This is a genomic window from Marivita sp., from assembly GCF_051859345.1.
Taxonomy (GTDB): Bacteria; Pseudomonadota; Alphaproteobacteria; order Rhodobacterales; family Rhodobacteraceae; genus Marivita.
Map to the genome: position 1 here is coordinate 64444 of NZ_JBHYFV010000002.1, position 55152 is coordinate 119595.

The following is a 55152-nucleotide window of genomic DNA, read 5'->3' on the forward strand; positions in this document are numbered from 1 at the left end:
GAAAACATCACGGCGGTGATCGGTCCCAGCATCAGCCAACGCGCCTACGAGGTGGGTCCGGAGTTCCTTGATGCCTTTTTGGCCGAAGACCCGCAGTTTGCACGGTTCTTCGTCAACGGCGCGGATGACCGGTTTCACTTTGACCTGCCGGGCTTTGGTCTGCACAAGCTGCGCACCGCCGGAATTGCCGCGGAATGGACACGGCACTGCACCTATTCGGACGCAGACCGCTTTTATTCCTATCGCCGTTCGACCCATGCCCGAGAGGCGGATTACGGGCGATTGATTTCGGTCATTCGACTTTGAACCCGCACCCTTGCGGATTGGTGCTCTGCCCAAAATCAATCACGACAATACACCGGGATTGTCCACGTTTGGTCACAAACGCGCCCAATTGCGAGGGTTAATTAGGATCAACGAAACAACAGAACACCCATCGGAGCAGTCCCATGTCGCGCACCTCGAAATTCATCGCCTCTGTCGTCGCAACCTCGAAAGACGAGTTGCCGGTTCTTCCGTTTCAGCGCGGCGCAGCGCGCAAGGCCATGTTCGACCGCATCAAGGCCGAGGCTGCCAACCAGCCGATTGCCAAGCGGGCGTAACCGCCAGACCTGAAAAGCGCACCTGCCGCAATATCCCCAATTGTGGCGCCGATGTTCCAAACCTCAAGACAATTCCCCAGAAGTCACTGAATTGGCCGCGATTTCGCGGCCAATTTTCGTTGTTTTTTGACGAATCAATCCCTATCGAGCCATCTTGGACCAACAAAATTGCACCGTCCTTCTGGTGTTGTTGGTGGGGGCCAACGCGGATGTGACCTAACCGTAAGGGTTCACATGGCTCAGACCTCGACCGATCGCGCATCGACGACGGATTTCAACGCCTATGCTGTTTCCACAGACCAAGTTGCCACGTTTGATGGGCAGCCTCGACGCGATGTTCCTCTCACCCGCACTATCGAGGCTGCCGCACTTCTGGCTGACCAGTCGGTGTCCGAGTCCTCTTTCACGGTTCCGGCCACGCCGACCTTCGAAGCCTGCGCTGCGGCTTTCGCGCGTGGCACGTTGATCTCGACCGTCATGGGGCCAATCGCGGTCGAGGATCTGATCCCCGGCGATCTGGTTGAGACCCATCGCGGACCGCAACCCATCGTCTGGATGGGTAGCACCACATATCTTCCGAATTTTGCCGGCGACACGACGTCACTTACCCATTTGCTGCGTTTGCCTGGGATCGGCATGAATCAAAGCGACCTGTTGCTTGGACCAGCCGCCCGTTTGGTTGTCCGTCAGGATCGCTTCAGCGACTTGCTGAACTGTGCCGCCGTTCTGGCACCAGCGTCCGATTATGTGGATGGCGACCGGATTCTGCGGGTTACACCTCCGGGACCGGTGCAGCTTTATCATTTCGCCTTGCAGCGGCACGGGATCATTCGTGCGAACGGACATGAACTCGAAAGCTACCACCCCGGTCGTGTGTCTGCTGCCGAAATCGGGTCATCGGTCCGCGAAATGATGCAGTCCATGTTCACCCATCTGCACGATCTCGAAGCGTTTGGGGACCTGGCTTTCCCACGCACTACCCGCAACGTCATCGAAACCTTGCGGGTGGCATGAGGGCGCGCGGCTAGCCTGCCTCCCCGAGGCGCGATTCAAGCACGTCGAACGGCACACCCGGTTCATCCTTGGCTCCCCGGATCACCAGCGACGTCTTGACGCTTCCGACATTCGGGGATGTCAGCAAATTGCCGGTCAGGAAGCTTTGAAAGGTGCTCAGATCGGGTGCGACACATTTCAGGATGAAATCCACCTCACCGTTGAGCATGTGGCATTCCCGAACCAGCGGCCATCCACGGCAACGGTCCTCAAAGGCGCGCAGGTCGGATTCGGCCTGGCTTTGCAAACCCACCATTGCGAACACCTGCACTTCGAACCCAAGCTCGCGGGGATCCACCTCGGCATGATAGCCGCGAATGAAGCCCTGCTCTTCCAATGTGCGCACCCGGCGCAGACATGGCGGCGCCGAAATGCCCACACGACGGGCCAGTTCGACATTGGTCATGCGACCGTCTGCTTGTAGTTCGGCCAAAATCTTGCGATCAATTGGATCCAACCGATGTGACGGCATCCTGAACATCCCAACTTTTTCGGCATTATTATAGCAACACCCGACTGTGCGCAATATTATTTCAACATTGCGCAACAATCTTAAAGCAATTGTCAAATGCCGGGAACGGGTCGATTTGCGCGCGCATTGATTTGCGAACCGGCGATGAGGCGCTTATATCCATTTTCCAGAATAGTTTAGTTCTGCTGCGACGCGAGGCTGCCCCATGTCCAACACACGCCACACCAAAGTTCTCATCATCGGCTCAGGCCCGGCGGGATACACCGCCGGTGTCTACGCAAGCCGCGCCATGCTGGACCCGATCCTTGTGCAAGGCATGGAGCCGGGAGGGCAGTTGACCACAACAACCGAGGTCGAGAACTGGCCCGGCGATACCGAGGTCCAGGGACCGGATCTGATGGTCCGGATGGAGGCCCATGCCCGTGCAATGGGAACCGAGATCATCGGTGACATCATCACCTCTCTCGACCTGTCGAAGCGGCCGTTCACGGCGCAGTCTGACAGTGGCACGGTCTACATCGCCGATGCCATCATCCTTGCGACGGGCGCCCGCGCCAAATGGCTGGGCCTGCCTTCGGAAGATGCGTTCAAGGGCTTTGGTGTGTCTGCGTGTGCCACCTGCGACGGGTTCTTCTATCGCGGCCAGGAAATCGTCGTTTTCGGCGGCGGCAACACCGCTGTGGAAGAGGCGCTGTTCCTTACGAATTTCGCCTCGAAAGTTACGCTGATCCACCGCCGCGACGAGTTGCGGGCAGAGAAGATCTTGCAGAACCGCCTGTTCAAGAACCCCAAGATCCAGACGCTTTGGCACCATCAGCTTGACGAGGTTTTCGGCACCGACATGCCCAAGGGAGTCGAAGGCGTGCGCATCAGACATGTCAAGACCGGCGAAATCACAGAGATCCCTTGCAAAGGTGTGTTCATCGCCATCGGACACGCCCCGGCGAACGAATTGGTCAAGGACACGCTTGAGACCCACATGGGCGGCTATGTCGTGACAAAACCAGACAGCACCGAAACGTCGATTCCCGGTGTGTTTGCGGCGGGTGATCTGACCGATCACAAGTATCGGCAGGCCGTGACATCAGCGGGCATGGGCTGCATGGCCGCTCTCGAGGCCGAACGGTTCCTTGCGGAAGTCGGGGATGACGCGGGCAAGGTTGTGACTGAACCTTTGGGATATGGTGCCGAGGTTCCGGCGGCTGGTTGAAAACGCATGACAGGCCGGGCCTTTGAGCCCGGCCTGATAATCAATCAGACTTCGATTAATTCACTTCACCGGTGGGACGCGGCGTTGCCGAAGTCTCGGCCGGTAGAACCGGATAGCTGACTTCCGGCATCTGACCGGTCAGTGAACCGAGGAACGCCGTGATCGCACCGATGTCTTCACCGCTCAGGTCTGCGCCAAGTTGCGACTCTGCCATGATGGCAACGGCAGTTTCGAGATCCCAAACCACACCCGAATGGAAATAGGGCGCGGTCACCGCGATGTTCCGCAAAGGTGCGGCACGGAAAACGTACTCGTCGATCGCGGTCTCGGTCACCGCAAAACGACCTTTGTCCCCTTCGGGCAGAACATCCGCGCCAGGCTTTTCAACAAGCCCGAACGGATAATACCCTTCGCCGCCCAAGTTGATGCCACCGTGACAGCTGGCACATCCGGATTCGACGAACAGATCCAGTCCAGCGAGTTGGATATCGCTCAGCGCCGCATCGTCACCGTTCAACCACGCATCAAACGGTGCAGGCGTGATCAATGTGGCCTCGTAAGCCTCGATCGCCTTGGCGAAGTTGTCGAATGTCACCGGATCGGCTTCATCAGGGAAGGACTCCTGAAACCATTCCACATATTGCGGCATGGAATTCAGCGTAGCGATGACATTCTCAGGTGTGTTGGCCATTTCGACGCCAGCTTGCACAGGGCCTTTTGCCTGCTCTGCAAGGTCGGCTGCACGGCCATCCCAGAATTGCGCGTCGTTGAACACGGAGTTCAGGACCGTCGGAGAGTTTCTTGGTCCTTTTTGCCATCCGTGACCGATCGACGTTGACATGTTGTCGTCACCGCCGGTCGCAAGGTTGTGGCACGAGTTGCACGAGAACACGCCCGACGCGGACATGCGCGGGTCGAAAAACAGCGCTTTTCCCAAGTCGATTTTTTCCGGTGTGATCGGGTTATCGGTCACAGCCGGGGTTGTCGACGGCAGCGGCGAAAAGATGTCCAGAGCAAGCTCTCGAAGCTCGCTGGAAGCGGCTGCACCTTGAGCAATCGCCAACAGCGATAGTGCAAGGGCAGTGGTATGTCTCAGGGTTGGCATGGTGCGGATAATCCTTTGTTAAAGCCGGGTTTCGCGCGCGTGCCAACATTAGAATAGATCTAAAACGACCAGCCTTGATCGAGGTCAAATCCGCAGAAGAATGGGCGTGAAAGACGATGTTCTGCAACACCCGACGAGGACAGCATGGTTTCAAGAAAACTGGCACAAATTCCGCACATCTTCCCGAATTGCCGCGCTGCAGTGCCTTGTTGCTGGACTTTGCGCCCCGACCGGGCGTAACCACCCCGCAAATTTGAAAAGTGAGCAGAACCATGTACCCGCAGAACCTTGCCCCGATTCCCGAGCTGTATGTCTCGTATGACAGTGCCCAGAAACTGAAGAACGAGGCGGCTGATCTGGTCAGTCATGACCTGACGCCGCGCCAGATTTGTGATCTGGAGCTTTTGATGAATGGCGGGTTCAACCCGCTCAAGGGGTTTCTGGGCGAAGAGGATTACAACGGCGTTGTTGAAAAGATGCGGCTGGCCGATGGAACGCTCTGGCCGATGCCGATCAATCTCGATGTGTCCGAAGCCTTTGCCGAGAGCCTTGAGATCGGTCAGGACATCGCGCTGCGCGACCAGGAGGGTGTGATCCTTGGCACCATGACCGTCACGGATCGCTGGACGCCCGACAAGGCCCGCGAAGCCGAAATGGTGTTTGGCGCGGATGACGATGCGCATCCGGCGGTGAACTATCTGCACAACAAGGCTGGAAAAGTCTATCTGGGTGGTCCTGTGACCGGCATCCAGCAACCCGTGCATTATGATTTTCGCGGCCGCCGCGACACGCCGAACGAATTGCGCGCCTATTTCCGCAAGCTGGGCTGGCGCAAGGTGGTGGCGTTCCAAACCCGCAATCCGCTGCACCGCGCGCATCAGGAACTGACGTTCCGTGCCGCGAAAGAGGCGCAGGCCAACCTGTTGATCCATCCGGTTGTCGGTCTCACCAAACCCGGCGATGTCGACCACTTTACCCGCGTGCGCTGCTATGAGGCGGTGCTGGACAAGTACCCGCAATCGACCACCACGATGAGCCTTCTCAACCTTGCCATGCGCATGGCCGGACCACGCGAAGCGGTGTGGCACGGGATCATCCGCCGCAACCATGGGTGTACGCATTTCATCGTTGGCCGCGATCACGCCGGACCGGGCAAGAATTCGGCTGGCGAGGATTTCTACGGCCCCTATGACGCACAAGACCTCTTCCGCGAGCATGAGGCCGAGATCGGTCTTGAGATGGTTGACTTCAAACACATGGTCTATGTGCAGGAACGCGCACAATACGAACCGATGGACGAAATCGCCGACAAGGACGATGTGACCATCCTCAACATCTCGGGCACCGAACTGCGCCGCCGTCTGGCTGAAGGACTTGAAATTCCGGAATGGTTCAGCTTTCCCGAAGTGGTCACGGAACTTCGCAAGACCCGGCCGCCGCGGTCACAGCAGGGCTTCACCGTATTCTTCACCGGCTTTTCGGGGTCGGGCAAATCCACCATCGCCAACGCGCTGATGGTCAAGCTGATGGAGATGGGAGGTCGTCCGGTCACGCTCCTGGACGGGGATATCGTGCGTAAGCACCTGTCGTCGGAGTTGGGCTTCAGCAAGGAACACCGCGATCTGAACATTCGCCGCATCGGCTATGTCGCGTCCGAGATCACCAAGAACGGCGGCATTGCCATCTGCGCACCGATTGCGCCCTATGCCACCACCCGCCGCGCCGTGCGTGAAGACATCGAGGCGTTTGGAGCCTTCATCGAGGTGCATGTCGCCACCACGCTCGAAGAATGCGAACGCCGCGATCGCAAGGGCCTGTACAAGCTGGCGCGCGAAGGCAAGATCAAGGAATTCACCGGGATTTCAGACCCTTATGATGTACCGGAAAACCCGGAACTGCGCGTCGAGACCGAGAATGTCGAGGTCGACAACTGCGCGCATCAGGTGATCCTGAAGCTTGAATCCATGGGATTGATCGCAGGGCAGTGATCGAAAAGCCGGGCCAGCGCCCGGCTTTTTTTCGCAGCATCGCGATTTTGCAAACCACCCGTCGCGCCCAAACGTCACCTTGATCACGATTGTCCCGCATGGCCCTATGCGGGACGGACGGTTGGAGACGGAAGAATTTTCATCCCGCGACTCTGCCTTGTGGCATGTGCTGTACTTCTGCCTCGGCTCGCGATGGCTGAACCTGTTTGTGACGATACGGTCCAGAAGGTCTGCATCGAAACGGTGCAAACGGGTGATCAGGTCGTCTTCTACGGCGAGAACCGCCATAGTTTGCTTCCCGTCACCGTCAATCTTGAGCTGTCATTGACGAACTTGACTCGAACTCAAGGTGCGGCTGGACCGTTTGTGCTTGATGGCAACAAGCGCGAGCGCCTGTTCACGCTGACGCAAAGACGCAATGCGTCATGGTCCTACAGGTACAATTTCACCTGGAGCCGGGGGGACATCACGGCCCGGCATGATGACAGTGTCAGTTATCGTCTGCCTTTTCCTTCTGGACGGTCGTTCAATGTCGGTCAAAGCTGCGATGGTGCGTTTACCCATTCCGGCGCACATCGCTATGCGATTGACTTCAATATGCCCGAAGGCACCCCGGTCCACGCGGCGCGTGCCGGAGTCGTGGTGTCGGTCAAAGAGGATTCGCGCCGCGGTGGGGCAAGTGAAAATTACCAGGACGACGGAAATCACGTCATCATCAAGCATGCCGACCGAACATTGGGACAGTATTTCCATCTGAAACCCAATGGCGCATCAGTCAGGCTGGGAGATCGGATACAGGCGGGATCGCTTATTGGTTATTCGGGGAATACGGGCCAATCCACCGGCCCGCATTTACATTTCGATGTGATCAAAGGTGCGGCAGGGATCAAGAGCGAGACGATACTGATCCGTTTCAACACCTCACGCGGTCCGGTGCGATGCCCCTCGCGGGGCACAACACTGAGCGCTGCCAACTGACGTTCGTCAATGCACCGTGACGGGTGCGAAATCGTTCTGACGCGCCAACATGAAGGCCAGCTTCCGGTCTTTCACAAGCGCCAGACGCTCACCATCGGCCCGGTGGACGGCATAAATGGTCTCTTGATCACCAACTTCATCCTGAACATCCTCGGGCAGGTCAGCCACGGCAACCGGGCGGACATAAACAAGGTTGGACTGGTCTGCATCTTTGAAATCGAACGGCGTATTCATGGTCTACCCCTTCTTGATCTGGATTGTCTGAACCACGGTCTCTGGACGCAACAGGGTCAGATCGACATGCAGCAGCCCGTTTTCCATGATCGCCTCTCCCACTTCGACACCATCGGCAAGCACAAAACTGCGCTGAAACTGGCGCGCGGCGATTCCGCGATGCAGGAATACGCGGTCGGCACTGTCGTCATGTTGCCGACCTCGGATCACAAGCTGTCTGTCCTCAACGGTTATGCTGAGATCTTGTTCCCGAAATCCTGCCACCGCCAGTGTGATCCGATAGGATCCGTCGGACGTCTGTTCGATATTGAAAGGCGGATACCCATCGTTGCCGGACTTCGCCGTCCGTTCCAGCAAGCGTTCAAGTTGCTCGAACCCAAGCAGATGGGGATAAGAACCCAAGGTCAGTTTCGTCATCGACACGTCCTTTGCATAAAGCGACTGTGTGGTCACGGCCCCGTTTTGGCGACCGGTCTGGTAGAAATATGGGGACGCGCCCCACAAGACGCAAGGGCTTTGCGGAATCACGGAATGCGGTTATCTTCAAAGTCTCAGCAACCGCAAGGGACCGCACAGCGTCATGAATGCTCCTACTGATCTGTCGATGAAAACGGACGATGTTCTGACGGTCGAACTCGAGGTCTTTCGCCGCGAGCATCGTGATCTGGACGACGCCATTCGGGCGTTGCAGAAAACCGGCACGGCGGATCAGCTGACACTGCAGCGCCTGAAAAAGAAGAAACTGCGGCTGAAAGACAAGATCTCGCAGATCGAAGACCGGCTCTTGCCGGATATCATTGCTTAGTCGTCCGGGCTGAGTTGCCCCTCTATCCGATCTGGCTATAGTGCCCGCTCTGAACACCTGAAGGGGCGCGATTGCCATGTCAGACACCATCAAAGTGGGCATCATCATGGGAAGCCAGTCAGACTGGCCGACGATGAAGGCCGCGGCCGACATTCTGGACACGCTGGACGTGCCCTACGACGCGAAGATCGTCTCGGCCCATCGCACACCTGACCGGCTTTGGGACTATGGCAAGACAGCTGTGGACCGTGGTCTGCAGGTGATCATCGCGGGTGCCGGAGGGGCGGCGCACTTGCCCGGAATGATGGCGTCCAAGACCCGCGTGCCGGTGATCGGAGTCCCGGTTCAGACAAAAGCCTTGTCCGGTGTCGACAGCCTGTATTCCATCCTGCAAATGCCGCGCGGATACCCGGTGGCAACAATGGCGATTGGGTCGACAGGTGCGGCCAATGCGGGGTTGATGGCTGCGGGCATCCTGGCATTGCAGGATCCGGCGCTTGCGGCACGTTTGGACCAATGGCGCACGGACCTTTCGGACTCTATCCCAGACGCGCCCTCAGACGACGGATAACATCATGACGCTGTCTCTTCCGCTTGGATCAACCATCGGCATCATCGGCGGCGGCCAATTGGGCAGGATGCTGTCCGTCGCCGCCAGCAGGCTGGGTTTTCAATGCCACATCTTTGAACCGGGTGCCGAACCGCCGGCGGGACAGGTGGCTCAGCGCGTGACCACGGCCGCCTATGATGACGAGTCCGCGTTGCGCGCCTTTGGCAACGCTGTCGATCTCATCACCTATGAATTCGAAAATATCCCCACCGCCGCGCTTGATCTGTTGCAGGATCTGGCCCCGATCCATCCGGGCCGCGAGGCGTTGCGGGTCAGTCAGGACCGGCTGACGGAAAAGACCTTCCTGCAGCAACTGGGCCTGAAGACCGCCCCGTTCGCGGACATCACCGATGCCGCAAGTCTGGAAATGGCACTGGCAGAGATCGGAACCCCGTCAATCCTGAAAACCCGGCGCTTTGGATATGATGGCAAGGGTCAGGCGCGGATCACTGCGCCCGAAGACGCAGCGCAGGCATTGGCCGATATGCAGGGCGCACCGTCCATCCTTGAGGGATTCGTCGATTTCTCGCACGAAGTCTCCGTCATTGCCGCGCGTGGCCTTGATGGGGCGGTGGCCGCATTCGATCCGGGCGAAAACGTGCATTCCGATGGCATTCTTCGCACCACCACCGTTCCCGCACGCCTGTCCGCCAGTCAGCGCACCGACGCAGTCCTGATCGCCGCGCAGGTGGCGAATGCGCTGAATTATGTGGGGGTGTTGGGGGTCGAGCTGTTTGTGACACCGGGTGGTCTGATCGTGAACGAAATTGCGCCGCGTGTGCACAATTCAGGGCACTGGACGCAGAATGGCTGCGCCGTGGATCAATTCGAACAGCACATCCGCGCCATCACCGGATGGCCTTTGGGCGACGGCCAACGCCATGCCGATGTAGTGATGGAGAACCTGATCGGTGACGATATGGAGCGCGTGCCGGACCTGGCCAAAACCCCAGACTGCGCGCTGCATCTATATGGCAAGGCGGAAACCAAGCCGGGTCGCAAGATGGGCCATGTGAACCACGTCAAGCGCGCCTGATCTTCTCTGGCTCAAAAATATCCCGCGAAGTTTGAGCGGCTGGCCCCTCAATCCCGCAGGAACCGTTCCGCCACCGGTCCGGACAGATGCGCCACTTTCCCCGCTGCAAATGTTGCCACAACGCGTCGCGTCTGCGGGTTTAGCACGATGAGATCAGCACGTTTTCCGAGTTCCAGGTCGCCACGATCCGTCAACCCAAGCATTTGCGCCGGACCAGCGGACACCATCCGCCAGGCGCTTTGCAGATCGCACAGACCAAGCTCTTCAAGCCGGAACGCGGCGCGCAGGGGCGACGGATAGTGGTAGTCCGAGGCCAGCGCATTGCACAGACCGGCTGCAACCAGATTCTGCGCCGCGATATTGCCCGCATGACTGGCGCCGCGCACCACGTTGGGCGCGCCCAGGACGATGTGCGCACCATCTGCGCGCGCCGCGTGCGCCGCTTCGAGCGTTTCGGGAAATTCGCTGACAGTCACCCCGCGCTTGGACGAAGCAACGCGATCTTCGGCGGTGCTGTCGTCATGGCTTCCCAGGACAATGCCCCGCCTGCGCAGGCTATCGGACAGGTTATCCAAAGCGGCAGGCACCTCGGCTGATCGGGCGTGCAGATCCTGCATCAACGCCAGATGGGTCTCCGGGCTGCGGCCACTCTTGAGCGCCTGTCCGGTCAAACGTGGCGGCGTGCGCCCTTCGGCCAGGCGTTTGTGGGGCAGATGATCGTTGAAGACGACGTAACCGATATCAAAGCGGTCAATCGCAGCCTCGGCACGCGCAAATTCATCCATCAAATGCGTTTCAAGCCGCAATTGCAGGCGCAGGTCAACTGGAACCGAAGGTCTGACGGCGCAGACGCTTTCGAACACGTGTTCTGCAAAATCGGGGCCGCGCATACCGCCTTCCCAGCTGAAGAATTGCGCTAGCACGGCAGTGGTGATCCCATTGGCAGCCAACTCGGCAGCAGCCGCGACAACGCCGTATTCGGCCTCGCGCAGGGCGCCCCGACGTGGCGCCATGTGACGTTCGAACCCGTCTCCATGCGCGTCAACGATCCCCGGCAGAACAAGATATCCGGACAGATCTATCTCGCGCCCCGCCCGACTGTCTTGCACATACCCTTCGGAAAGGGACAGCGGCGCGGCGCTCCAGCCGGACGGCGTCAGCACTCTTGCTCCGACAAACGTACAGTCAATCGCCATCCGAAGCCTCCGGGCATATTCCGAAGATGCAGACCAGCTCTTCGGAATTGATCGCCTCGGTCCAGTCCAACTCCGGGTCAAAGCGACCAGTATGCAAAAAAAGGTCGACCTGCGCGATCACGGAGGGAGCTTGCATGATAAACGTATGGCTCACCGGCATCGTCAAGTGTGCGCGCATGCCCTTCACCTTGGTCGATGCGATCGACACCTTGCAATCGTCCTCACCCGCAATCAGACTAGAAAAGAACGGATTGAGCGAGCGCGTGCCCGCGATGACCCCCAGTTCGAAGTCCCCCGCTGGCAAGGACTTGGGCAGATCGTTCGGAGACGTTCCAAGCTGCTGCCCCGCAGGCCCATTGAGCCACTCAAACAGCTCCAATCCACCAAGTTGATCCACCAGTTCGCTGCCCTGATTGGGTGGTGCCAGCATGACGACCCGGCCCAGATTGGCCGGACGATTGTCCTGCAACCAGAACCGCAACAGGATGCCGCCCATGGAATGGGTCACAAAATCCACCCGATCATCGCCGCAGTTGGCAACGGCGTCCGGCAGCGTTTCCTCGACAAGTGTCTGGATACGCTTCGTGGTTGACGGATAGCCGGGTGCCTTGACCACATAGCCTTTCGCCTCGAGAACCGATTGCATCAGGGCAAAGGATGTCTCTGTCCGTGCGAGGCCGTGCAAAAGGATCACGCACTCCGCACGCGCGGGCGCTGCTGCAGAGAGAAAGGTGATCGCGGTTGCGATGGACAAAAGGATGGTGCGGATCATGTGCGTCAGATACGCTGTGCCGTGGTCATTAGAAAGAGGCTAGCGCCGCGACGTCACGGCGAGAAGCACACCACCCAAAACCAAAAGGGCCGCTGTTGCGAGGCGCAAGTTCACTATTTCAGACAGCACCAGCGCGCCGCCCGCCATGGCAATGACAGGCACCGTCAACTGGGCCACGGCCGCCGTGCTGCCGCGCAGTTGCGGCAGGACCGTGTACCAGAGTGCGTAGCCAAGCCCCGAAGTCACTGCGCCAGAGACGACGGCCATGGTCAGGCCGAACGCGCTTGCGGTTGAAATCCCCGTGTCGCCGGTGATCCCCGAAAGACCCAGCGCGAGGAACACGGCAATCACGGCGGCGATTCCGAAATTGGCCGCTGTCGCGCCCAGCGCGTCAGACAAGCGACGCCCGTTCAGGGAATAAAACCCCCATCCAATCCCGGCGGCTGCCATCGACATGGCATGCCAGACACTTGGGGCAGAGGCCTGACCCGGCAAGAGCAACCACGCCAACCCACTAAAGGCCAACAGCGCCCCCGTCCATCGCTGTGGCGAGGGCCGTTCTCCGCAGAGAAGAGCACCGGCGAACATGGTGATCTGCACCATCCCGAAGAGGATCAGCGCGCCCAAGCCGGCATCAAGACTTTGATAGGCAACCGAAAATCCAAAAATATAGACAAGCAAAGACGACACACCCACCAAGCGCCTTGTTCCACCAAGGGACAGTTTGCGATCCCGGAGCCACACAAGACTTGCGAGCATGATCGCACCAGCCAAAAGCCGAACCACGCCAAAACTGATCGCGTCAATGTCACCGGCAGTGAGCGCGACCCGGTTCAGAATCGAGTTTGCCGCGAAGGCAAACATGGTCAGGGATGTGAGCAGAACCAGATGCATGGCGATGCGTAGCGCGCGGCATCACCAGAGGCCATATCCCACGTTGCGAAAGATCGACCGTGCACCCGCGAAGACCCAAAATTCCCGGTGCAAAGAATGCTGCTTCATGCGTGAACCACTGCGAAACCCTGCAAGCCGGAAACAAACAAAGGCGCCCGAAGGCGCCTTTGCTCAAACTCGTGACAGCATGTGCTGACCGGTATCCCGAAGGATACCAGGCAGATTACATCATGCCGCCCATGCCGCCCATGCCGCCCATGTCCGGCATACCGCCACCGGCGCCTTCTTTTTGCGGCTTGTCAGCAACCATCGCTTCGGTTGTGATCAGCAGGCCAGCGATCGAGGACGCATCCTCGAGTGCTGTGCGGACAACCTTTGCCGGGTCGATCACGCCGAACTTGAACATGTCGCCATATTCGTCGGTCTGCGCGTTGTAGCCGAACTTCAGGTCGTCGCTTTCGCGGATCTTGCCCGCAACGACGGAACCGTCGACGCCTGCGTTTTCAGCGATCTGGCGCAGCGGGGATTCCAGCGCCTTGCGAACGATGGCGATACCGGCGTTCTGGTCGCTGTTGGCACCTTCGAGGCCAGCCAATGTCTTGGCCGCCTGAACAAGCGCAACGCCACCACCGACGACAACACCTTCCTGAACCGCAGCGCGGGTCGCGTTCAGAGCATCGTCAACACGGTCCTTGCGCTCTTTCACTTCGGTTTCGGTCATGCCGCCAACCCGGATGACAGCAACGCCGCCTGCGAGTTTCGCAACACGCTCTTGCAGCTTCTCACGGTCGTAATCGGACGTGGTCTCTTCGATCTGGTTGCGGATCTGGGCAACGCGTGCCTCGATCTCGGCCTTCTCGCCAGCGCCGTCAACGATGGTGGTCTCGTCTTTGGTGATCTGGATTTTCTTGGCGGAACCAAGCATGTCCATGGTCACGTTCTCGAGCTTCATGCCAAGATCTTCCGAGATCACCTGACCGCCGGTCAGGATCGCGATGTCCTGAAGCATCGCCTTGCGACGATCGCCAAAGCCCGGTGCCTTGACCGCTGCGATCTTCAGACCGCCACGCAGCTTGTTGACCACGAGAGTCGCCAGCGCTTCGCCTTCGACGTCTTCTGCGATAATCAGCAGCGGCTTCTGCGACTGGATCACCTGCTCGAGCAGCGGAACCATCGGCTGAAGCGACGACAGTTTCTTCTCGTGCAGCAGGACAATGCAGTCCTCCAGCTCGGCTGTCATCTTGTCGGCATTGGTCACGAAATAGGGGCTCAGATAGCCACGGTCGAACTGCATGCCTTCGACAACATCGGTCTCGGTCTCGAGGCCTTTGTTTTCTTCGACGGTGATCACACCCTCGTTGCCGACTTTCTGCATCGCATCCGCGATCTGGCGGCCGATTTCGGCTTCGCCGTTTGCAGAGATGGTGCCGACCTGTGCGACTTCGGCACTGTCGTTGACCGGGCGTGCTGCGGCCTTGATCGCTTCGACAACCTTGGAGGTCGCCAGATCAATACCACGCTTGAGGTCCATCGGGTTCATGCCCGCTGCAACCGACTTCATGCCTTCCTTGACGATGGCCTGGGCCAGAACCGTCGCGGTGGTGGTGCCGTCGCCGGCTTCGTCATTGGTGCGGGAAGCGACTTCCTTTACCATCTGCGCGCCCATGTTCTCGAACTTGTCGTCGAGTTCGATTTCCTTGGCGACAGAGACACCGTCCTTGGTGATGCGTGGGGAGCCGAACGATTTGTCCAGAACCACGTTGCGGCCTTTGGGGCCGAGGGTCACTTTGACGGCGTCGGCAAGGATGTTCACACCCTTGAGCATCCGGTTACGCGCGTCCGTGCTGAATTTTACGTCTTTTGCAGACATCTCATAATCTCCACTAATTAGTCAGAGTTGGTGTTCGCGATCACGACGGGCGTTCAGGCAGCTTTCGCTTCTGCATCGTCCGAAATGATGCCGAGGATGTCCGACTCCTTCATGATGAGGAGTTCTTCGCCATTGACCGTCACCTCGGTGCCCGACCATTTGCCAAAAAGGACCTTGTCGCCTGCGGCGACAGCCATCTCGATCAGCTCGCCACTGTCTTTGCGCGCGCCATCGCCACACGCAACAACCATGCCTTCTGCAGGTTTTTCTTTGGCGCTATCTGGAATGATCAGGCCACCAGCAGTTTTATCATCGCTCTCAACGCGACGGACCAGCACACGGTCATGAAGCGGTTTGAATGCCATCTTCGAGTCTCCTTGCTCAAAGGTTTCACTTGAAAGTCCCTCGCTCTTCGAAGGACTGTTGTCACTCTATTGGTACGAGTGCTAACGGCGTGTAGTTAGGCATGCCAAGACAGTGAGTCAACACGCTTGTCAGCAAATTTATTCAGGTCTCGGACGGATCAGTCGCTGGCGTGATCAGTAGCTTGGTGAGCGTTCTGCCCAACCCGCAAAAATCTTTTCCAATGCGACAACCACATAATAAAGCACGATACCCATCAGAGCGAGCGCAATGAGCACCGCAAACATCAATGGATAGTCCGAGTTCGTCTTGCCGGAATCAAACAGCGCGCCCAACCCGCGTCCATGCGGCGAGACAATCTCCATAAGGTTGGTTCCGATAAAGGCCAGCGTCACCGCCACTTTCAAAGCACCGAAAAACTCGGGCAAGGTCTTGGGCAGCGCGATTTTCCAGAAGATCGCCGTTTTGGACGCCCCGAGAGAGCGAAGGATGTCCCGGTATTCCGGTTCAAGCGTGCTGAGCCCAATCGAAACCGAAACCGCAATCGGAAAGAACGAAATCATGAAGGCGATCAAGATGGTATTGAAGTTGTGTTGCCCGACGAACAGCAACGCCACGATGGGCACAACTGTCGCCTTTGGAATGGCGTTGAAGCCCACAAGCAACGGGTAAAGTGCATCGCGCATCAGCCGCGAGAACCCCATGACCATGCCAAGCAGCACGCCAAACGCGATGGCCAGAACGAGTCCGACCACGGTCCGCCACAACGTTTGCCACCCCATGACGATGAAAAGGTCCCAGTAGCGCGCATAGGCCGGTGGCAGGTCCGAGGGCGAGGCCATGACATAATTGGGCCAGTCGTTCACCCAGACCAGAAATTCCCAAAAAAGGCCAAAAATGACGATCGCGGCCACAGGCACCAGAATACTGCGTATGTTCATCGGCCTGCCTCGACTGAGTCTGTACGACCCTGTGCAATCTGGATCTGATGGCGCAGGATGTTCAGCGCTTCGGCGGATTGTGGGGTGTAAAGATGTTCGATGTCCCTCTCGCCCGTCAGATGCACATCCATGACATATTGCGTCCGCGCCGGGCGTCCGGACAAAACCACAACCTGATCGGCAAGAAAGATTGATTCGCGCAGATCGTGTGTGATCAGGACACCCGTAAACGGCTCTTCGGCCTTGACCTTGTGCATGGTCTGCCAAAGGTCTTCGCGGGTGAAGGCATCCAACGCGCCGAAGGGTTCATCCAGGATCAGCACTTCTGGCTTGTGAACGATGGACCTGCACAGCGACGCACGCTGGCGCATGCCCCCCGACAATTCGCTTGGGCGTTTGTCCTCGAACCCTTCCAGCCCGACAAGCGCCAAAAGGCTGCGTGCGCGCTCTTCCTGATCGCGCTTGGACATCTTTGTCGGCACGATCTCAAGCGGCAGCATCACGTTTTGAAGGATGGTCCGCCATTCCAACAGCACTGGATTCTGGAACGCCATGCCGACGGTTGATTTTGGTCCCTTGACCAGTTCCCCATGCAACCAGACCTCGCCCTCATCCGGTTTCATCAACCCCGCAATCAGACGGGTCAAGGTGGACTTGCCGCAACCGGACGGGCCGACAACCGCGGCAAAACCACCTTCGGGCACGGTCAATTCCAAGCCATCAAGCACTGGCAACGGGCCGGCCTTGGTCTGGTAGGCGTGCCGCACGCCTTTGATTTCAATCAGAGTATCGGACACGCGCACCGCCTGGGGTCACAGGGCCAACCGAATAATCCAGGCTGGCCCAGAGTTGGAGTTATTTCAGCATCCGCATGCTGGCATCGGGCAGATAGGCGTCGGTGAAGTACAGGCTCGCATCTGGTGTGTTCTGAAACTCGTAGGTCAGCGCGACCTGCTCGAGCGCGGTTGCCATACGGTCAGCATCAATGCCACCCATGCCATTTTCCATGACGTAATCGGTCGCGACATTTGCGTCGATCGACAACTCCAGGCGTCGTTGCTCAAGCTCCGCATCGGCAGCCGGATTACGTTCGATCAGGCTTTCGATCGCGGATGCCGGATCGGCAATCGAATCCTTCCAGCCAGCCGCAATCGCACCAATAAAGCCCTTGATGACCTCTGGGTTGGCAGCAGCGTAATCCGTGTTTGCGATGATCGCGTTGCCATACAGGGCAAGGCCATAATCCGCCATCAGAATAGTGGAAATGTCATCTTCCGGAACACCCAACCGCACGAGGTTCAGGTAGGATGAAAAGGAAAAGCCCGTGACAGCCGCGACATTGCCTTCTGCAAGCATCGGCTCACGCGTGGGGAAACCTACCGGTTCGACAGTGATGGCATCGACGTCCAGATCATTGGCAATCGCAAACGCCGGGAATTGCGCCCAGGCCCCATCGGGGGGCGGAGCACCCAGCACGCGACCCTCGAGATCCTTGGGGACATTCACACCCAGCGATTTACGCCCGATGATGGCAAAAGGCGGCTTGTCATACACCATCATCACTGCAGTGACCGGCGCACCCGGGTTCTGGTCAAGAAACGTGATCAACGAATTGATATCGGCAAAGCCAACCGGGAACGCACCGGTTGCCACTTTCGGAATCGCGTCAAGCGACCCTTGACCGGCCGAAATTTCAACCGACAGGTCGGCGGCCTCGAAAAAACCCTTGTCGATGGCGACGAAATACGGCGCGGACGGCCCTTCGAATTTCCAGTCCAGCGCGAATGGAAGGTCGGTCTGCGCAAGCGCGGTACCAGCAAGGCCAAGGGTTGCAGCAAAGGCCGCGAGAGTTTGTTTCAGCTTTGGATTATCCCCAGTTTTTCCGCGCCAACCTGTGGCATCCAAATGAGAAACGGAACGCAAAGCGGAAATATCGCCAATGCGCTGTCAAGCGTCGCCTTCATATTGCTCAATCTTGGACCGATTGCTGAATAAATGTGCACTCTTTGTCTACGGGCTTGGTCGATTAGTGCAACAATCAAGCAGCCGAGGGCTGTGCAGATCATCTCTGACGTGCTTTTCTGTCCGCATTACATTCCGCGATTTAAGGACGACAAGATGCGTTTCCCCCTTGCCCTATCATTTGCCCTTTTTGCAACAGTGGCAGCCGCGCAGAACCAGCCCAACACCGTGCTTGTGATGGACGGGTCAGGGTCGATGTGGGGACAGGTGGACGGTGTCGCCAAGATCACCATCGCGCAGGATGTTGTCGGAAACCTGCTGTCTGATTTCCCGGCGGAACAAGGTCTTGGCCTGACCGTGTACGGCCATCGCGAACGCGGCGAGTGTACGGATATTGAAACCGTTGTGGCCCCTGCCCCTGGAACGGCCGCGCAAATTGCGACTGCGGTGAATGGAATCAAGCCGCTGGGCAAAACGCCGATGACCGACGCGGTGATCGCTGCGGCGCAAGCCCTTCGCTACACAGAGGAAAAGGCGACTGTCATCCTGGTCAGCGACGGGGTGGAGACCTGCAATCCCGACCCGTGTGCAGCCGCACGTCTTCTGGAAGAGGCCGGGATTGACTTCACCGCCCATGTGATCGGTTTCGATGTCGGGTCTGATGCCGAAGCCCTTGCCCAGATGCAGTGCATTGCAGACGAGACCGGAGGCCAATTCCTGACCGCCGACACGGCCGACCAGTTGACCGCAGCCCTGACCCAGGTCGCTGCTGCCCCACCTGAGCCAGAGCCAGAGCCGGAACCCGTCCTTGTTCCAACCACGCTGACCGCCGTGATCGAAGGCTCGGAAACGCTTGTATCCGGCCCGATCCTTTGGGAACTGACCAGCAACACCGAGACCGTGCTGAGCGACACAGAGGGTAATCCACTGGATCTGCAACTGCCCGAGGGCTCTTACACCGCCATCGCTTACAGTAGTGCGCTTGAAACGGAACTGAGCCGCCAGTTTGTGGCCATAGGCGATGCTGCCTCTGTCCAGATTGCGTTCCCCGAGCCCAGGGAAACCGCCCGAGTGCTCGTCCCTGCCGAGGCCGTGGCAGGCAGCACCATTCAGGTGGGCTGGGACGGGCCGGACTATGCTGACGATTACATCGGGATCGGGGCAGTAGACGCAGAAAACGCCGATATGTGGCGCAACTGGGTTTATACCTCGTCCGGCAATCCGGTTGACCTTTTGGTGCCATCCACACCGGGCCCGCATATCGTCCGATATTTCAAACGCGACGGGCGCGATCCCCTTGGTGCCACCGAGATCCTGGTAACGCCCGCCACCGCAACGCTGTCCACTGTGGCAGAGGCTTCTGCCGGGTCCGAAATCATGGTGGACTGGACCGGACCAGACTATGCTGACGATTATATCGGCATTGGAAAGGTCGGAGCGGATGGCGCAAACCAATGGGAAAACTGGACTTATGTCCGATCCGGTTCCCCGGTTGCATTGACCATTCCTTCGGAACCGGGCGACTACGAAATCACCTATTTCATGCGACAGGACCGAACTCCGCTGGCGACCATTACGTTCAAGGCCACAGACGTGACGGCGCGCGTCATCGCCCCCTCAGAGGCAGAAGCCGGGTCAACCATCGAAATCGGCTGGACAGGCCCGGACTATGCCGACGACTATATCGGGATCGGCAGGGTGGATGCCGATGGGTCAAACCAGTGGGAGAACTGGACCTACACCCGATCGGGCAACCCACTGGACCTTGTCCTGCCTTCCGAACCCGGAGACTACCGGATCACCTATTTCCAGCGGCAGGATCGCACACCTCTCGCGTCTGTTCCCATCACGCTGACCGCGGTCAGCGCAAGCATCACCGCACCAACCGAGGCAGAGGCCGGATCAACCATCGAGATTGGCTGGACCGGCCCTGATTATGCAGACGACTATATCGGGGTCGGCAAGGTGGATGCCGATGGCGCGAACCAATGGGAAAACTGGGTCTACACCAGAACGGGCAACCCGACAGATCTTGAGCTCCCGTCAGAGCCGGGCGCGTACATGATCACCTATTTCCAGCGACAGGACAGAACGCCCTTGGCGTCTGTGCCCATCACTCTGACCGCCGTGAGCGCCAGCATCACTGCGCCAAGTGAAGCCGTTGCGGGCTCGACCATCGAAATAGGCTGGACGGGGCCGGATTATGCCGACGACTACATCGGTGTCGGAAAGGTCGATGCCGATGGCGCAAACCAATGGGAAAACTGGGTCTATACCCGGACGGGCAACCCGACCGACCTGCTGCTGCCGCCAGAACCGGGCGTTTATACGATCACCTATTTCCAACGGCAGGATCGCACACCGCTGGCATCGGTCCCGATCACACTGACCCCGGTAGACGCAACGCTTGAGGCTCCGGCAGAGGCTCCGGCGGGATCGACTGTCGACGTGATGTGGACCGGACCGGATTACGCGGATGATTACATCGGCATCGGAGCAGTAGACGCATCCGGGGCCAACCAGTGGCAAAACTGGAAATACACCCGCGACGGGAATCCGGCGAAGATTATCATGCCTACCAGTCCGGGAGAGTATGTGATCCGTTACTTCGTGCGTCAGGACAGGGGCGCGATCGCCGAAATCCCGATTACGGCCACAGCTGTTGAAGCCACGCTGATTGCGCCCGCATCCGCAGCGGCCGGGTCAACGGTCGAGGTCGGCTGGACAGGACCGGACTATGCCGACGATTATATCGGCATCGGATTGGCGGGCGCTTCCGGCGGGGCGCAATGGCAGGCCTGGAGCTACACACGGGACGGCAATCCCGCCAAGATCAAGATCCCCGACGCGCCGGGTGAATATGTGGTGCAGTACTTCATGCGGCAGGACCGGACGGGCATTGCGCAAACCACCCTGACGGTCGAATGAATCAACGGTCGGGCAGTCTGTGCCCGGCCTATCCCAGACTTTCGTCCCAATCGGCCAATCCCTTGCGCCCTTGCGGTGTCAGAGCGTACACGCCCTTTTCGACCTTCCTGAACCAGCCGTAATGATTATCCCGCATCAACCGTGTCGCTGTCTTGACCCCGGTGGCCTTTGCAATGATCGCCCCCTTTTCAGCGCCCGCTTCCGCCAGGTACAGCGCGCAGCGCAGCGCATCTTGCCGATAGGCCGTGACGATACCATGACGGGTCGCACCGCCGTCATTCGGATCGCCCACCAGACGGTCAAACTCCCGTAGCAGCTTTGCCCGCTTCGACTTGTTCTTGCGCGGCGCATAAGGTGTGGGGTCGCACTGAGCCTCCACGGCGCCATCCTTGCGCACAGTCAGAAAACCAAGCCCGAGACGACGACACAGCATCGTGTTTTCACGCAAGGCGCGCCGCGCAGTGCGGCCTGTCGGTTTGACAACCGCGATATAGACCAGATCGGTCATACCAAGACGTGTCACCGCCTGATGATACAGCGTCAGGTTCAGCCGCAGCTTCAGCTCAACGATGACAGGGTCTTCATCTCCGCGCACGGCAACCAGATCAGCAGCGCCCACCTCGCCCTTCACGGTATAGCCCTGGGCCTGCAGATAGGCCTTCACATGCGGATAAAGATCAGCTTCGCGCTCCATGTCACATGAATGCGCGACTGCCTTGTCGCTGGCAAGCACAGCGCCTAGCTTTCAGGCACCACGCCCCGAAAGGATGCCAAGATGCTCACCCGCCTGCTGTCGTTCCTTTGCCTCTTGGCATTGTCGCACCCAGCACTCGCTGCCTGTGCCGGCAACGATCTGCGTACCACGCTAAGCCCAGAGGAACAGACACGCCTGCAAGCCGCGCTGGCCGACGCCCCGTTTGCCGAGGGCAATCACTGGCGGGCCACGCGCGATGACCAGACACTGCACCTGATTGGCACCATGCACCTTTCCGACGCCCGCCTTGACGCCCCTTTGGAGCGCATGAGTGACGTGATCGAAACGGCAGATCTTGTGCTGCTTGAAATGACCGACGAAGACGAGACCGCGTTGCAGCAGCGCCTGACATCCGATCCCGGACTCCTGATGATGCCTGACGCCACACTGCCAGAATTGTTGTCCGAAGAGGACTGGGCAAAAATGTCCGAAGCGCTGAAGGCGCGCGGAATGCCGCCCTTTATGGCAGCCCGATTCCAGCCCTGGTACGTTTCTGTCCTGCTTGCCGTTCCGCCTTGCGCGGCACTGCCCGACCTTGCCAATGGCGGGATGGACGCGCGGATCGAGGCGCTTGCCACATCCGCCGGCGTGCCGCGCGCCGCGTTGGAAGATGTGGAAACCATCTTTGCCGCTTTCGCGGACCAGCCGCGTGCAACGCAGATCGACATGATGTTGTCGTCCCTTGTCGATCCGGCAATCAGCGAAGATCTGTTTGCAACCCTGCTGGCAAGCTATTTCGACGAAGCACATGCCGAAGGCTGGGCGGTCTCTGCCATGCTGGCGGAGCGATACAGTCCGATAGAGGCCTCTGCGGCGGCGGACATCTTTGCGACAATGGAACAGGAACTGCTGATCGACCGAAACCGCGCCTGGATTCCCGTTTTGACAAAGGCTGTCCAAGACAACGATCTGGTTGTCGCAGCTTTTGGTGCGGCGCATCTTCCGGGCAAGCACGGTGTGTTGGCCCTTCTCGAAGCCGAGGGTTTTACCCTAGAACGGCTACCCTTCTGAGGCCACGCGCCCCCGCACCTGACTGTCGTCTTTCAGCAAGAGCACCAAAGCCGCCATCGTCATAACGACCCCGACAAGAATAAGCATTGGCGGCAATGGCTGTCCCAGTGCCATTTCCCACAGGATCACCCAACTGGGGGTGAGGTAGGTATAGGCCATCACCTTGGCCGAAGGCAGGCACATACTTGCGTATTGCAGCAACAGGAAGGTCAGGGCGCTGGCAAAGACCGAGGTATAGGCAATGGTGATCCACACGATGGCAGGCAGCGATGACCAGTCTGTCGCCAACAGCGAAGGCCCCCCGAAGACCAGGAGGAGGATGGCACCGGCAACAAGCGTTCCAAAGGTAAAGACCGCAGGACGCTCCCCCCTGTTCAATCTCGGAACAAGCGGGGCATAGAACGCATGGGCAACACATCCGATGAAATAGATGACCTCGCCACGCCCGATTCCAAACGCCAGAAGCGCGCCAATATCTGCACGGAAGATCACCCAAAGCGCCCCGACGCCGCCGATCCCCAAGGCCACAGCCATGCGCGCAGTCAGAACCTGGCGTAGAAGCAACCAGCCGAACCCCGCCGCGACGAGGGGTGTCAGCGTGAACACCGCCGCCATCGACACCGGCGCGCCGGTCTTGAGTCCCTCGAACATCAGCACGAAATAAGCCACCAGGAACAGCGCAAGAACGCCGTACCGCCACGGTGCGCGCAAGGCCGATCTGTCCATTCCACCGGTCGAAAAGACCAGCACGGCAAGGATCGTCGCCGCAATGACAAACCGCACCGCGTTCAACGCCTCTGGCGCAATATGCGGAGCGGCCATGGAGCCAAGCGAGAAAGAACCTGCCACCAAAGCCGAAAAGGCCAGCATTGCAAAGTGTCCGCGTTTTGCGTCGGTCATGTCATGCAGTTTTCGCGTCATTGTCTTTGACCGCCGCCTTGAGATGGCTGAGCAAAGCCTGCACCTTGGCCGTCCGGTGGAGATCGACATGGGTGACCAACCAAAGCTGTGCAGCCCATTCTTCCTTGGCGGGCATCATCTCGACCAGGTTGGGATCGGCTTCGGCTTCCGTGACCCCGATAAACCCCATGCCTGCCCCGCTGCAGACGGCCGCTTTCATGCTCTGGGAATCTGTTGCACGAAACACGACCCGGTCATACGGCACCCGCGCCCGCAACCAGCGTTGAAAAGGCGCACGCGATTCAGGGTTGTCGTTTGCCACGAACACATGATTGACAAGGTCAGCCTCATCCTTGGGAAGACCAAACTTCTCGACATAGCCTCTGGAAGCATACAGCCCGACGCGCAGTTGCATCAGCGGCTGCACCACGTTGTCCGGCTCGTCAGGGGCCGTTCCCGCACGGATCGCCACATGGGCCTCGCCATATTCAAGCCGGAACACCCGCGCATCGGTCAGATAGCGCAGGATGACATCGGGATATTGTTCCTTGAACTGGGTGAGCACCGGCACAAGCAGATCGGACAGTTCTACAATCGAGGTGATCATGAGTTCACCGCTCACTTCGGAGCCGCGACCGCGAATCCGACCCACAAGCTGCTGCAATTGATCTTCAGTTGTCTGCGCCACGCGGGCCAGATCCTCTCCGGATTCAGTTGGGGTATAGCCGCGCGCATGGCGCTGGAAGAGTTTCACACCCAGACGCCCCTCCAGGGCATCAATATGTCGAATAACCGTCGCATGATGCACGCCCAGCACCTCAGCGGCGCCGCTTACCGTGCCTTGCCGGGCAACCTGATAGGCCGTCCGCACTTCGTCCCAATGGTCCATCACAATCCTCTGTGCAAACGCTCACACCTGCTGCGCATTTCTTCCCATTTCGTGCGCAGGCGCAAGGCATATATGCGCAGACCAGGATAACAAACCCGTAACCGGAGCTTACCATGACCCAAACTGTTCTACGGATTGACGCATCTGCTCGTCTCGACGGCTCTGAAAGCCGCGCACTGACACAACGCATCATCGACCGTCTGGCCCCCAGCACCGTGATCCATCGCGATCTGGCCAGTGCCATCCCTGCAATCGACGCGGATTGGCTGGCCGCGAACTGGACACCAGAGGACCAACGCACCGAGGCCCAGCGTGAAAAACTGGCTCTATCGACCACATTGATCGCCGAGCTCAAGGCGGCCGACACGCTGGTGATCGGCACACCGATCTACAATTTCGCGATCCCGGCCACCCTGAAAGCCTGGATTGACCAGATCGCACGCGCCGGCCAGACGTTTCAATATTCCGAAACCGGCCCCAAAGGCCTTCTCAGCGGAAAACGCGCCATTGTGGCGATTGCGTCGGGCGGGACTCAGGTTGGCTCGGACATCGACTTTGCAAGTGGCTACCTGCGCCATGTTCTTGGCTTTGTCGGGATCACCGATGTTCAATTTGTACCTGCCGACCAGCTGATGTTGGATGCAGATGCATCACATGCCAAGGCCGACGCAGCGTTGAACGCGCTCGCGGCCTGATCGGAAAAGGGCGCGGCTTGACTCCGAGTCCTGTTTTCGCCTAAACGCACCACAATTCCGGGAAGTCCATCTTTCCGGTCCCTTGGGTTCTACCCGGGATCGCCCCCCACCAGCGTGTCACGCCCGTGGGGGCGTTTGACGTTTGGTATATGCGCCGCTGGCCCTTACATCAGGACCAGATCATCGGCAAAGGAGGCGAGAGCCCATGTTTGAAAATCTGTCCGACCGCCTAGGCAGCGTCTTTGACCGGCTCACCAAACAGGGCGCCCTGTCCGAAGACGACGTCAAGACCGCGCTGCGCGAAGTGCGTGTCGCCCTGCTCGAAGCCGACGTGTCCCTGCCCGTCGCGCGGGATTTCATCAAGGCGATTCAGGATAAGGCGACGGGTCAGGCGGTCACAAAGTCGATCACCCCCGGCCAGCAGGTCGTCAAGATCGTCCATGACGAACTCAAGCATGTGCTGACGGGTGATGAAGACCCCGGCAAGCTCAAGATCGACAACGCGCCCGCACCGATCCTGATGGTCGGCCTGCAGGGTGGCGGCAAGACCACCACCACCGCCAAGATCGCCAAGCGCCTGAAAGAGCGCGAGGGCAAGAAGGTGCTGATGGCGTCGCTCGACGTGAACCGCCCCGCCGCGATGGAGCAGCTCCAGATCCTCGGCGCGCAGATCGGCGTCGACACGTTGCCCATCGTCAAGGGCGAAAGCCCCGTGGCCATCGCCAAGCGCGCCAAGACACAGGCGAGCCTTGGCGGCTACGATGTCTACATGCTCGACACAGCCGGTCGTTTGTCCATCGACGAAGAGCTGATGGCGCAGGTCGAAGCGGTGCGCGACGTCGCCAACCCGCGCGAAACGCTGCTGGTTGTCGATGGCCTGACAGGTCAGGACGCCGTTCATACCGCCGAAAATTTCGATGAGCGTATCGGCATCACCGGCGTGGTCTTGACCCGGATGGACGGTGACGGCCGCGGCGGTGCGGCTTTGTCCATGCGTGCGGTCACCGGCAAGCCGATCCGTTTTGTCGGTCTGGGCGAAAAGATGGACGCGCTCGAAACCTTCGAGCCGGACCGGATCGCCGGCCGCATCCTTGGCATGGGCGACATCGTGGCGCTGGTCGAGAAGGCGCAGCAGACGCTCGAGGTCGAACAGGCCGAGCGCATGATGAAGCGCTTCCAGAAGGGGATGTTCAACATGAACGACCTCAAGATGCAGCTGGACCAGATGATGAAGATGGGCGGCATGGAAGGCATGATGTCGATGATGCCGGGTGCCGCCAAGATGGCCAAGCAGATGGATGGTGCCGGCATTGACGACAAGATGTTGCGCCAGCAGATCGCGCTGATCAACTCCATGACCAAGAAGGAACGCGCCAACCCGCAGATCCTCCAGGCCAGCCGCAAGAAGCGCATCGCCAAAGGTGCCGGGATGGAGGTTTCCGACCTCAACAAACTTCTGAAAATGCAGCGCCAGATGGGCGACATGATGAAGAAGATGGGCAAGATGGGCAAAGGCGGCATGCTGAAACAAGCCATGAAGGGCATGTTCGGCAAAGGCGGCCCCGAGGCCGGAATGGACCCGTCCCAGATGGATCCCAAGGCGCTAGAGCAAGCGGCCAAACAGCTTGGTATGGGTGGAATGCCCGGAATGGGTGGCGGCGGTGGACTGCCACCGGGCCTGAGCGGATTTGGGAAGAAGAAATAATGACGTCTTCTTTCCACAAACGCGCGTGTTCGCAACCAGACACGCGCGACCACACCGGCAAACTGGCTCACCGTGCCAATGGCTCAAGAAACGTGCCGCGCGCGAGCGTGACATTGTAATCGCGTGAGAACGGCCCCTGTCATAACCACGCCGCGATTGGCGCTGCGTCCGCACCGGATGGACGACATGGAAGCCTTCTGGGCCTTCTATCAGTCTCCGCGCGCGGTCTATGTCGGGCCTCCCAGGAACCGGACCCATCTGTTTTACGGTCTGTCGTCCGAAATTGTGGCGTGGGACTGGATGGGTCATGGCGCATGGGCCATCGACACCGCCGAGGGGGATTTCATTGGTCAGGTCGCCATCACCCAGCCGCCGCATTTTCCCGAGCGCGAAATCGGCTGGACCCTGTTCGAGGGATTTGAAGGCAAGGGCTATGCAGCCGAAGCGGCAACCGCGGCGCTGAACTGGGCATGGGAACAGGGTCTCGATACGCTGGTCAGCTACATCACGCCGGAAAACATCCGCTCGCGGGCACTGGCCGAGCGGTTGGGTGCGGTGCTTGATCTGGACGCCCCATTGCCCGAGGGGGAAACGCCCGACGAGACCGTGGTCTACCGCCATAGTCCCGACGGTGACGGCAGCCCGGAGGCTTACGCATGAGCCTCACCGCCGCACCAACGCTGGAAACCGACCGCCTGATCCTGCGCTCGCCCGAAAAGGCCGACGCGGAAGCCATGATTGCGTTTCTCATGGATGACAACCGTTCAGAAGGCTTCGGCGGCTATACCAATCGTTCTGATTCGTGGCGCTGGTTCACTCTGAACGTGGGCCATTGGCATTGGCACGGCTATGGTTACTTCACGATTCAGGACAAGGCGACCGGCAAACCGGCGGGGATCAGCGGTATCTGGAACCCCGAAGGCTGGCCCGAACCAGAGGTGGGTTGGGTTGTCTTTGACGGATTCGAGGGCAAGGGCATCGCCTATGAGGCGGCAATGCGCGCGCGCCAGTGGGCTTACGAAGACCTTGGTTTCACCACGCTGACCTCGAACATCGTGCCGGGCAACACCCGGTCGATCCGTTTGGCCGAGCGTATGGGCGCCACCTATGAGCGGACATATGACAACCCGAACATGGGCGAAGACCTGCTGTACCGCCATCCGGGACCGGAGGCGCTGTCATGACGCTGGACATTCCCGTTCTCGAAACCAGACACCTCGTCCTGCGTGGCCCGCGCCTGTCGGATCATGCGGCGTTCTGCGCCTATTTTGCCGATCCGCGCAGCAAATGGAACGGTGGGCCGCTCGACCCTCGCGCGGTCGAGGGGATGATCACCTCGGCGGCGGGCGGCTGGGCACTGCGGGGCTACGGTCTTTGGTTCATCACCCTGAAGGACGACGATCACGCCATCGGGTTTGCCGGTGTTTTTCACCCGTTCGATTGGCCCGAACCTGAACTTGGCTACGGCATTGCCGGTGCCTATGAAGGCAAGGGTCTGGCATTCGAGGCTGCAATGGCTGCACGACACGGCGCAGCGACGCTGCTTGGGCTGACCCATCTGCCAAGTTTCATCGCGCCAGACAATGCGCGCTCGCAGGCGCTTGCCTTGCGCATGGGCGCAGTGCGCGAGCCCGACATCACGCTGCGGGACAAGACCGCGCAGGTCTACCGCCATCCAAAGATGGAGGCCGCGTAATGGGTCACCGCGACATTCCCGTTCTGGAAACCAAGCGTCTGCAACTGCGCAGCCCAAAGGCCGAGGATTACCCGGACTTCAAGGCAACCTTCGCCTCCTACCGGTCCCGCTTCATGGGGGGGCCGCTCAATGCCTACGAAGCCTGGATGCTTTATGCCGCCGAGATCGGACATTGGGAAATCCGCGGCTTCGGCATGTGGATGATCCACCTCAAGGACACGGGCGAAACCGTCGGCATGGCGGGCGGCTGGTCGCCGGCGAAATGGCCCGAACGCGAAATCGCCTGGATCATCTGGCCAGACCGCGCGGGCAAGGGCTATGCGCTGGAAGCGACCGTTCGCGTGCGGCGCTATTTCTACGACGAAAAGGGCTGGGACACGGCAGTCAGCTATCTTGACCCCAAGAACCTTGACAGTATCCGGCTGGCCGAACGCCTTGGCGCGAAAAAGGATCACGACGCCCCCACGGTCGACGGAAGCGACGTGGTGTACCGTCACCCTGGCCCCGACGCCCTGCGTGGCACACAGCTTGCCCATGGCATCGACATGGAAATCGCGCATTACCAAGACCCTCTGTTCAAACCGAAAGGCTGGGCCATTGACTGATATTGGGACTGACATGACCATTGATCCCGTGACCCGCGCCGCCGAGCTGCTCAAGGGTCACCGCGAAAGCATCGACCGTCTGGACGCGATCCTCGTGTTCACGCTGGCCGAGCGGTTCAAACACACGCAGGCCGTGGGGGTTCTCAAGGCCCAGCACGACCTCCCGCCCTCAGACCCCGCGCGCGAAGAAAAACAGATCGCGCGGCTCGAAGAGCTTGCGGCTCAGGCAGACCTTGACCCTGAGTTCGCCAAGAAATTCCTGAATTTCATCATTCAGGAAGTCATCCAGCACCACAAACAAAAGCAATCCTGACGGCGTGGCCGTCGTTTCGAAAACCTAGGAGAATACAAAATGGCTATCAAAATTCGTCTCGCCCGTGGCGGTTCCAAAAAGCGCCCCTTCTATCGCATCGTTGCCGCCGACAGCCGCATGCCGCGCGATGGTCGCTTCATCGAAAAGCTGGGCACCTACAATCCGCTCCTGCCGAAAGACAGCGAAGACCGCGTGAAAATGGACGTTGAGCGCATCCAGTACTGGATGAGCCAAGGCGCACAGACCACTGACCGCGTGTCGCGTTTCCTTGAAGCGGCTGGCGTTGTTGACAAGAAAGAACGCAACAACCCGAAGAAAGCCGTTCCGGGCAAAGCCGCAACTGATCGCGCCGAAGCCAAGGCCGCCAAGGCAGCAGACGCCGCCGAAGCCGCTGCCGCTCCGGCCGCTGAAGAGGCAACTGCAGAATAATCGCAGGCTGCTTTCGCAGATGGCTGGCCCGCCCGGCCATCTGCCTTTTCCTGCATAAACGCAGGCGCAATCCCACACTGTCTGAATAATGTCACAACGCCGGCCATGCGCACGGTCCGCGCGCGCCAATCCGCGCGCAATGGATCGGTTTGCTTGACCCTTGGGGTGTGCCGCTCCATGTCGTGGGCAAACGTTACACCGCCAATAGGAACCATCTGCCATGTTTGCGCGTCTCACCACCGTTTCCAGCCTTGCCGTTGCTCTTGCCGCCCCTGCCTACGCTGCCGGGCCAGAACAAACACCCGCGCAAGCCGATGTCATGGCTCCGGCACCCGTTGCAGCGCCGACGCGTCCGCAACTCGTGTTCACCTTGCGCGGTGGCGTGGCCACGTCGCCCGAGTATTTCGGTTCTGACGAATATGCCGTCGGACCGGATCTTGGGTTCCGCTTCAACTATCTCGCGTTGCGAAATGGCCGCAGCATCGGCAATCCTGATCCATGGGCCGATAGCATGGGCCTGACCTTTGGCGGGTCTTTCCGGTTCATTCAGGAACGCAAGACCGATGATTTCGATGAACTCATCGGCCTCGAAGACATCGACGCAACGGTCGAGCTTGGGGCGTCTGTGCGGTATGGCACAGAATACTTTGCCGCCTTTGGCGAGGTGCGTCGCGGCTTTGGCGGGCATGAAGGCTGGGTTGGCGAGATCGGCGCCGACGCCATTCTGCGCCCGACGGATCGTCTGCAACTGACCCTTGGTCCGCGCGTCTTTTTTGGGGATGACACCTACACCGACACATATTTCGGCATCACGGCAGCCGAAGCCAGCGCGGCTTTGCCAGCCTATAACCCCGATGGTGGCATGGTGTCCGCAGGCGTCGAACTTGGCGCGCGGTATCAGATCAACGATCTTTGGGGTCTTGAGGGCGCTGTCACCTGGGAAAAATTCACCAACGACGCAGCCGATAGCCCGATTGTGCAACAAGGCTCTGACGAACAATGGGGTGTGCGCTTTGGCGTGACCCGCGTCTTCAGCATCGGTGGCTGATCTCGTCTAGAGGCAATTGCTTCGCAACACCGGTCTGGTCTATCCAGTCGTTCTAAGCGACCGGGAGCAAAAGCGGTGAATGAAAAAGTCTGTGTTGGAGCGATTGCCGGGGCCTTCGGGGTCAGGGGCGAAGTACGTCTGAAAAGCTTTACCGCGATTCCCGAAGATATTGCGTCATACGCGCCGCTGGAAACGGAAGACGGGGCGCGCAGCTTTACCGTCAAAGTCACGCGCCAGATCAAGAACGGTCTGGCAGCCCGGCTTTCTGGCGTCGCCACAAAAGAGGCAGCAGATGACCTGCGCGGCACCCAACTGTTCGTTCCGCGCGACAGGTTGCCGTCGCTGCCAGATGATGAATTCTACCATGCCGACCTGATCGGGCTCGAGGTGACAGACACCGGCGGCGCGTCGCTTGGCAAAGTGTTGGCCGTCATCAACAACGGCGCGGACGATCTGCTCGAGCTAAGCGCGCCCGGTCAAAAGCAAACCGTGCTTTTGCCGTTCACCAAAGAGGTGGTGCCAACCGTTGATCTTGCGCAGGGGCGCATCGTTGCCGACCCACCCGAGGGACTGTTTTCGTGACGACACAGATCGTCATTCACGCAGGATTTCACAAAACCGGAACAACCAGTGTCCAGTCCATGTTGCGAGAGAATGCTTCTGTTCTTTCGCCGCATCTGCGCGTGTTCCTGAAAGACGCGTTTGACGATCTGACCAACAAGGCCCGCGCCTTTTCCATTGATCCAAGGGAAAGAACGCTGGAGCAGGTCGCCACGGCGGCAACGGCTTTTTTTGAAACGATCGACACGTCTGATCCGCGCCCGATCCTGATGGCGTCCGAGGATCTGTCGGGGCACATGCCCGGTCGGCATGGTCTGGAATGTTATGACAGCGCCGGACTTGTGATGAAATGCATCGCTGATGCCGCTATTGCGCGTTTCGGGGTCACGGCGGATCTGGCCTTCTTTTTCTCCACGCGTGACCGCGATACCTGGCTGCGCAGCACATGGTGGCAAAATCTGCGCAGCACCCGACTGACGGATGACTTTGCGACGTACAGCGCCCAGTTCGACGAAGCCCGCAGCCTGGAAGACATCCTGATCGAGGTATCAAACGACGTCGCCCCCGCGCGCGTCACCTCGCAGCGACTGGAAGTCTCGACGGATTTGCCCGTTGGTCCCCTTGATCCGATCCTGTCGCTACTTGATCTGCCAGACCTCAAGCGGGAAACCCTGCGCGTGCTGCCACCCGAAAACGTTCAACCCGATCTTGGGATTGATGCGGTTTTCCTGGCCTTGAACCAAAGCGGGCTTCCGGAAAAAGATGTGCAGGACGCCAAGCGCTACGTTCGTAAAATGGCACGTCGCAACACGGATTGATCCGGGCAAGCGTTCTGAACGCAAAACACCATTTCGACGCCACATTTGCGGCAAGAAAACGCCATTCCCCACCAGTATTACCCTCAGATTGCTCGGGGGAGCGCTGCAAGGTGAATTTGGTGAAACGTCGATTGTTACTCAGTATCGCTGCGCTCTCACCGGGTGTGGTTACGATCACTGTGCACGAATTCGCAGCGTCACTTGCGTTCATGATTCTGGGCATATTCGGCGTTATCAGTGTTGCCGCCGTCGCGGTTGCCATGTCGCCACAGATCAATCAGGCACAGTTTGGCCAGGACATGCGCAAGCCTGAACATTCAACGCTTCTGGTGCCATCCGCATTTGCAGATCTCAGGGAAAAATCCCCCGATCCCATCGTGATCCGCGCAACGCTAAAGACCTTAATGGCACCGTCCCGCGACGCTCCCGGTTTTGTCACCGAGGATGAGCAGATCGCGATGGTTCTCGCGCAGATCATGGCTCGTTGGGATGAAACCGATATTTTGCACCTGAGCGATGATCAGTCCCGCGAACTCTGGCTGGTCGAACGCCTGATGCGCGCGACCCCGGCAGAAGCCGGATCGCTTGCCATGAATTTCGCAGCGCCCAATGCCATGCTGACCATGCGCGACAGTCTTGCATCACCAGTGCCTGCCTGAACTGGCCATTTCACGCGCGAGCGATTAAAGCCATCGGCGTCACAAAAGGCAGATCCGATGGTCGACCCCAAAAGCCCACCCCAGAAATCGCATGGCCGCAAGACCATCCGCCCAACGCTCAAGCCACGCGAGCTGATGGAACAGACCCCCGACCTCGCCCGTGTCTGGAAGGCGCAGGTCATCACACTTTTGCCAGAAGCGTTTCCGGGAATCCTGGGACAGTCTTTGACGGGTCGTGCGCTCAAGGATGGGCTTTGGCAACTTGACACCGTTGCCCTGCGCCAGTTCGGTGAAGGCAAGCACCGCAATGTCGATGACACCCCGGCCGGCGGTGGCGCGGGCATGGTCCTGCGACCCGACATCATGGCCTCTGCGATTGACTACGCTCGTCCGCGGATCGCATCGGATGCACCGCTTGTGTACCTAAGTCCACGGGGCCGACCGTTTACACAGGACATGGCCAAGACCCTTGCCGCCGGTCCCGGTGTGACCATGATCTGCGGCCGGTTCGAAGGGCTCGACCAGCGGGTGATCGACCACTACCGCATCATCGAAGTCAGCCTTGGGGATTTTGTCCTCACCGGGGGTGAAATCCCCGCTCAAGCGATGATCGACGCCACCGTGCGGCTTTTGCCCGGCGTTCTGGGCAACGAAGCGTCGACCGAAGAGGAAAGCTTCTCCGAAGGTCTGCTCGAGCATCCGCAATACACCCGCCCTGCCGACTGGCGCGGAATGCCTGTACCGTCCGTTCTCATGTCTGGCCATCACGGTGAAATCGCCAAGTGGCGCAAAGCTCAGTCCGAGGCGCTGACGAAAGAGCGGCGGCCGGACTTGTGGGCGGCCCATAATTCTCGCGGATCGTCGGACTGAGGCGCAAGCGTCTTCGAAGACGCTTGAAAACGCGGTTTCCAAACCGCGTGACAAGAGCTTTGCAAAGCTCTTGTCCGCCGCAATGCCCCCTTGATTTACGCACCCGGTTCTGGTCTACGGCGCGTGTTCCGGGTGTCAGCCCGGTGCGGTGATTCCGTATGTTCTTCGCATAGGGGCCAATCGCACCCATCCCGAACATTGAAAGACAATGACGACCTGATCTCTGGCGGGCGCATCGCGCGGACCCGGACGAAGACCAAGAGCTCTGAGGACGCGCACACCTTTGCGGAGCAACCGCAAGCAGTTTTAGGAGAGAAGCGATGGATCTGATCGCTCAGTTGGAGGCGGAGCAAATTGCCGCCCTCGGGAAGACAATTCCCGATTTCAAAGCAGGCGACACGATCCGTGTCGGCTACAAAGTGACCGAAGGAACCCGCACCCGTGTGCAGAACTACGAAGGCGTCTGCATCAGCCGTCGTCAGGGTTCTGGCATCGCCGGGTCGTTCACGGTTCGCAAGATTTCGTTCGGTGAAGGCGTGGAGCGTGTGTTCCCGCTGCATTCCACCAACATCGACAGCATCGAGGTTGTCCGCCGTGGCCGCGTCCGTCGCGCCAAGATGTACTACCTGCGCTCGCGTCGCGGCAAATCGGCCCGTATCGCGGAAGACACAACCTACAAGCCCCTCAAGGGCGCAGACGCGTAAGGAATGCCGAGATGAAAAAAGATATCCATCCCGACTACCACACCATCAACGTCAAAATGACCGATGGCACCATGCTTGAGATGCGCACGACCTGGGGCAAGGAAGGCGACACCCTGTCGCTGGACATCGACCCGACGGTTCACCCGGCATGGACCGGCGGCAACTCGCGTCTGATGGACACCGGCGGCCGCGTGTCGAAGTTCAAGAAAAAGTACGAAGGCCTGGGCTTCTAAGACCCCCTGCCTTTTCGAGAAAGACAAAAGCCGCGCCGCACAGCGCGGCTTTTTCATTTGACGCTGAGTCCCCGTCGCCGCAATCGCCGCCAAATCGCACCACACCCCGTTGCAACATCCCGCGCAATCAGGTCATAGATTCCCAAAGGCAGGGTGATCGGACACATGGCGCATATAATTGTTGTCGGGAATGAAAAGGGCGGTGCGGGCAAATCCACCGTGTCGATGCATGTGGCAACGGCCCTTTCACGGATGGGACACAAGGTTGGCACACTCGACCTGGATCTTCGTCAGAAAACGATGGGGCGCTACGTCACCAACCGTATGAAGATGCTCGAAACCGACGGGCTGGACCTGCCGACGCCACGTTACCTCGAACTGCCCGAGATTGATGCCGAAAGCCTGCAACCCGGCGAAAACATCTATGATCATCGCCTGTCTGCCGCTGTGGCCGAACTGGAACCGGGCAGCGACTTTATCCTGATCGACTGCCCCGGCTCGCACACCCGGCTTAGCCAGGTGGCGCATTCGCTGGCCGACACCTTGATCACGCCGCTGAATGACAGCTTTGTTGATTTTGATCTGCTGGCCCATACAGATGCCAGCGGCGAAAAGATCGAAGGGCCGTCCGTCTATTCCGAAATGGTCTGGAACGCCCGTCAGCTGCGCGCCCAGGCAGGCCTGCCGCCCATTGACTGGGTTGTCTTGCGCAACCGTCTTGGGGCCCAGCAGATGGTCAACAAGGCCAAGATGGAAAAGGCGCTGGAACGGCTGTCCAAACGGATCGGTTTTCGCGTGGCGCCCGGCTTCAATGAACGGGTGATCTTTCGCGAACTGTTTCCGCGTGGTCTGACCCTGCTTGATCTCAAGGATGTCGGGGTCAAACAGCTCAACATTTCGAACATCGCGGCGCGGCAGGAACTGCGCGACATGATCAAGGCGCTGAACCTTCCCGGCGTCACTGTCACCTTCTGAATGAACGACCCAACACGAAACGAACTTTGGTTCCGTCTCGTCTTTAGCCTGGCCGGACTGGCCCTGTTGATCGTGGCCGTCATGATACGCGGGATTTCAAATGCGGCTGCCCTGGTCGAGGTCGTCGGCATCGCCGGTCTGTTCTTTGGAGGCAGTGCCATCTGGACAGCCCTCAAACTCTGGCGCAGCCGCGATTGACTTGTCTTGCCCGGCAGCGTGATGTCTGATCGCCCCTGATAAAAAGGACACCGCATGCCTGCACCCACAAATCACTTCAAGGCCCGCCTTGCATCTGACGCTCCCCAGCTTGGACTGTGGCTTGCCCTGACCAGTGGCTATTCGGCTGAAATCGCCGCCAGTGCCGGGTTTGACTGGCTCTTGATCGACGGCGAACATGCACCCAACGACCTTGGAACCCTGAACGAACAACTGATGGCACTGTCGGGCCACGACGTGTCTGCGGTCCTGCGCATTCCGCACACTGATCCAGCCCTGATCAAGCAGGTTCTGGATATGGGGGCACAAAGCCTGCTGTGTCCGATGGTCAACTCTGCCGACGAGGCCCGCGCGATTGTCGAGGCGATGCGCTATCCCCCACGAGGAATGCGGGGGATTGGACATATGTTGGGTCGCGCCTCGGGCTTCAATGGCACCACCGATTATCTGCAAACAGCCGAGGATCAGCTTTGCCTGATCGTACAGGCCGAAAGCGTGGCAGCCATGGACGCGCTGGAAGACATCTGTGCGGTGGACGGGGTGGATGGCGTGTTCATCGGCCCTGCTGATCTCTGCGCTGACATGGGGCTCTTGCCTGACATCACGCACCCGAAAGTACGTTCTGCGGTGACGGACGGGCTGAAACGAATCCGCGCCACCGGCAAGGCGGCCGGTATCATCGACGGTGATCCCAGGCTGATTCAACAAGATCTCGACGCTGGCGCGAACTTCATCGCCCTTGGCGCCGATGTGTTGCTCTTGGCGGATGCGATGCGTGGGTTGGTCAAAACGTGGAAAACCCGGATCAAGTGATCCGGGTTTCCTGTCGGCACCTGTCAGGAGGGTTATTCGGCAGGCACCGCATGCGCAGACGCGCTGCGTCGTGCAAAGTGTTGGCGGTTCAAGCGCAACACCAAGGCAATCGCGACAATCTGGGCCGAGATGGCAATTGCGGTGATCCCCCAGTAAGCCACACCGAATTTCTCGATCGCACCTGCTGCCACCAATCCCTTGTTGACGAAGAAATGGATCATGACGGACAGGGCAACCGCAGGACAGACCAGCGCATAGGAACCCGGTGACGTTTTCGATCCCAACACGAAGTCATTGAAATATCCCTGACGCATCAACACGACTGCGCCAAGCAGCAGGAACGACACCTGTACGGACAAGAGCCGCGCAAGGAACGTCATGGTTTCGCCCGGTTGCTCATGCACATCAAACGCGACGTGCAGCCCATGGTTCTGACGCAGGAACATGATCCCGAGAACTGTCACGATCGGGACAACAATCATCAGCGTCGGACCGGATTCACGCGCCGTTCCGTGTTGCAGCATCGACGTAAACGCCGTGGCCGCCGCAATCAGAGTGTAAAGGATCGCCGCAACGCCAAAGAAGGTCGACAGCATAAGGGCAATCGCAACCGTGGTCGCAGACGTGCTCATCGCCGCAGGCGCCGAAAATCCGACAGCCACCATCGCGATGCTGAACGCGGGCAAGAGCTGGGCAAAGGAATTATGTGCGGTCACATCGAACACACCCCCTTTGGACAGCACCCGCCCAAGAAACGCGCCGATCATGCGCAAAGCCAGAACACCGATCGCGCCAAAGGCGATCAAGGCGAGCGGGAACAGGTATTCGACCACACTCCAAAGCTGCGGCACGAAGACCAGGCCAACGATGAACAAGGCATTCACGGTCATCGCCATCGCCAAAGGCATCGCCAGCAGCGTTGCTTCGGCATTTGTCTGACGCAGCGCCGTGTAGCTGTCAGTTTGCTTGAAAGCAGACAGGGACTTCAGGTTCCAGACCAGCGATTTGATGTTCAGAACGGCAAACACTGCAATTCCGATCAGCGCAATCACGATTCCGGCCTGCAACATCACATTGCCGGAGCCGAATGCCGCTGCAATGTCCTCGAAGACCGGGACTGGCTGGTTCGGATGCGGCACCCAAAACATCAGGAACATGAAAAACGTGACCGCAATGCCCCCCGCCCCAAGCGAGGCGAGAAAGTAAATCGGCGAATAGGTGTCAGCGGGTCTGGTGGCAGAATGGTCCACGGGGAGTCTCCTTACATTCCATTTGCGGAATATATTTACATTCAAAATTCAGAATGTAAAGGTCAACGTCAGTCAATTCGGCCATTCTTGGGCAAGTCTGCGCTGAAACGTACATGCCCGCCCCGCAATATCTTGTGGATAAAAGCCCGGCAATTACCACATGCGGCAGCAAATCGTTGACTCGACCACAAGGCCCGCGACACACTGCCCTACAAAACAGGAATCAGGCAGGCTTCATCAGTGCGCTTTTCCAAACTCCGTTTGACGGGCTTCAAAAGCTTCGTTGACCCAACCGACCTGATCATCGCAGATGGTCTGACCGGTGTTGTGGGTCCAAACGGCTGCGGAAAATCGAACCTCCTCGAAGCGTTGCGCTGGGTGATGGGGGAAAACCGCCCAACCGCCATGCGCGGTGGCGGAATGGAAGACGTGATCTTTGCTGGGGCCGCGACGCGCCCGGCGCGCAATTTTGCCGAAGTGTCGATCCAGATCGACAATGGCGACCGGCTTGCTCCGGCAGGGTTCAACGATCAGGACCAGCTTGATATCGTCCGCCGCATCACGCGTGACGTGGGCAGCGCCTACAAGGCGAATGGCAAAGATGTGCGTGCGCGTGATGTGCAGATGCTGTTCGCTGATGCTTCGACTGGGGCACATTCACCTGCGCTGGTCCGCCAGGGACAGATCAGCGAACTGATCAACGCCAAACCCAAGAACCGCCGCCGCATCCTGGAAGAAGCGGCAGGCATCTCGGGTCTGTACCAGCGCCGTCACGAGGCAGAACTCAAGCTCAACAGCACCGAGGCAAATCTGTTGCGTGTTGATGACGTGATCGAACAGCTTGCCGCGCAACTTGCGCAGTTGGCACGGCAGGCACGCCAGGCTGCCCGCTATCGCGCGATTGGCGAAGAACTTCGGCACGCTGAAGGCCTGTTGCTGTATCGCCGTTGGAAAGACGCCGATCTGGCCCGCGCCGACGCAGATACCCAACTGCGCGACCGCATCACCGAAGCCGCGCGCGCCGAAACCGAGGCCCGCACCGCCACGAAGGCCCGCGAAGATGCGGATGCTGCGCTGCCCCCCCTGCGCGAAGAAGCTGCCATCGCGGCCGCCATTGTCCAACGGTTGACCCTGCATCGGGATACATTGTCGGAACAGGAACGCCGCGCCGAAGAAATGATCCAGACCCTGACCCGCCGCATCGAACAGATGACCAAGGACATGGAGCGGGAAAGTGGACTTAATCGCGATGCCGGCGAAACCATTGAGCAGCTTGAATGGGAAGCCCGCGAACTTGCCAAGGCCGCTGAAGGCCATGATGACAAACTGGCCGAAGCAACCGAAGCCGCACGCGAAGCGGGCGCCGTGCTTCAGGCCCGCGAAGCCGACCTCAGCCAGAAAACCGAAGATGTGGCGCGCCTTGCCGCCCGTCACCAATCTGCGCATCGCCTGTTGTCCGACAGCCAGAAAACGCTTGACCGCAACGAGGCCGACACCACCCGCGCCCGCGAAGCGATGGCCGCTGCCAAGCAGACCCTGCGTGACGCTAAAGAGACCGCAGCGCAGGCCGCAACAGAGCAAACCGCCGCGCGCGATCTTGCGGATCGTGCCGATCTGGTCCTGACCGAAGCCGAAGCCGCCCGCGCCGAAACCCAGTCTCGCGAGGCAGATGCCCGCGCCCAACGATCCGAAGCTGAAGGCGAAATGAACGCGCTGAGTGCGGAGACAACCGCCCTGGCCCGCCTGCTGGACCGCGACACCGCCGAAGGAGGTCAGATCCTTGACCGCCTGCAAGTCGAACAGGGTTTCGAAAAGGCTCTTGGTGCCGCACTTGCCGACGATCTGCGCGCGCCCGAGGTCGAAGGCGATGGCCCCACCGGCTGGACGGCCCTACCGCGCTACGACCTGGATCAACCTCTGCCTGCCGGCGTCACGCCGCTGACAAATCATGTGTCCGTCCCAGAGGTTCTGGAGCGCCGTATGGCACAGATCGGACTGGCGGACGCCGAAGATGCCGCGCGGCTGCAACCGCTTCTCAAGCCGGGCCAACGGCTGGTCAGCCCTGAAGGTGATCTCTGGCGCTGGGATGGTTACCGCGCCTGGGCCGAAGACGCGCCCTCTGCTGCTGCCCTGCGTCTGGAGCAACTGAATCGCCTTGAGGCGCTGAAACAGGAAACCGCCCGCGCGTCTGCCCGTGTCGATGGTGCCCGCGCCGCCCATGACAGCCTGACCCAACGGCTGAACGATCTGGCCCAGGCCGAAAAAGCCGCCCGCCAGGCCCGCCGCGATGCGGACACCGCCGTCACCGACGCCGCGCGCAAACTGAGCCGCGCCGAGGCGGACCGCGATATGGCCGAAGGCAAGCTTGAAAGCCTGTCACTGACGCTGTCGCGCCACGAAGACGAAGCCACCGCAGCCCGTGCCCAAATGCTTGAAGCGGAGCGCGGGGTGGCCGATCTGGAAGATCTCGAATCCGCGCGCGCCGAGGTGGAAGATCTGAAGATGACCGTCGAAGCGGCCCGCATGACCATGATGTCGCGCCGGTCTGCTTTGGACGAACTGCGCCGCGAAGGCGATGCCCGCAAAGGCCGCACCCAGCAAGTCACCAAGGACCTCAGCGGCTGGCGCCACCGTCTTGAAACCGCCGAGAAACGCAGCGCCGAATTGTCAGAGCGCCGAACTGCGGCACAGACCGAACTCGACGCCGCGTCGAGCACCCCAGCCGAACTCGCCGCCCAGCGCGCCGAACTGGGGCACGCGATTTCCGAGGCCGAGGCCCGCAGCGCGGCATCGAACGACGCTCTCTCCACCGCCGAAGCCACGCTGCGAACAGCCGATCATGCCGAGCGTGAAGCCGAACGCAAAGCATCAGAGGCGCGTGAAGCCCGCGCAAGATCCGAGGCCAGGTCAGAGGCCGCCCGCGAAGCTGTCAATGCTGCCGCCGAACGCATCGCAGAAGAACAGGAAACCAGCCCCACCGCGCTTTTGCAAAAGCTTGAGGCGGATCCCGACAATCTTCCCAAAGCCGAAGCGATCGACGCTGATGTGAATCGCCTCAAACGCCAGCGCGACGCTCTGGGCGCCGTCAACCTGCGCGCCGAAGAAGACGCCCGCGAGGTTCAGGAAGAACATGACACCCTTCTGGCCGAAAAGCTTGATCTGCAAGAGGCGATCAAGACGTTGCGCTCGGGAATTTCGAGTCTCAATCGCGAAGGCCGTGAACGCCTGCTGACCGCGTTTGAACAGGTAAACAGCAACTTTTCGTTGCTCTTCACCCACCTCTTTGGCGGTGGCGAAGCCAGTCTTGTCATGGTCGAAAGCGACGATCCTCTTGAAGCTGGGCTTGAGATCATGTGCCAGCCACCGGGCAAGAAACTTTCGACACTGTCGCTGCTTTCGGGTGGGGAACAGACGCTGACAGCGCTTGCGCTCATCTTCGCGGTGTTCCTCGCCAACCCTGCGCCGATCTGCGTCCTGGACGAAGTTGATGCGCCTTTGGACGACGCGAACGTCACGCGCTTTTGCGATCTGCTGGACGAGATGTGCCGCCGCACAGAAACCCGCTTTCTCATCATCACGCACCACGCCGTCACCATGTCCCGTATGGACCGGCTTTTTGGAGTGACCATGCAGGAACAAGGTGTCAGCCAACTGGTCTCGGTTGACCTCAAGAAGGCAGAGCGGATGGTCGCGTAAACGTGTGACGATTTGCGGTGCGATTGCCTCTACGGTAAGTGCATGATCCGATATTTCATTGCACTTATCCTGTTCCCGGCAACACTGTTCGCCCAGGAATGGGCACCGCGTGACAGTGATGTGCTGCTTGATCAGGCGACTCTCGACACACGCCTGCGCGGCGAGACCATCGTTTTCTTCGACAACGGCGAATCCAGGTTCTTTGAGGATGGGCGTTATACCTACACCTACGCCAATGCCGGCGGCACAGGGTATGGGTATTTCACAATCGGAAACGACAGCACGATCTGCATTGAGTTCGTCACCGGCTTTTCACGATGCGATCTTTATGTGATCGACGCCAGTGGCCGCCTTACGATCATCACAACAACAGGTGACCGTTTTCCGACGCTCCGTTGAATCCGGAAAACGTTGACGCATTTCGGACACACGCTACAACCAGAACGCGAATCCGTGTCTGCTGGCGTCGAAGTGTCGGCCATCTCCCGCCTATTTTTACCAAATAACGACAATCCTTACCTGGACGTTAATTCTTTATTATCATTTCAGAACAGACTCTGATGCCTACCATCCTCGTACTTCACAGGACCTGTTGCCCTCTATGAATGTGCTGATTGTGCAGAACAACGCCAAGCTCGGCCAGATGTGGCAACGCCACCTGCAGAGGCACGGGCACGTCGCCGACATCAGTTTCAATCAGGAAAGCGCCGTTGATCGACTGCTTTCCCAATATTATCCGATCATCATCCTTGATGTGGTTCTCGACGGAGGCAGCGCGCTTGCAGTGGCTGATTACGCCAGTTACCGTCACCCTGATGCGCGCGTGATCTTCGTCAGCAACACGAGCTTTTTCTCGGACGGATCCATATTTCAGCTTTGCTCCAACGCCTGCGCGTTTGTGCCCAGCGCAACGCAACCTGATGATCTTGCCGCGATGGTCGAACACTACGCCAAGGTCATTTAAGCGGCCTTCAGAACCTCACGCCCATGCGGGGCGTCAAATTCCAGCACCGGATTGATCGGAATGATGCGGTTCGGATTGATGGTTTCGTGACTGTAGTGATAGTGCCGCACGATGTGATCAAAGTTCACCGTCTCTGCAACACCGGGCCATTGAAACAGCTCTCGCGTGTACGCCCAGAGATTCGGGTAATCGATGATCCGCCGACGGTTACACTTGAAATGCAAGTGATACACGGAATCGAACCGGACCAACGTGGTAAACAGCCGCCAATCCGCCTCTGTGATCCGGTCCCCCATCAGGTAACGCCGCGTCGCCAGACGTTTTTCCAGCCAGTCCAGACTCTCGAACAGAGGCACCACTGCCGCATCATAGGCATCCTGCGTGGTCGCAAAGCCTGATTTGTAGACGCCATTGTTGACCGTGTCGTAAATACGCTCGTTCACCGGCTCGATCTCGTCCCGCAAGGCGTTGGGCCAATAGTCGTCCGTGTTCCCCGTGATCCCGTCAAACGCCGAATTCAACATGCGGATGATTTCAGAACTTTCGTTCGACACGATGGTTTCCCGCGTTTTGTCCCAGAGGACAGGAACGGTCACCCGACCCGAGATTTTCGGGTCCGCCTTGATGTAGATATCCCGTGCAAAGGGCAAATCGTAAAGCGTGTCGCCGGTGGCTCCAGGGAAATCAGTGTCAAACGTCCATCCATCGCCAAGCATATCGGGATGCACCACCGACAGGCTGATGTGATCCTGCAAACCCTTGAGTGCGCGGAAGATCAGCGTCCGATGCGCCCAGGGGCAGGCAAGACTGACGTATAGATGATAGCGCCCCGAATCGGCTTGAAACCCACCTTCGCCTGTCGGCCCGGCACTGCCATCTGCGGTGATCCAGTTGCGAAACTTGGCTGTGCTTCGTTCAAATTTCCCGCCCGAACTTTTGGTGTCGTACCATTGATCGTTCCAGACACCGTCAACCAGCTGTCCCATGTCACACACTCCTGTTTGTCACTGGATCAATACATAGAGCGCGCCACGGTTCCACAAAACGCCCACTCCCGCGCAGAAAGGTCGCGGTTCGCGCACAGAGACCGATAGCGCCCGCATAAGGCACTTGATCGGTTTAACAGCCCCGATCTACTGAAGAATGCGGCGCATGTTGCGCGAAAGACCACTCCACACCTGACCGTCGACAACTTTTCGCTCCGTCAACTTGGCTTCTGCAGAAGGCCGGGGTAAAGGGGCGGCGAACATGGAGCGGGGCACTTTGTCCTGCTGGCTCTTCCGGCCGCCGATCCGCCGGACAACCCATAACCGATGACACCAACAAAGACCGCGTATTGACACCGCGGCCTATGGGCAAAGAACTTTTCATGATCACGCTTTCACAATATCAGCGCCAATGGACCAGCAACATCCGTGGCGACCTTCTTTCGGGCCTTGTCGTGGCACTGGCCCTGATCCCCGAAGCCATCGCGTTTTCCATCATCGCGGGCGTCGACCCCAAGGTCGGGCTCTATGCGTCGTTTTCCATCGCTGTGATCACCGCGATCACCGGCGGGCGGCCTGGCATGATCTCGGCCGCGACCGCCGCAACGGCCGTTCTCATGGTCACTCTGGTGCGCGATCACGGGCTGGAATACCTGCTCGCCGCCACCGTGCTGGCGGGTCTGTTACAGATCGGAGCCGGGTTCCTGAAGCTCGGTTATGTCATGCGGTTTGTGTCGAAATCGGTGATGACCGGGTTTGTGAATGCACTCGCCATCCTGATCTTCATCGCGCAACTGCCCGAGCTTGATCCATCCCGCGTACCGGTGCTCACATACGCACTGGTCGCGGCCGGGCTGGCGATCATCTACCTGTTCCCGATGCTGACCAAGGCGATCCCCTCGCCTCTGGTGACAATCGTCGTGCTGACGGTGCTTGTGGTCGCCATGGGCTGGGACGTGCGCACCGTGGGCGATATGGGCGATCTGCCGGACACGTTGCCGGTATTCCTGATCCCGGACATTCCGCTGACGTTCGAGACCTTGCAGATCATCTTCCCCTACTCAGTCGCTGTGGCTGTGGTCGGCCTGCTGGAAAGCCTGATGACCCAGCAGATCGTCGATGACCTCACCGACACCTCATCCAACCGCAACCAGGAATGTATCGGTCAGGGGCTCGCCAATACCGCGACCGGGTTCATCGGCGGCATGGCGGGCTGCGCGATGATCGGCCAGTCCATCATCAACGTGAAATCCGGCGGGCGCGGACGGTTGTCGAGCTTTGTCGCCGGGGTGTTCCTTTTGATCCTTGTGGTCTCTTTGGGTGACATCGTGGCGATCATCCCGATGGCGGCATTGGTCGCTATCATGATCATGGTCTCTATCGGGACATTCTCGTGGTCCTCGATCAAGAACCTGCGCGACCACCCGAAATCGTCGTCCATCGTGATGCTGGCAACGGTGTTCTTCGTGATCTACACACACAACCTCGCCATCGGCGTTCTGGTTGGCGTGCTGCTTTCGGGCATTTTCTTTGCCTGGAAGATCTCGCAGCTCTTCCGCGTACGCTCCACGATCACGCCGGACGGCAACCACCGGACCTACACTATCGAGGGTCAGCTTTTCTTCGCTTCGTCCGAAGACTTCATGAAGGCGTTCGACTTCAAGGAGGCGCCCGAGAAAGTCACAATTGACCTCAGCCGCGCCCACATCTGGGATATTTCCTCGGTTGCGGCGTTGGATATGGCTGTGCTCAAGTTCCGCCGGGAAGGCGCCGAGGTTGACTTGATCGGCCTGAACAAGGCGTCCGAAACCATCGTTGACCGGCTTGCCATGCACGACAAGCCCGACGCGACGGATCAATTGCTGGGCCACTAGGGAGGCACGACCATGACAACCAACACACTCATCGCCCTTGTGGACGGCTCTGCCTATTCCGAAAGCGTCTGCCATCACGCGGCCTGGATCGCGGGCAAGACCGACTGGACCGTCAAGGTCTATCACGTCATGGGCCGTCGGGATGCAGTCGAAAAGCAAGACCTGTCGGGCGCGATCAAACTCGGGGCCCGCACGGCGCTGCTGGAACAACTGTCGGAACTCGACGCCACCCGCGCCAAGCTGGCACATGAACACGGGCGCGCCATTCTCGAAGATGCCAAGGCGATCATTCAGGGCGACGGGGACATTGCCGTGGAAACCCGCCTGCGCCAAGGCGATCTGGTCGAAACGATCACCGCCAAGGAAGAAACCGGCGACATGATCGTCATCGGCAAACGTGGCGAAGCCGCGGCCCACGCGATGGAGCATCTGGGGTCGAACCTGGAACGCATCGTCCGTGCAAGCCACAAGCCCGTCTTCATTGCCAACCGGGCATTCAAGCCGATCAACTCGGTTCTTGTCGCATTCGATGGCGGAGCGTCGTCACTCAAGGCCATCGACTATATCGCGCGCAGCCCACTGTTTGCAGGTCTGAAGGTCACGCTTGTGTTCGCAGGGAAAGACACACCCACCATCCAGAAATCGCTAGCCGATGCAGCCGCGACTCTCAAAGCCGGTGGGTTTGAGGCAGATACAGTGATCCAAAGCGGGGAGCCGGAAAAGACCCTGGCTCAGATCACGTCAAGCGGAGAACATGACCTGCTTGTCATGGGAGCATATGGCCACAGCCGCGTCAGATCGTTCATCATCGGTTCGACAACAACCGAAATGATTCGCTCTTGCCGCGTGCCGGTCTTGATCATGCGGTAGCGGTCGCGTTCAGCTACGCAGTTTCTGGACCACCCAGATCACGATCATCGCGCCCAGAACGGCCCCCACCAACCCAGCTACGGCACCGGTGGCGGCCAGCAGAAGGCGAATCACCATGCCGCCGATCAGCGCGCCTGCAACGCCTACCATCACCGTGGCAAGCGTGCTCATCTCGACGCGCATCACCCGCGTCGCAAGAAAGCCTGCCGCGGCGCCGATGACCAAGAGGAACAGAACTGGCATCCGCTATCTCCGCCGCCGATCCCGGACCGACGACCTCCAATGGGTGGGCACGATGATCAGCGCGCCAAGCGAGGAAGCAATTGCATTCATGCCCGGAGAGCTGAACCCGATCCCGAACATGATCCGCACGAAATAGGCAAGAAACGCGCCGCCGATGCAGATGATGATGCTTTGCAGAATACCATTGTTGGTAAAGCCCGACTTCTCGGACACATACCCCACGATCCCCGCGATCACGACCGTGCCCATCAGAACCATAAACATTCTTAGTCTCCCAACCGGGTTCCCGCCGAAACCGCCATGCCGCGCAGAAACGTGTCTGCGTCCTGCGCGCCCTTGCCTGCCCGCTGTGCTCGGGTGATCCTAACCGCTCCGTCCCCGCAAGCAATGGTGAAGCCATCGTCAAGCGCGGTTCCGGCCGGTCCGCTCTGATCCGACAGAGTGCTGCCCAGCAGTTTGACACGCTCTCCGGCAACCGATGTCCATGCACCCGGAAAAGGCGAAAGCCCTCGGATCAGGCGGTCCACCTCGACCGATGGACGGGACCAGTCGATCAAGGCCTCGGATTTGTCGATCTTTGCGGCATAGGTGACGCCAACTTCGGGCTGTTTTTCCGGGATTAGATTATCCAGATCGCCCAAGGCGCGAACAATCAAATCCGCGCCCATAAGGCTTAACCTGTCATGCAAGGCGCCGGTGGTTTCGTGTGGCCCGATCCGCGTCGTTTCGCGTAGCAGAACCGGCCCGGTATCAAGCCCCGCCTCCATCTGCATGATGCAAATGCCGGTTTCCGCATCACCTGCCATGATCGCACGATGGATCGGCGCGGCCCCACGCCAGCGCGGCAACAACGACGCATGGATGTTCAGGCAGCCATGTCTTGGCGCATCGAGCACCGCTTGTGGAAGGATCAAGCCGTAGGCGACGACAACGGCGATGTCCGCGTCCAGCTCCGCAAAATCGTGCTGTGCGTCGTCCGTGCGCAAACTCTTGGGGTGCCGCACCGGGAGACCCAAAGCCTCGGCGCGGGCATGTACAGGTGTCGGGCGGTCCTTCTTGCCACGACCTGCGGGGCGCGGCGGTTGGCAATAGACGGCGGCGATCTCGTGGCCAGCCTCGACCAGAGTGTCGAGCACCGGGACCGAGAAATCGGGCGTGCCCATGAAGATGATCCGCATGTCCTAGCCTTTCAGCTTTTTCGCGCGCCGCAGAAGGATGTCCCGCTTGGTCTTGCTCAGGTGATCGAAATACATCTTGCCGTTCAGATGGTCGATCTGGTGCTGCACCGATGTGGCCCAGAGCCCGACGAAATCCTGTTCGTGAACCGTACTGTCCGTACCGATGAAACGTACGGTCACCGCACGGGGCCGTTCGATCCTGGCAAACACGCCGGGAAGGTTCGGGCTGGCCTCCTCGTGCGCGCGCAGATGAACAGATGCATGCAGAATTTCGGGGTTCGCCATCCGCACCGCTTTGCCCCGTTCCTCGGACGCATCTACGACGGCCAGACGCTTTAGAACGCCGATCTGGTTCGCGGCAAGACCGACGCCGGGCATCGCTTCCATCGTGTCGATCATGTCGTCCCAGATCGCGCGGATGTCGTCCGTGATTTCGTCTACGGGTTCGGCCGGAGTGCGGAGACAGGGATTGGGCCACGGCAGGCAACGGCGCTTGGTCATGTCAGCGCAGCATATTCGGTTTCAAGAGCAGCCCGTACCTCGGGGGACAGGCGGTCGAAGATCACGATGCCGTTGAGATGGTCGAGTTCGTGCTGCGCACAGGTCGCGGCAAATCCCGTCAGCCAGGTTTCCTGCCGTGTGCCGTCGAGATCGGTATAGGCCAGCGTGATCTCGGTCGGGCGGATCACGTCGGCAGACACGCCGGGGATGGACAGGCAGGCCTCGGTGTTCTTGGCCACAGTATCGCCAGAGATCACAATTTCCGGATTGATGCAGACATAAGGCGTGCGGTCGCCGTCTTTCCAGGTCGGGTCCATCACGAACACGCGCTGCATCACGCCAACCTGCGGCGCGGCCAGCCCACGACCGGGGGCGTTGTACATGGTGTCGAACATGTCCTGGACGAGGTCGGTCAGCGTCGCCGGATCACGGACCGGCTCACACACCTGCGACAACCTTGGGTCGGGCCATGTAACGATGGGCAGAATGCTCATGCCCGCGCCTGTTCGCGCTTGAGCTTGACCATCTTGCGCGTGATCATCTGGCGCTTCAGCGGCTTGAGATAGTCGATGAAGAGCTTGCCGTTCAAATGGTCGATCTCGTGTTGCACACAGGTCGCCCAGAGGCCATCGAACTCTTCTTCCCGCGGATTGCCATTCTCGTCGATCCACGCCACCTTGACCGCTTCGGGGCGGGTCACGTCGGCAAACTGATCCGGGATCGACAGGCAGCCTTCCTCGTAGACATTGGTTTCGTCCGAGGAAGCGAGGATTTCGGGATTGAACATCACAAGCGGGCGCGGCGTGGAATCCTCATCCTTCTCGCAATCCAGAACGATCAGGCGCGACAGCACACTGACCTGCGGCGCGGCAAGACCGATGCCCGGCGCGTCATACATGGTTTCCAGCATGTCCCTGGCCAAAACGCGAAGGTCGTCCGACAGGTCGGGCACGGGCGCACAGACCTTTTTCAGACGCGGGTCCGGGTGGATGAGGATCGGCAATTTCATGGCAGGCATTTAGGCAATCCGCGCCGCAAGGGCAATAGACCGGGGCTTGCGCCTGCCGTTCACTGGAGTAGCGTCACGCAGAATCCGAGCAGACTGGAGTAGTACATGCGCGATCTCTTCAATGAACCCAATGACCGACGCGGCACGCATTGTTCCAAGTGGGACATTCTGGAAAGCAAATTTGACGTGCCCAGCGAAGACGGGATTGCGATGTGGACCGCCGACAGCGACTACCCGACCGCGCCCTGCGTTTTGAAAGCGCTGCAGGATGCAGTGGATCACGGGGTCTTCGGCTATTTCACCGATTTCACCGACTACAACGCTGCCATCCAGTGGTGGATGAAAACCCGGCATGGCTGGGACATCGAGGCCGACTGGATTCTGACCTCGCAAGGGTTGGGCAACGCGATAGCGCTGTGCCTTGACGTGTGGTCACAACCGGGCGATCGGATCGTGACGTTCAACCCAGTCTATCACGAGTTCGAATTCAAGATCAGGCGCGCGGGACGAGTGCCGGTGCAATGCCCGCTCAAGCTTGAGGGCGACGCGTACCAGATCGATTTCGACGATGCGCAATCTCGGCTGGATGGCACGGAAAAGATGCTGATCTTCTGCTCGCCCCAGAATCCGTCCGGCCGCATCTGGACTGCGGAAGAGTTGCAACAGCTGGCCAAGTTCGCCGCGCGCAATGATCTGGTTATCGTGGCTGATGAAATTCACCACGATTTCATCTATCCCGGCCAGACCTTCGTGCCGTTCGACGTGGCCGCGCCCGATGTACGGGACCGCTCCGTGATGCTGACCGCGTCTTCCAAGACGTTCAACATCGCGGGCCAGAAGACCGGCAACATGATCATCCCCGATGCCACACTGCGCGAGGCGATGGCCCAGCGACTGCGGTCACTGGACTATTCACCCAACGCCTTGGGTCTGAAAATGGTGACTGCCGCCTATTCGCCGGAAGGGGCGGAATGGGTGGATGCGCAGATCGAACACCTGATCGAGAACCGCCGGATCTTCGATGACGCGATCAACGCCATCCCCGGTGTGCGGTCCCTGCCGCTGGCCTCGACCTATCTTGCATGGGTCGATTTTTCGGGCACAGGGATGGATTTCGAAGAGATCAGCCGCCGTGTCCGCAAGGAGGCACGCATCGCCCCCAGCCCCGGCCCGGAGTTCGGCCCCGGTGGCGAGAGCTTCCTGCGGTTCAATCTTGCCACGCAGCGTTACCGTGTCGAAGATGCCGCCAAACGTCTGCAAGAGGCCTTCAGCGACCTGCAATAAACTCAGTTGCGCGGCGGGCGGGATTTGTAGACCGGCAGGCTCCAGCCGAAAGCGATGGAGCCTGCGCGCAGGCCAAAGGTGATCGCGGCGGCAAGCAGAACGGTGATCGCCGGGCCCAGGTCCACGACAGGCGCAAGCGCGATCACCGAAGCGCCAGCCACGGCGCAGGTGACGTATAGCTCGCCCTGTTTGAGCACCAGCGGCACTTCGTTGGCCACAACGTCACGCATCAGCCCACCCATGCAGCCGGTCACGGCCCCCATGACGATCACGATGGGCGCGCTTTGCCCCAGAGCGGCGGCAATATTGGCCCCTGCGGCAACGGCAAAAGACAGCGCGGCGGCGTCCAGCCAGAGGATCGCCTTGTACCGGCTTTCGAACAGGTGCGCGGTAAAGAACACCACGAAGGCGGCAAGAACGGCGACACCCAGGTAGGTCGGGTCGGTCATCCAGAAGACCGGGTTGCGATCCAGCAGGACATCGCGGATCGTGCCACCACCAACGCCCGTAAGGATCGCCAGAAAGGCAAAGCCGATGATGTCGAGCTGTGCGCGGCTGGCGACCAAGGCACCCGTCAGCGCAAAGACCAGAACAGCGGCGTGGTCGAGCAGCGCGATCAGCGTCACGCAGCACCTTTCTTGAACGGCTTTATGCCTTCACGCGCCAGTTCATCGGCGCGTTCGTTCTCTGGATGGCCTGCATGGCCTTTGACCCATTCCCACGTCACATCATGCCGCGCCTGCGCCTCGTCCAGCCGCTGCCAAAGCTCCACGTTCTTGACAGGCTTCTTGTTCGCGGTCTTCCAGCCGTTGCGTTTCCAGCCATGAATCCAGCCGGTCACACCGTTCTTCACATAAGCGCTGTCGGTGATGATGGTGAGCGAGGATGGGCGCGCCAGCGTTTCCAGCGCGTGGATCGCCGCGAGCAGTTCCATGCGGTTGTTGGTCGTGTTCGCCTCGCCGCCCGACAGGGTGCGTTCCTTGACGATCGTTTCGCCATCCTTGGCCTGCATCAGCACACCCCAACCGCCCGGGCCGGGGTTTCCGGAACAGGCTCCGTCGGTATAGGCAAAAAGGTCAGGCATGGGCGGTTACAGAGATCCAGTCAGCATCCTCGCCGCTTAGCCCTTTGTCGCGCCCGCGTCGATAGGGGCCGACGGTAAATCCGGCTTGTTGCAGCAGGTCGGTCAGTTCTACCTCGGTATAGTAGGTATAGAGCCGATTAAGGCTGTCCCGCCCCTCGCCGGCGCCTTCCTTAATCGCGATATGAAACAGGCCACCGGGTTTCAACGCGGTGTGAATGGAGGACAGGTGGCGCGGCATGTCCGTGCGCGAGGCATGCAGCAGGCTGAAATTGGCCCAAACGCCGTCATAGATGGCCATGCCGCTAAGGTCGTCGAAACTGGCCTGCCGCGCGGTGACACCTTCGATTGCCGAAGCCAGCCCGATCATCTCGGCCGAAGCATCCAGCGCATCCACCACGCACCCCGCCCGAACCATGTGCCGGGCCGACGTGCCGGGGCCGCACCCCAGATCGAGAACCCGCGCTCCATCGGGCAGAGCTGCGATAAACGTTACAAGCGTGTCGCTGGGTGTATCCGACGGATCAAGCTTGGCATAGTCGCCAGCGCGGGCATCGTAGACGGCGATGGTTTCACGGTCTGTCACAGAAACACTCCGACACAGAGACAAAGGATCACCAATCCGGTCAGAAGCACGCGAAGTTGCATCCACCATGCGGGTGCGAGGCCCCAGCGCCAGAACGCGAAGTCAAGCGCGAGAAGCCCCAGAAAGCCGAAGATCAGGTTTGTTCCTGCCGACACCGGCCCTCCCCCTGTCATGAAGAACGCCCAAAGCGCCGGGATCACCGAAAGGGCGTAACCCGTTGCGGCCTGCTCGCCCTGCGCTTTGGTGGCAAAGCCCCAAAGCACGCCGGACATGAAGCTGAGGATCACCATTCCATAAGACAGCTGCACATAAGGACCGATAAACCGGGGACCGAGGGTGCCCAGCCCCCATTGTGCGACCCCGTCAGACAACAGCGTCAACGCACCCCAGGCAAAGGGAATCACACCGGCAAGGCCAAGGAGCAAGGCAGAACGGGGAATCTGGGTCATCATCGGTCCTTCAAGCCAGCCCAACGCGCCGCGACATAGCTCAGACCCGTTCCAGCGCCAACCGCCCGGCAAGGGCTGCAAAAAGGCCGGCAAAGGACCGGTTGAGCCAAAGCATCACACGTTCGCTGCCCAAGAGCCACGTCCGGGCCGCTGCCGCAAAGACACCGTAGAGCACGAAAATCGCAAAGGTCATCGCCATGAACACCGCCCCCATCAGCGCCATTTCCGCCGTTGCCGTGGCCGGGTTGCCCGACAGAAACGGCGGCAGCAGGGCGAGGAAGAAAATCGACAGCTTGGGGTTCAGAATGTTGATCAACGCCCCGCGCCGGGCGATTCGAAATCCGGCTTCGGTCTGCCTTTCGGCAGAAACGGAAAGTGCGCCACCCGAGCGAAGCGCCTGGTATGCAAGCCAGAGAAGATAGGCCACTCCGGCAAATTTCACCACGTTGAACAAAAGCGCCGAGGTGTGCAGCACTGCCGCCAGACCCAGCGTCGCCGCCAGAAGGTGGGGCACGATCCCGACGGTACAACCAAGAGCGGCCCAGATGGAGGGCCAACGCCCTTGGCCCAATCCAATGGCCAACGTGTAGATCACGCCAGTCCCCGGAGCCACGACAACGACAAAAGCGGTCAGAAGGAATTGCAGGGAGAGCATAGCGGATCCTCGTTCGATGTGCTGCGATGACGCTATACATTCCCGTCCGATTGATCTAGACGCCCGGTTTGGCCCGCTGGTGGGCCGAATTTACAAAAAAGACGACGCCCGTGAAAAAAGCCCTGCAAGATGCCCTTGATGCCCGTGGATACGACACGCTGACCCCTGTTCAGGAGGCGGTTCTCAATCCCGGCTATGTCGGTGCCGACCTTTTGGTGTCGGCGCAGACCGGATCAGGCAAGACACTGGGCTTCGGCCTTGCCATTGCGCCGACGATTCTCGAGGACGAAACCTTTGGCCCGGCAGGTGCTCCGCTTGCATTGGTGATTGCCCCGACGCGCGAATTGGCGATGCAGGTGAAACGCGAGCTGGCGTGGCTGTACGCGCAGGCCGGAGTTGTCATGGCCTCGACCGTGGGTGGCATGGACATGCGCGATGAACGCCGTGCACTGGAACGCGGTGCACATGTCGTCGTCGCCACACCGGGCCGTCTGCGTGACCACATCATGCGGAACTCGATCGACCTTTCGCAGTGCCGTGCCGTGGTTCTGGACGAGGCGGACGAGATGCTGGATCTCGGCTTCCGCGAAGACCTTGAGTTCATCCTGGGCGAAGCGCCCGAGGACCGTCAGACGCTGATGTTCTCGGCAACCGTGCCGCCGCAGATCGCCAAGCTTGCCAAAGGCTACCAGCGGGACGCGATCCGGGTTGTGACAAAATCCGAGACCAGCCAACACGCAGACATCTCTTACCGCGCGATGATGGTGAACGACCGCGACACCGACAACGCAGTGATCAACACGCTGCGCTTTTACGAAGCGCCCAACGCCATCGTCTTTGCCAACACCCGTGCCATGGTGAACCGGCTCACGACACGCCTGTCGAATCGCGGATTTCAGGTTGTGGCCCTGTCGGGTGAGCTGTCACAGACCGAACGCACCCACGCTTTGCAAGCGATGCGCGATGGTCGCGCGCAGGTTTGCGTGGCAACCGATGTCGCGGCACGAGGCATCGACCTGCCGAACCTCGATCTGGTGGTGCATGCCGAACTGCCGTCGAACCACGAAACGCTGCTGCACCGCTCAGGTCGGACCGGTCGTGCAGGCCGCAAGGGTGTATCTGCGCTGATTGTGACTCCCAAGGTGCGCAAGAAGGCCGAACGCATCCTTGGCATGGCCAAGCTGAAATCCGAATGGGGCGCTGCGCCCTCGGCGGACGAAGTTCTGGCGCGCGACGAGGACCGGATGTTTGCCGATCCCGCTTGGGAAACACCCGTCGGCGAGTCCGAAGAAACGGTTGTGGCCCGGCTGGTGGCGGAAAAGACGCCCGAGCAAATCGCGGTCGCCTATCTGCGCATGTTCCGCGAACAGCACACGGCACCCGAGGAATTGTCGGATCCTGGCGCAAAACCAGAGCCCCGTCAGGAATTCGGCCCAAGCGTCTGGTTCGCCGTGTCCGGTGGCCGTGCCGCTGACGCGGAACCCCGCCGCATCCTGCCGATGGTCTGCGGGGCAGGCGATCTGAGCAAGGACGACATCGGCGCGATCCGCATCCAGCAGGACCATTCGCTGGTCCAGATCAAGGAATCGTCAGTTGCACGGTTCTTGAATGCT

Annotated in this window: 64 protein-coding genes and 1 other annotated feature (1 of these 65 only partly in view); of the genes, 36 read left to right on the forward strand and 28 right to left on the reverse strand. The window is 59.7% G+C overall.

The features are described from left to right. The 3 genes from ACTIEN_RS01840 to ACTIEN_RS01850 all read left to right on the forward strand — a co-directional run. The coding region (locus ACTIEN_RS01840) for a laccase domain-containing protein (RefSeq protein ID WP_439521397.1) at nt 1-306 on the forward strand (306 nt) is incomplete at its 5' end. A gap of 143 nt (nt 307-449) precedes the next feature. After that, nucleotides 450-602, forward strand: a complete 153-nt coding sequence (locus tag ACTIEN_RS01845) for a hypothetical protein (protein WP_439521398.1) — start codon at nt 450-452, stop codon at nt 600-602. A 234-nt stretch (nt 603-836) separates the two neighbouring features. Continuing rightward, nucleotides 837-1616 carry a Hint domain-containing protein gene (locus ACTIEN_RS01850; protein WP_439521399.1) on the forward strand — a complete coding sequence of 260 codons (780 nt, stop codon included), beginning with the start codon at nt 837-839 and terminating at the stop codon, nt 1614-1616. A gap of 10 nt (nt 1617-1626) precedes the next feature. Here ACTIEN_RS01850 and ACTIEN_RS01855 read toward each other — a convergent pair whose 3' ends face one another. Further along, on the reverse strand, nt 1627-2127 hold the full coding sequence (locus tag ACTIEN_RS01855) for an Lrp/AsnC family transcriptional regulator (RefSeq protein ID WP_439521400.1): 501 nt from the start codon (nt 2125-2127) through the stop codon (nt 1627-1629). Between the two features lie 205 nt (nt 2128-2332). On the opposite strand from ACTIEN_RS01855, the gene trxB reads away from it, so the two are divergent. After that, complete coding sequence (gene trxB, locus ACTIEN_RS01860; protein WP_439521401.1) at nt 2333-3337, forward strand: thioredoxin-disulfide reductase; 1005 nt, start codon at nt 2333-2335, stop codon at nt 3335-3337. A gap of 55 nt (nt 3338-3392) precedes the next feature. On the opposite strand, the gene ACTIEN_RS01865 is transcribed toward trxB, so the two are convergent. After that, a complete protein-coding gene (locus ACTIEN_RS01865) occupies nt 3393-4442 on the reverse strand; it encodes a cytochrome-c peroxidase (RefSeq protein WP_439521402.1) in 1050 nt (349 codons plus the stop codon). A gap of 272 nt (nt 4443-4714) precedes the next feature. Between ACTIEN_RS01865 and ACTIEN_RS01870 the strand changes: the two genes are divergently transcribed. Further along, complete coding sequence (locus ACTIEN_RS01870) at nt 4715-6430, forward strand: bifunctional sulfate adenylyltransferase/adenylylsulfate kinase (protein WP_439521403.1); 1716 nt, start codon at nt 4715-4717, stop codon at nt 6428-6430. 192 nt (nt 6431-6622) lie between these two features. Continuing rightward, nucleotides 6623-7408 (forward strand): M23 family metallopeptidase, encoded by a 786-nt coding sequence (locus tag ACTIEN_RS01875; protein ID WP_439521404.1) that lies wholly within the window; start codon nt 6623-6625, stop codon nt 7406-7408. A 6-nt stretch (nt 7409-7414) separates the two neighbouring features. On the opposite strand, the gene ACTIEN_RS01880 is transcribed toward ACTIEN_RS01875, so the two are convergent. Then, a complete protein-coding gene (locus ACTIEN_RS01880; protein WP_439521405.1) occupies nt 7415-7642 on the reverse strand; it encodes a DUF1150 family protein in 228 nt (75 codons plus the stop codon). Between the two features lie 3 nt (nt 7643-7645). Continuing rightward, entirely contained in the window at nt 7646-8059 is a 414-nt protein-coding gene (locus ACTIEN_RS01885) for an Hsp20 family protein (protein WP_439521406.1), read from the reverse strand. Between the two features lie 163 nt (nt 8060-8222). Here ACTIEN_RS01885 and ACTIEN_RS01890 point away from each other — a divergent pair, with 163 nt between their 5' ends. The 3 genes from ACTIEN_RS01890 to ACTIEN_RS01900 all read left to right on the forward strand — a co-directional run bounded on the left by ACTIEN_RS01890 (nt 8223) and on the right by ACTIEN_RS01900 (nt 10093). Then, nucleotides 8223-8447 (forward strand): YdcH family protein, encoded by a 225-nt coding sequence (locus tag ACTIEN_RS01890; protein ID WP_439521407.1) that lies wholly within the window; start codon nt 8223-8225, stop codon nt 8445-8447. A gap of 76 nt (nt 8448-8523) precedes the next feature. Then, nucleotides 8524-9018 carry a 5-(carboxyamino)imidazole ribonucleotide mutase gene (gene purE / locus ACTIEN_RS01895; protein WP_439521408.1) on the forward strand — a complete coding sequence of 165 codons (495 nt, stop codon included), beginning with the start codon at nt 8524-8526 and terminating at the stop codon, nt 9016-9018. A gap of 4 nt (nt 9019-9022) precedes the next feature. Next, nucleotides 9023-10093, forward strand: coding sequence for a 5-(carboxyamino)imidazole ribonucleotide synthase (locus ACTIEN_RS01900; protein WP_439521409.1), 1071 nt, complete (start codon nt 9023-9025; stop codon nt 10091-10093). Between the two features lie 47 nt (nt 10094-10140). Here ACTIEN_RS01900 and ACTIEN_RS01905 read toward each other — a convergent pair whose 3' ends face one another. The 8 genes from ACTIEN_RS01905 to ACTIEN_RS01940 form a co-directional block, all read right to left on the reverse strand. Next, on the reverse strand, nt 10141-11289 hold the full coding sequence (locus tag ACTIEN_RS01905; protein ID WP_439521410.1) for an alpha-D-ribose 1-methylphosphonate 5-triphosphate diphosphatase: 1149 nt from the start codon (nt 11287-11289) through the stop codon (nt 10141-10143). Further along, nucleotides 11279-12061, reverse strand: coding sequence for an esterase/lipase family protein (locus tag ACTIEN_RS01910; RefSeq protein WP_439521411.1), 783 nt, complete (start codon nt 12059-12061; stop codon nt 11279-11281). The genes ACTIEN_RS01905 and ACTIEN_RS01910 overlap by 11 nt, the downstream gene beginning before the upstream one ends. A gap of 39 nt (nt 12062-12100) precedes the next feature. After that, on the reverse strand, nt 12101-12955 hold the full coding sequence (locus tag ACTIEN_RS01915) for a DMT family transporter (protein ID WP_439521412.1): 855 nt from the start codon (nt 12953-12955) through the stop codon (nt 12101-12103). Nucleotides 12956-13178: 223 nt separating this feature from the next. Next, nucleotides 13179-14825 (reverse strand): chaperonin GroEL, encoded by a 1647-nt coding sequence (groL, locus tag ACTIEN_RS01920; protein WP_439521413.1) that lies wholly within the window; start codon nt 14823-14825, stop codon nt 13179-13181. A 53-nt stretch (nt 14826-14878) separates the two neighbouring features. Then, a complete protein-coding gene (locus ACTIEN_RS01925) occupies nt 14879-15190 on the reverse strand; it encodes a co-chaperone GroES (protein WP_439521414.1) in 312 nt (103 codons plus the stop codon). A gap of 174 nt (nt 15191-15364) precedes the next feature. Next, nucleotides 15365-16129, reverse strand: a complete 765-nt coding sequence (locus ACTIEN_RS01930; protein WP_439521415.1) for an ABC transporter permease — start codon at nt 16127-16129, stop codon at nt 15365-15367. After that, nucleotides 16126-16926, reverse strand: coding sequence for an ABC transporter ATP-binding protein (locus tag ACTIEN_RS01935; RefSeq protein ID WP_439521416.1), 801 nt, complete (start codon nt 16924-16926; stop codon nt 16126-16128). Before ACTIEN_RS01935 ends, ACTIEN_RS01930 begins: the two co-directional genes overlap by 4 nt. A 58-nt stretch (nt 16927-16984) precedes the next feature. Beyond that, nucleotides 16985-17989, reverse strand: a complete 1005-nt coding sequence (locus ACTIEN_RS01940; protein ID WP_439521590.1) for an ABC transporter substrate-binding protein — start codon at nt 17987-17989, stop codon at nt 16985-16987. 258 nt (nt 17990-18247) lie between these two features. Here ACTIEN_RS01940 and ACTIEN_RS01945 point away from each other — a divergent pair, with 258 nt between their 5' ends. After that, nucleotides 18248-21019 carry a VWA domain-containing protein gene (locus ACTIEN_RS01945; protein WP_439521417.1) on the forward strand — a complete coding sequence of 924 codons (2772 nt, stop codon included), beginning with the start codon at nt 18248-18250 and terminating at the stop codon, nt 21017-21019. A 28-nt stretch (nt 21020-21047) separates the two neighbouring features. On the opposite strand, the gene ACTIEN_RS01950 is transcribed toward ACTIEN_RS01945, so the two are convergent. Continuing rightward, complete coding sequence (locus ACTIEN_RS01950; protein WP_439521418.1) at nt 21048-21713, reverse strand: DUF2161 domain-containing phosphodiesterase; 666 nt, start codon at nt 21711-21713, stop codon at nt 21048-21050. An 81-nt stretch (nt 21714-21794) separates the two neighbouring features. Here ACTIEN_RS01950 and ACTIEN_RS01955 point away from each other — a divergent pair, with 81 nt between their 5' ends. Then, nucleotides 21795-22784 (forward strand): TraB/GumN family protein, encoded by a 990-nt coding sequence (locus ACTIEN_RS01955; protein WP_439521419.1) that lies wholly within the window; start codon nt 21795-21797, stop codon nt 22782-22784. On the opposite strand, the gene ACTIEN_RS01960 is transcribed toward ACTIEN_RS01955, so the two are convergent. Then, complete coding sequence (locus ACTIEN_RS01960) at nt 22773-23684, reverse strand: DMT family transporter (protein WP_439521591.1); 912 nt, start codon at nt 23682-23684, stop codon at nt 22773-22775. The genes ACTIEN_RS01955 and ACTIEN_RS01960 overlap by 12 nt on opposite strands. A gap of 1 nt (nt 23685) precedes the next feature. Beyond that, nucleotides 23686-24573 (reverse strand): LysR family transcriptional regulator, encoded by an 888-nt coding sequence (locus ACTIEN_RS01965; RefSeq protein ID WP_439521420.1) that lies wholly within the window; start codon nt 24571-24573, stop codon nt 23686-23688. Nucleotides 24574-24686: 113 nt separating this feature from the next. Here ACTIEN_RS01965 and ACTIEN_RS01970 point away from each other — a divergent pair, with 113 nt between their 5' ends. The 18 genes from ACTIEN_RS01970 to ACTIEN_RS02055 all read left to right on the forward strand — a co-directional run bounded on the left by ACTIEN_RS01970 (nt 24687) and on the right by ACTIEN_RS02055 (nt 36913). Next, the gene (locus ACTIEN_RS01970; RefSeq protein WP_439521421.1) at nt 24687-25268 is read left to right on the forward strand and encodes an FMN-dependent NADH-azoreductase; all 582 of its coding nucleotides are present in this window, start codon (nt 24687-24689) and stop codon (nt 25266-25268) included. A 205-nt stretch (nt 25269-25473) separates the two neighbouring features. Further along, complete coding sequence (ffh, locus tag ACTIEN_RS01975; protein ID WP_439521422.1) at nt 25474-26973, forward strand: signal recognition particle protein; 1500 nt, start codon at nt 25474-25476, stop codon at nt 26971-26973. Between the two features lie 123 nt (nt 26974-27096). After that, a complete protein-coding gene (locus ACTIEN_RS01980; RefSeq protein WP_439521423.1) occupies nt 27097-27633 on the forward strand; it encodes a GNAT family N-acetyltransferase in 537 nt (178 codons plus the stop codon). Continuing rightward, entirely contained in the window at nt 27630-28157 is a 528-nt protein-coding gene (locus tag ACTIEN_RS01985) for a GNAT family N-acetyltransferase (protein ID WP_439521424.1), read from the forward strand. Before ACTIEN_RS01980 ends, ACTIEN_RS01985 begins: the two co-directional genes overlap by 4 nt. Continuing rightward, nucleotides 28154-28669 carry a GNAT family N-acetyltransferase gene (locus ACTIEN_RS01990; protein ID WP_439521425.1) on the forward strand — a complete coding sequence of 172 codons (516 nt, stop codon included), beginning with the start codon at nt 28154-28156 and terminating at the stop codon, nt 28667-28669. The genes ACTIEN_RS01985 and ACTIEN_RS01990 overlap by 4 nt, the downstream gene beginning before the upstream one ends. Then, nucleotides 28669-29274, forward strand: coding sequence for a GNAT family N-acetyltransferase (locus ACTIEN_RS01995; RefSeq protein ID WP_439521426.1), 606 nt, complete (start codon nt 28669-28671; stop codon nt 29272-29274). The genes ACTIEN_RS01990 and ACTIEN_RS01995 overlap by 1 nt, the downstream gene beginning before the upstream one ends. A gap of 13 nt (nt 29275-29287) precedes the next feature. Beyond that, nucleotides 29288-29587 carry a chorismate mutase gene (locus ACTIEN_RS02000; RefSeq protein WP_439521427.1) on the forward strand — a complete coding sequence of 100 codons (300 nt, stop codon included), beginning with the start codon at nt 29288-29290 and terminating at the stop codon, nt 29585-29587. Between the two features lie 39 nt (nt 29588-29626). Next, nucleotides 29627-30016, forward strand: a complete 390-nt coding sequence (gene rpsP, locus ACTIEN_RS02005) for a 30S ribosomal protein S16 (protein WP_439521428.1) — start codon at nt 29627-29629, stop codon at nt 30014-30016. Between the two features lie 220 nt (nt 30017-30236). Next, on the forward strand, nt 30237-31064 hold the full coding sequence (locus ACTIEN_RS02010; protein ID WP_439521429.1) for a MipA/OmpV family protein: 828 nt from the start codon (nt 30237-30239) through the stop codon (nt 31062-31064). A 75-nt stretch (nt 31065-31139) separates the two neighbouring features. After that, nucleotides 31140-31646 (forward strand): ribosome maturation factor RimM, encoded by a 507-nt coding sequence (gene rimM / locus ACTIEN_RS02015; RefSeq protein WP_439521430.1) that lies wholly within the window; start codon nt 31140-31142, stop codon nt 31644-31646. Beyond that, nucleotides 31643-32443 (forward strand): hypothetical protein, encoded by an 801-nt coding sequence (locus tag ACTIEN_RS02020; RefSeq protein WP_439521431.1) that lies wholly within the window; start codon nt 31643-31645, stop codon nt 32441-32443. Before rimM ends, ACTIEN_RS02020 begins: the two co-directional genes overlap by 4 nt. 119 nt (nt 32444-32562) lie before the next feature. Next, nucleotides 32563-33102, forward strand: coding sequence for a hypothetical protein (locus ACTIEN_RS02025; RefSeq protein WP_439521432.1), 540 nt, complete (start codon nt 32563-32565; stop codon nt 33100-33102). Between the two features lie 57 nt (nt 33103-33159). Then, the gene (trmD, locus tag ACTIEN_RS02030; protein WP_439521433.1) at nt 33160-33972 is read left to right on the forward strand and encodes a tRNA (guanosine(37)-N1)-methyltransferase TrmD; all 813 of its coding nucleotides are present in this window, start codon (nt 33160-33162) and stop codon (nt 33970-33972) included. Between the two features lie 320 nt (nt 33973-34292). Next, on the forward strand, nt 34293-34676 hold the full coding sequence (gene rplS / locus ACTIEN_RS02035) for a 50S ribosomal protein L19 (protein WP_439521434.1): 384 nt from the start codon (nt 34293-34295) through the stop codon (nt 34674-34676). Between the two features lie 11 nt (nt 34677-34687). Further along, complete coding sequence (rpmE, locus tag ACTIEN_RS02040) at nt 34688-34909, forward strand: 50S ribosomal protein L31 (RefSeq protein WP_439521435.1); 222 nt, start codon at nt 34688-34690, stop codon at nt 34907-34909. A gap of 165 nt (nt 34910-35074) precedes the next feature. Next, on the forward strand, nt 35075-35884 hold the full coding sequence (locus tag ACTIEN_RS02045) for a division plane positioning ATPase MipZ (RefSeq protein WP_439521436.1): 810 nt from the start codon (nt 35075-35077) through the stop codon (nt 35882-35884). Continuing rightward, on the forward strand, nt 35885-36082 hold the full coding sequence (locus ACTIEN_RS02050; protein ID WP_439521437.1) for a hypothetical protein: 198 nt from the start codon (nt 35885-35887) through the stop codon (nt 36080-36082). It abuts the gene before it with no gap. Between the two features lie 54 nt (nt 36083-36136). Continuing rightward, entirely contained in the window at nt 36137-36913 is a 777-nt protein-coding gene (locus ACTIEN_RS02055) for an HpcH/HpaI aldolase family protein (RefSeq protein ID WP_439521438.1), read from the forward strand. 32 nt (nt 36914-36945) lie between these two features. Here the strand turns inward: ACTIEN_RS02055 and ACTIEN_RS02060 are convergent, their stop codons facing one another. Beyond that, nucleotides 36946-38163, reverse strand: a complete 1218-nt coding sequence (locus ACTIEN_RS02060) for a TsoY family (seleno)protein (RefSeq protein WP_439521439.1) — start codon at nt 38161-38163, stop codon at nt 36946-36948. A 240-nt stretch (nt 38164-38403) separates the two neighbouring features. Here ACTIEN_RS02060 and smc point away from each other — a divergent pair, with 240 nt between their 5' ends. The 3 genes from smc (at nt 38404) to ACTIEN_RS02075 (ending at nt 42823) form a co-directional block, all read left to right on the forward strand. Continuing rightward, the gene (smc, locus tag ACTIEN_RS02065) at nt 38404-41859 is read left to right on the forward strand and encodes a chromosome segregation protein SMC (protein WP_439521440.1); all 3456 of its coding nucleotides are present in this window, start codon (nt 38404-38406) and stop codon (nt 41857-41859) included. 42 nt (nt 41860-41901) lie between these two features. After that, the gene (locus ACTIEN_RS02070) at nt 41902-42258 is read left to right on the forward strand and encodes a hypothetical protein (protein ID WP_439521441.1); all 357 of its coding nucleotides are present in this window, start codon (nt 41902-41904) and stop codon (nt 42256-42258) included. A 202-nt stretch (nt 42259-42460) separates the two neighbouring features. After that, the gene (locus tag ACTIEN_RS02075; RefSeq protein WP_439521442.1) at nt 42461-42823 is read left to right on the forward strand and encodes a hypothetical protein; all 363 of its coding nucleotides are present in this window, start codon (nt 42461-42463) and stop codon (nt 42821-42823) included. Here ACTIEN_RS02075 and ACTIEN_RS02080 read toward each other — a convergent pair. Next, a complete protein-coding gene (locus ACTIEN_RS02080) occupies nt 42820-43809 on the reverse strand; it encodes a glutathione S-transferase family protein (RefSeq protein WP_439521443.1) in 990 nt (329 codons plus the stop codon). The two genes, ACTIEN_RS02075 and ACTIEN_RS02080, sit on opposite strands and share 4 nt — an antisense overlap. Before the next feature lie 261 nt (nt 43810-44070). Further along, nucleotides 44071-44128, forward strand: a sequence feature (sul1 is cis-regulatory element that is thought to sense ions involved in sulfur or methionine metabolism; They are found in Alphaproteobacteria). Nucleotides 44129-44192: 64 nt separating this feature from the next. Here ACTIEN_RS02080 and ACTIEN_RS02085 point away from each other — a divergent pair. Beyond that, the gene (locus tag ACTIEN_RS02085; RefSeq protein ID WP_439521444.1) at nt 44193-45683 is read left to right on the forward strand and encodes a SulP family inorganic anion transporter; all 1491 of its coding nucleotides are present in this window, start codon (nt 44193-44195) and stop codon (nt 45681-45683) included. 12 nt (nt 45684-45695) lie between these two features. Next, on the forward strand, nt 45696-46553 hold the full coding sequence (locus ACTIEN_RS02090) for a universal stress protein (protein WP_439521445.1): 858 nt from the start codon (nt 45696-45698) through the stop codon (nt 46551-46553). Between the two features lie 9 nt (nt 46554-46562). Here the strand turns inward: ACTIEN_RS02090 and ACTIEN_RS02095 are convergent, their stop codons facing one another. The 6 genes from ACTIEN_RS02095 to def (ACTIEN_RS02120) are packed head-to-tail and all read right to left on the reverse strand — an operon-like array spanning nt 46563 to nt 49484. Next, nucleotides 46563-46796: a GlsB/YeaQ/YmgE family stress response membrane protein gene (locus ACTIEN_RS02095; RefSeq protein WP_439521446.1), complete on the reverse strand. Its 234-nt coding sequence runs from the start codon at nt 46794-46796 to the stop codon at nt 46563-46565. A 3-nt stretch (nt 46797-46799) separates the two neighbouring features. Next, complete coding sequence (locus ACTIEN_RS02100) at nt 46800-47060, reverse strand: hypothetical protein (protein ID WP_439521447.1); 261 nt, start codon at nt 47058-47060, stop codon at nt 46800-46802. 2 nt (nt 47061-47062) lie between these two features. Beyond that, a complete protein-coding gene (fmt, locus tag ACTIEN_RS02105; protein WP_439521448.1) occupies nt 47063-47974 on the reverse strand; it encodes a methionyl-tRNA formyltransferase in 912 nt (303 codons plus the stop codon). Between the two features lie 3 nt (nt 47975-47977). After that, nucleotides 47978-48475 (reverse strand): peptide deformylase, encoded by a 498-nt coding sequence (def, locus tag ACTIEN_RS02110; protein WP_439521449.1) that lies wholly within the window; start codon nt 48473-48475, stop codon nt 47978-47980. After that, nucleotides 48472-48969 (reverse strand): peptide deformylase, encoded by a 498-nt coding sequence (gene def / locus ACTIEN_RS02115; protein ID WP_439521450.1) that lies wholly within the window; start codon nt 48967-48969, stop codon nt 48472-48474. The genes def (ACTIEN_RS02110) and def (ACTIEN_RS02115) overlap by 4 nt, the downstream gene beginning before the upstream one ends. Continuing rightward, nucleotides 48966-49484, reverse strand: a complete 519-nt coding sequence (def, locus tag ACTIEN_RS02120; RefSeq protein WP_439521592.1) for a peptide deformylase — start codon at nt 49482-49484, stop codon at nt 48966-48968. The genes def (ACTIEN_RS02115) and def (ACTIEN_RS02120) overlap by 4 nt, the downstream gene beginning before the upstream one ends. Nucleotides 49485-49589: 105 nt before the next feature. Between def (ACTIEN_RS02120) and ACTIEN_RS02125 the strand changes: the two genes are divergently transcribed. Beyond that, the gene (locus ACTIEN_RS02125; RefSeq protein ID WP_439521451.1) at nt 49590-50768 is read left to right on the forward strand and encodes a MalY/PatB family protein; all 1179 of its coding nucleotides are present in this window, start codon (nt 49590-49592) and stop codon (nt 50766-50768) included. Nucleotides 50769-50770: 2 nt separating this feature from the next. On the opposite strand, the gene ACTIEN_RS02130 is transcribed toward ACTIEN_RS02125, so the two are convergent. Genes ACTIEN_RS02130 through ACTIEN_RS02150 form a run of 5 tightly spaced genes read right to left on the reverse strand, consistent with a single transcriptional unit; the run spans nt 50771 to nt 53539 of the window. Beyond that, the gene (locus ACTIEN_RS02130) at nt 50771-51394 is read right to left on the reverse strand and encodes a trimeric intracellular cation channel family protein (protein WP_439521452.1); all 624 of its coding nucleotides are present in this window, start codon (nt 51392-51394) and stop codon (nt 50771-50773) included. After that, a complete protein-coding gene (gene rnhA, locus ACTIEN_RS02135; RefSeq protein ID WP_439521453.1) occupies nt 51391-51852 on the reverse strand; it encodes a ribonuclease HI in 462 nt (153 codons plus the stop codon). Before rnhA ends, ACTIEN_RS02130 begins: the two co-directional genes overlap by 4 nt. Then, nucleotides 51845-52435: a class I SAM-dependent DNA methyltransferase gene (locus ACTIEN_RS02140; protein WP_439521454.1), complete on the reverse strand. Its 591-nt coding sequence runs from the start codon at nt 52433-52435 to the stop codon at nt 51845-51847. Before ACTIEN_RS02140 ends, rnhA begins: the two co-directional genes overlap by 8 nt. Then, on the reverse strand, nt 52432-52884 hold the full coding sequence (locus ACTIEN_RS02145) for a DUF3429 domain-containing protein (protein WP_439521455.1): 453 nt from the start codon (nt 52882-52884) through the stop codon (nt 52432-52434). The genes ACTIEN_RS02140 and ACTIEN_RS02145 overlap by 4 nt, the downstream gene beginning before the upstream one ends. Nucleotides 52885-52924: 40 nt before the next feature. Beyond that, a complete protein-coding gene (locus tag ACTIEN_RS02150; RefSeq protein ID WP_439521456.1) occupies nt 52925-53539 on the reverse strand; it encodes a LysE family translocator in 615 nt (204 codons plus the stop codon). Nucleotides 53540-53649: 110 nt separating this feature from the next. On the opposite strand from ACTIEN_RS02150, the gene ACTIEN_RS02155 reads away from it, so the two are divergent. After that, a protein-coding gene (locus tag ACTIEN_RS02155) for a DEAD/DEAH box helicase (RefSeq protein ID WP_439521457.1) crosses the window boundary here: on the forward strand, nt 53650-55152 show its 5' portion. 708 nt of this gene lie beyond the right edge of the window; 1503 of the gene's 2211 nt are visible here — the first part of the coding sequence; it begins with the start codon at nt 53650-53652; the stop codon falls past the right edge of the window.

Bases quoted from the DNA above. Each gene is read 5' to 3' on its own strand.
- ACTIEN_RS01995 (WP_439521426.1), top strand. From the start codon at position 28,669: ATGGGTCACCGCGACATTCCCGTTCTGGAAACCAAGCGTCTGCAACTG.
- ACTIEN_RS02145 (WP_439521455.1), bottom strand. From the start codon at position 52,884: ATGACCCAGATTCCCCGTTCTGCCTTGCTCCTTGGCCTTGCCGGTGTG.
- ACTIEN_RS01880 (WP_439521405.1), bottom strand. From the start codon at position 7,642: ATGAATACGCCGTTCGATTTCAAAGATGCAGACCAGTCCAACCTTGTT.
- rplS (WP_439521434.1), top strand. From the start codon at position 34,293: ATGGATCTGATCGCTCAGTTGGAGGCGGAGCAAATTGCCGCCCTCGGG.
- ACTIEN_RS02090 (WP_439521445.1), top strand. From the start codon at position 45,696: ATGACAACCAACACACTCATCGCCCTTGTGGACGGCTCTGCCTATTCC.
- trmD (WP_439521433.1), top strand. From the start codon at position 33,160: ATGGTCGACCCCAAAAGCCCACCCCAGAAATCGCATGGCCGCAAGACC.
- ACTIEN_RS01945 (WP_439521417.1), top strand. From the start codon at position 18,248: ATGCGTTTCCCCCTTGCCCTATCATTTGCCCTTTTTGCAACAGTGGCA.
- ACTIEN_RS02080 (WP_439521443.1), bottom strand. From the start codon at position 43,809: ATGGGACAGCTGGTTGACGGTGTCTGGAACGATCAATGGTACGACACC.
- ACTIEN_RS01850 (WP_439521399.1), top strand. From the start codon at position 837: ATGGCTCAGACCTCGACCGATCGCGCATCGACGACGGATTTCAACGCC.
- rnhA (WP_439521453.1), bottom strand. From the start codon at position 51,852: ATGCCTGACCTTTTTGCCTATACCGACGGAGCCTGTTCCGGAAACCCC.
- def (WP_439521449.1), bottom strand. From the start codon at position 48,475: ATGACCAAGCGCCGTTGCCTGCCGTGGCCCAATCCCTGTCTCCGCACT.
- ACTIEN_RS02100 (WP_439521447.1), bottom strand. From the start codon at position 47,060: ATGTTTATGGTTCTGATGGGCACGGTCGTGATCGCGGGGATCGTGGGG.
- ACTIEN_RS01955 (WP_439521419.1), top strand. From the start codon at position 21,795: ATGCTCACCCGCCTGCTGTCGTTCCTTTGCCTCTTGGCATTGTCGCAC.
- ACTIEN_RS02150 (WP_439521456.1), bottom strand. From the start codon at position 53,539: ATGCTCTCCCTGCAATTCCTTCTGACCGCTTTTGTCGTTGTCGTGGCT.
- ACTIEN_RS02125 (WP_439521451.1), top strand. From the start codon at position 49,590: ATGCGCGATCTCTTCAATGAACCCAATGACCGACGCGGCACGCATTGT.
- ACTIEN_RS01870 (WP_439521403.1), top strand. From the start codon at position 4,715: ATGTACCCGCAGAACCTTGCCCCGATTCCCGAGCTGTATGTCTCGTAT.
- ACTIEN_RS02050 (WP_439521437.1), top strand. From the start codon at position 35,885: ATGAACGACCCAACACGAAACGAACTTTGGTTCCGTCTCGTCTTTAGC.
- ACTIEN_RS02085 (WP_439521444.1), top strand. From the start codon at position 44,193: ATGATCACGCTTTCACAATATCAGCGCCAATGGACCAGCAACATCCGT.
- def (WP_439521450.1), bottom strand. From the start codon at position 48,969: ATGAGCATTCTGCCCATCGTTACATGGCCCGACCCAAGGTTGTCGCAG.
- ACTIEN_RS02070 (WP_439521441.1), top strand. From the start codon at position 41,902: ATGATCCGATATTTCATTGCACTTATCCTGTTCCCGGCAACACTGTTC.
- ACTIEN_RS02045 (WP_439521436.1), top strand. From the start codon at position 35,075: ATGGCGCATATAATTGTTGTCGGGAATGAAAAGGGCGGTGCGGGCAAA.
- ACTIEN_RS02000 (WP_439521427.1), top strand. From the start codon at position 29,288: ATGACCATTGATCCCGTGACCCGCGCCGCCGAGCTGCTCAAGGGTCAC.
- def (WP_439521592.1), bottom strand. From the start codon at position 49,484: ATGAAATTGCCGATCCTCATCCACCCGGACCCGCGTCTGAAAAAGGTC.
- ACTIEN_RS01930 (WP_439521415.1), bottom strand. From the start codon at position 16,129: ATGAACATACGCAGTATTCTGGTGCCTGTGGCCGCGATCGTCATTTTT.
- ACTIEN_RS01925 (WP_439521414.1), bottom strand. From the start codon at position 15,190: ATGGCATTCAAACCGCTTCATGACCGTGTGCTGGTCCGTCGCGTTGAG.
- ACTIEN_RS01885 (WP_439521406.1), bottom strand. From the start codon at position 8,059: ATGACGAAACTGACCTTGGGTTCTTATCCCCATCTGCTTGGGTTCGAG.
- rpsP (WP_439521428.1), top strand. From the start codon at position 29,627: ATGGCTATCAAAATTCGTCTCGCCCGTGGCGGTTCCAAAAAGCGCCCC.
- trxB (WP_439521401.1), top strand. From the start codon at position 2,333: ATGTCCAACACACGCCACACCAAAGTTCTCATCATCGGCTCAGGCCCG.
- ACTIEN_RS02010 (WP_439521429.1), top strand. From the start codon at position 30,237: ATGTTTGCGCGTCTCACCACCGTTTCCAGCCTTGCCGTTGCTCTTGCC.
- ACTIEN_RS01960 (WP_439521591.1), bottom strand. From the start codon at position 23,684: ATGACCGACGCAAAACGCGGACACTTTGCAATGCTGGCCTTTTCGGCT.
- ACTIEN_RS01855 (WP_439521400.1), bottom strand. From the start codon at position 2,127: ATGCCGTCACATCGGTTGGATCCAATTGATCGCAAGATTTTGGCCGAA.
- purE (WP_439521408.1), top strand. From the start codon at position 8,524: ATGTCAGACACCATCAAAGTGGGCATCATCATGGGAAGCCAGTCAGAC.
- ACTIEN_RS01845 (WP_439521398.1), top strand. From the start codon at position 450: ATGTCGCGCACCTCGAAATTCATCGCCTCTGTCGTCGCAACCTCGAAA.
- ACTIEN_RS01970 (WP_439521421.1), top strand. From the start codon at position 24,687: ATGACCCAAACTGTTCTACGGATTGACGCATCTGCTCGTCTCGACGGC.
- fmt (WP_439521448.1), bottom strand. From the start codon at position 47,974: ATGCGGATCATCTTCATGGGCACGCCCGATTTCTCGGTCCCGGTGCTC.
- rpmE (WP_439521435.1), top strand. From the start codon at position 34,688: ATGAAAAAAGATATCCATCCCGACTACCACACCATCAACGTCAAAATG.
- ACTIEN_RS01865 (WP_439521402.1), bottom strand. From the start codon at position 4,442: ATGCCAACCCTGAGACATACCACTGCCCTTGCACTATCGCTGTTGGCG.
- groL (WP_439521413.1), bottom strand. From the start codon at position 14,825: ATGTCTGCAAAAGACGTAAAATTCAGCACGGACGCGCGTAACCGGATG.
- ACTIEN_RS02075 (WP_439521442.1), top strand. From the start codon at position 42,461: ATGAATGTGCTGATTGTGCAGAACAACGCCAAGCTCGGCCAGATGTGG.
- ACTIEN_RS01875 (WP_439521404.1), top strand. From the start codon at position 6,623: ATGGCTGAACCTGTTTGTGACGATACGGTCCAGAAGGTCTGCATCGAA.
- ACTIEN_RS01900 (WP_439521409.1), top strand. From the start codon at position 9,023: ATGACGCTGTCTCTTCCGCTTGGATCAACCATCGGCATCATCGGCGGC.
- ffh (WP_439521422.1), top strand. From the start codon at position 25,474: ATGTTTGAAAATCTGTCCGACCGCCTAGGCAGCGTCTTTGACCGGCTC.
- ACTIEN_RS01950 (WP_439521418.1), bottom strand. From the start codon at position 21,713: ATGGAGCGCGAAGCTGATCTTTATCCGCATGTGAAGGCCTATCTGCAG.
- ACTIEN_RS01990 (WP_439521425.1), top strand. From the start codon at position 28,154: ATGACGCTGGACATTCCCGTTCTCGAAACCAGACACCTCGTCCTGCGT.
- ACTIEN_RS02055 (WP_439521438.1), top strand. From the start codon at position 36,137: ATGCCTGCACCCACAAATCACTTCAAGGCCCGCCTTGCATCTGACGCT.
- ACTIEN_RS01890 (WP_439521407.1), top strand. From the start codon at position 8,223: ATGAATGCTCCTACTGATCTGTCGATGAAAACGGACGATGTTCTGACG.
- ACTIEN_RS01985 (WP_439521424.1), top strand. From the start codon at position 27,630: ATGAGCCTCACCGCCGCACCAACGCTGGAAACCGACCGCCTGATCCTG.
- ACTIEN_RS01915 (WP_439521412.1), bottom strand. From the start codon at position 12,955: ATGCATCTGGTTCTGCTCACATCCCTGACCATGTTTGCCTTCGCGGCA.
- ACTIEN_RS01910 (WP_439521411.1), bottom strand. From the start codon at position 12,061: ATGATCCGCACCATCCTTTTGTCCATCGCAACCGCGATCACCTTTCTC.
- ACTIEN_RS02095 (WP_439521446.1), bottom strand. From the start codon at position 46,796: ATGCCAGTTCTGTTCCTCTTGGTCATCGGCGCCGCGGCAGGCTTTCTT.
- ACTIEN_RS01965 (WP_439521420.1), bottom strand. From the start codon at position 24,573: ATGGACCATTGGGACGAAGTGCGGACGGCCTATCAGGTTGCCCGGCAA.
- ACTIEN_RS01905 (WP_439521410.1), bottom strand. From the start codon at position 11,289: ATGGCGATTGACTGTACGTTTGTCGGAGCAAGAGTGCTGACGCCGTCC.